Here is a 55,837-nt window from a genome sequence, read left to right on the forward strand (position 1 = left end):
GGCACCATCGAGCTGCGCGGCGACTCCTCGCGCGAGATGCCACACCAGGACCCCGATCACCGCGCCCTCCATCTCGGGTGCGGAGCAGCACTGTTCAGCCTGCGGGTCTCCGCCGCGCACCACGGGCTGCACGCCGCGGCCCGGCTGCTGCCCACCTCCGAAGACCCGTGGCATCTCGCCGACGTACGTCTTCACGGAGCTGCCGTCGGGAAGGAGGATCTGGCCGTGTTCCGGTCCGCGCTGCATGAGCGGCACACCAGCCGCTTCCCGTTCACCGAGGAGCGGATCCCTGCCGAGATCCTCGACGGGCTCCATGCCGCCGCCATCCTGGAAGGATGCCGGCTGGTCGTTCCGGGCGCCTGGCATGCCGACACCGTCCTGGGTCTTGTGCACGACTCCGAGCTGTTCGAGGCCGCTGATGCCTCGGTCCGCGCGGAGATCGCCGGCTGGACACGCACCGGTGCCGCCGGGGAGGGTGCCGAGACCGAGGGAATCCCTTCGTACGCCTTCGGCCCGAGGCAGTACGACGTCACCTCTCCGGTGCGGGACTTCGACTCATCGCATCGGGACCCTGGCCGGGGCTCGGCGCGCTTCGAGAAGCGACCCCAGATCGCCCTTCTCGGCACGGTCGAGGACACGGCGCGGGAGTGGCTGATGGCCGGGCAGGCCATTCAGCGGGTCCTGCTCCAGGCGACACTCGACGGCCTCTCCACGTCCCTCATGTCGCAGCCTTTGGAGTGGCCCGAACTCCGCTCCCTCGCACGGGATCCCAGTTCCGCGACAGGCTTCGTCCACATGGTGATCCGCATGGGATACGGCCCCCGTGGGCGGGCAACGCCCCGCCGGCCGGCCTCCGAGGTGCTCACCTTCGCCTGACGTCCACGGTTTCTCGGCCTCGGCTCACAGCCGGAACCAGCGCTCCTCGCCCGGCCCGACGCTGAACCGCCGATCGTCCGGAAGCACTACGGTGAGCGGACCCTGCGGCGAGACCGGCACATGGACCGCCAGCCGCCCGGGGAGCATGCGCACGCGTACCCCGCGATGCCCGTGGAAGCAGAGCGTGAAGGCGAACCGTGGGATCTCCGCCAGTGCCACCGGCTCCACACGGAGCCCCTCCGGCCTGGCCTCCAGGCCGGTGATCCCGCGCTCCACGAGGTCGACCGTGCCTGCCATCGCCCCGAGATGGATGCCCTCGCCGGTCGTGCCGCCCTGCACGTCGGCCACATCACCAAGCAGTGCCTCCTCGCAGTACCGCCAGGCGTCGGCGCCTTTCTGCCGGGCCAGCACCCAGCCGTGGACGAGGCTGCTGAGCGTCGAGCCGTGGCTGGTGCGCCGGAGGTAGTACGAGACGGTCGCGCGCCATGCCTCGTCGTCCAGCCGGTAGCCGAGCCTGGCGAACAGTCCGGAGAGCTCCCCGGGCCGGAAGAGGTAGCCGAGCATGAGGGTGTCTGCCTGCTTCGACGCCTGGTAGCGGTTGACCGTGTCGCCCTCGGCCTCCAGGATCCGGTCGAGTCTGCGGATGTCTCCGTACCGGGCCAGGTATGCCTCCCAGTCGAGCTCCGCCAGGTCCCCGTATCCCTCGAACTGGCTCACCACGCCCTGGTGGAACGGAACATACAGGCGGCGGGAGACGTCGTCCCAGCGGGAGACCTCCTCGTCGTCGAGCATGAGCGTCTCCCGCAGTTCTGCCCGCCGGGCATCGGGGAGTTCGCCCAGCAGATCGAGGCCGCGGGCGAGCACCCAGGCTGCGGTCGCGTTGGTGTAGGCGTTGTCGTCGATACCCACGGCCGTGGCATCGGGATAGGCGTCGTGGTATTCGTCGGGGCCGACGACTCCGCGGATCCGGAAGCGCCGCAGCGCCGGGTCGAAGGTGGCGGACCCGGACCAATACCGGGCGATCTCCAGCAGCATCTCGGCCCCGGCGCCGTGCAGGAAGCCGCGGTCGCCGGTTGCCTGCGCGTACCGCCACACGTTGTACGCGACGGCCGAGCCCACATGGCGCTGAAGCCGCGAGCGGTCGGGGAGCCAGCGGCCGGAGCGTGGGTTGAGGTGCAGCTCCTGGGTCTCCTCTCGGCCCGAACTCGCGCTCTGCCAGGGGTACATGGCGCCGACTCCACCTGCGCGGCGTGCCGCGGCGCGGGCGGCCGGGAGCCTGCGGTGCCGGTACAGCAGCAGCGAGCGGGACACTTCGGGGAAGTGGAGGTCGAGGTAGGGCAGGACGAACAGCTCGTCCCAGAAGATGTGGCCCCGGTACGCCTCCCCGTGCAGGCCCCGGGCGGGGACGCCCACATCGAGTTCCGCGGTGTGCGGGGAGAGCGTCTGCAGCAGATGGAACAGGTGGAGCCGCAGGATGCGGCCTGGCTCCCCGGGCACGTACAGCTCGCCCTGCTCCCAGAGCCGTTGCCAGGACGCTTTGTGGGCGGACAGCAGCCGGGGGAAGGCAGGGGCTCCGGCGGCGTCGCCGCAGGCCGTCGTGCGGGGGTCGCCGACCGGGCGGCCCGCCGAAGTGTGCAGGGCCAGGGTCTTGACGACGCTCGCCGAGCGGCGGGGGCCGACCGGCAGGAGGTACGTCTGGGCGGTCGCGGTGGCGGTGGCGGTCTCCCGGGCTGGGCGATCGGGGCGGGTGACCGTGCGGACGGCCAGGGCGATCCGGATGTCCGGGTCGGCCGTGCGGCAGGTCAGCCAGGCGACCCCGCCGGGCTCGAATCCGCTGCGGTGCTCGGTCAGGTGACGCCGTTCCAGGTGCCGGTAGCGCTCCACCCCGGCATTGGTGACCGCGCCGTCCAGGACGGACTCGACCTCGACGGCGCCGCTCCAGCCATAGGCGTGGAACACGGTGCGCTGGGCCGCGCGGTGGGCGTCTCCCATGTGGACGATCCGGGTATGGGAGACGCGCAGTCCACGTCCACGGGCGTCCCGGTAGAAGAGATTCCGGGTGAGGACGCCCCCTCGCACGTCGAGCCGCACGTCGTAGTGGCGCAGTTGCCCGGAACCGGGTGTCAGCCAGTCGCCGGGCGCCTCGTCGTCCGGCAGGCAGCGGTAGCGCAGCAAAGTCCAGTTCGGGAGGTTGACGAGGTCCTCGTTCTCGACCCGCTCGCCGGCGACGACCGAGGTGCGCCTGTCGTAGCAGCCGGCGAGGTAGGTGCCCGGGTAGTGGGTGGTGTCGGCGGTGGTCTCGGGGGCGGATCCCCGGGTGGCGAACCGGCCGTTGCCGAGGACGCACAGCGCTTCGACGAGCCGTTCGCGTTCCGGTTCGTATCGGTTGTACTCCCAGGTCCAGCCGTGGGTCATGGGTACTCACCCCACACGTTCCGGACCAGCGTCACAAGGTCGTGGACCACCAGATCGGCGCCCTGCTGTCGCAGGGCTGTCGTGCCGTGCTCGTCCGGGGTGCGGTCGACAGCGACAACGAGACCGAAGGCGCCCCGTCGCGCCGCGCGGACACCGGCGAGGGCGTCCTCGACCACCGCGCACTCGCCGGGGTGGATGCCCATCAGACCGGCGGCGTGGAGGAAGAGCGCGGGGTCCGGTTTTCCGGCGAGGCCGCGCCGGGCGGCGTCCTCGCCGTCGACGACGGCGGCGAGCGAGGCATCGAGCCCGGCGGCGCCGAGCAATGCCCGGGCGTGGCGGGATGCCGACACGGCGGCGCAGGGCACACGAAGGCGGCGCAGGGTTACGAGCGCCTCCTCGGCGTCCGCGAAGGCGCTGACGGACTCGGTGGCCAGGGCCTCCCGGAAGGCCGCCTCCTTGCGTGCAGCGACCGCCCAGACGGTGTGGCAACCAGGGGGATCGTCGGGTTTCCCGGGCGGGAGGCGGATACCGCGGGTGGTCAGGAACGCCTCGGCTCCGTCGTACCGTGACCTGCCGTCGACGAACCGGCGGTACTCGGCGTCCGCGTCGAACGGCACCCACTCCCCCGCCCGCGGCGTCAGCTCGGCGAGGCAGGCGTCGAATGCGGTCTTCCACGCTGCCGCGTGCACCACGGCGGAGTCGAGGAGGACCCCGTCGGTGTCGAGGACCACGCCTCGTGGCGGCCGGGAGCCGGCGGGCGGATTGTTCATCCGGCGGCCGGAAGGTCGACGGCCTGCACGGCCGTGTGCTGTGGTCCACCGAGCGCGACCTTGATGGCCCCGGTGTCGGCCGCGCGGCCGAACACGTCGTATGCCTCCTCCATCTGCCCGGCTTCGAAGCGGTGGGTGACCAGTTCCTCCGTCGGCAGCCGCCCGGCCGCCATCATGCGCAGCAACATGGGCGTCGACGACGTGTCCACGAGACCGGTGGCGATGGTGACGTCCTTGATCCACAGGTCTTCGAGGTGCAGGACCGCGGGCTTGCCGTGGACACCGATGTTGGCGACCCGCCCGCCGGGCCGGACCATCCGGGTGCACATCTCGAAGGTCTCCGGAACGCCCACGGCCTCCATGACGACATCCGCGCCCAGCCCGTCCGTCAGATCGGCAACGAGTTGTTCCGGCCCCTCGTCTGCGGTCACGGTGGCGTCGGCGCCGAGCGTGCGCGCGGTGGCCAGCCGGGAGGCGGCGAGGTCGACGGCGACGATCCGGCCCGGGCTGTAGAGGCGTGCCGTGGTGATCGCGGCGAGGCCGATGGGTCCGGCGCCGACCACGACGACCGTGTCGGCCGGCCGTACGCCGCCGTTCAGGACGCCCACCTCGTAGGACGTGGGGAAGATGTCCGCGAGCAGGACGGCGTCGAAGCTGTCGACCGCATTCGGCAGCGGGTGCACGGACAGGTCCGCGAACGGCACTCTGACGTATTCCGCCTGTGTGCCGTCGATGGTGTGGCCGAGGATCCAGCCTCCCCCGCCGCGGCACTGACCGTAGCGGCTCTCACGGCAGAACCGGCAGCGGCCACAGGCCGTGATGCAGGAGATCAGGACGCGGTCTCCCGGCCGCACCGTGCGCACGTCCTGCCCGGTCTCCACCACCGTGCCCACAGCCTCGTGCCCGAGCACCCGGCCCGGCGTCACCTCCGGCACGTCCCCCTTCAGAATGTGCAGGTCCGTGCCACAGATCGTGACGACGTCGACCCGCACGATCGCGTCGCCCGGGTCCTTGATGCCCGGGTCGGGTACGTCCTGCCAGGCGATCCGGCCCGGCTCCTGGAAGACGAGTGCCTTCATGGCGCCCACCTGCTTCCTGTACGGCGTTCGGGTGCCTTCCTCACCCAGGCTCGGCCGACGACCGCGGCGGCGCATGTGCCGATCGGTCCCCAGGAGGAGCCGCTCGGGCCCTGCGATCGGGCCGGTCCGGGTGCGACGGTGAAGAGGCGGATCACACTCCGAAGGAGGGCAGGCCATGTCCGAGGCAGCCCCCAACGCCGCTCCCGTTCACTTTGCCGCTCGCCCCGCTCTGCTCAGCTTCCTGGGCGGCGTGGGCACGGTCACCGGGAGCAAGTTCCTGGTCGAGAGCGACCATGCGCGGATCCTCCTCGACTGCGGTCTCTTCCAGGGTTTCGCGAACCTGCGTCGCCGCAACTGGGACCGTCTCGCACGCGATGCCGCCGACTTTCACGCCGTGGTCGTCACCCACGCCCATCTGGACCACTGCGGCTATCTGCCCCGCCTGGTCCGCCAGGGCTTCCGGGGTCCGATCCTCGCCAGCGCCCACACCACTCGGCTCGCCGGAATCGTGCTGCGCGACAGCGCACGGCTCCAGATGGAGGCCGCCCGGCACGCCAACGCGCACGGCTGGTCCAAGCACCGCCCGGCCAAGCCGCTGTACGACGACTCGGACGTCGAGAAGACGCTGGCGTTCTTAGACCCGATCCCCGTCGGCGAGGAGGTGGAGATCATGGCCGGCACCCGGCTGACGCTCCACCACGGCGGGCACATCCTCGGTTCGGCGTGGGCCCGCCTCACACTGGAGGACGGCCACAGCTTGGCCGTCTCCGGGGACCTCGGGCGGCCCGGGCACCCGCTGTTGCTGCCGCCGGAGCCGTTCTCGGGCGCCGATGTGCTGCTCATGGAGTCGACGTACGGCGACCGCCGCCACGACCAGGAGTCCGGGCAATCGGCGTTCTCCGCCGTCATCGCACGGACGCTCGCCAGGGAAGGCACGGTCGTCATCCCGGCCTTCGCGATCGACAGGACCGAGGTCGTCCTGCACGAGCTGGGACTCCTGCGTGAGAGGGGCGTCCTGCCCCACTCGGTCCCGGTGTACGTCGACAGCCCCATGGCGCTTGCCGCGCTCGACGTGTACCGCGACGCCGTACGCGAGCGCTCCGCCGAGCTGCGGCCCGAGATCCTGGCCCGCGGCGAGGTCGCGCTGAGTCCCGCGCCGTTCCTCGCCGCCCGAACGGTCCAGGAGTCCATCGAGATCAACAGCACACACGGCCCCACCGTCATCGTCTCCTCGGCCGGTATGGCCACCGGCGGCCGGGTCCTGCACCACCTTCACAGGCTGCTGCCCGACCCACGCAACTCCGTCGTCGTGGTCGGCTTCGCCGCGGCCGGCACACGGGCGCGGGACCTGGTGGACGGTGCCCGGGTCCTGAAGATGTTCGGCGAGTACGTGCCCGTACGGGCCGAGGTTGCAGATGTTCCGCATTTCTCGGCCCACGCCGACGCGGAACAGATCATCGACTGGCTACGCGGCGCCCCTGCCCCGCATACCACGTACCTCGTGCACGGCGAACCCACCGCCTCCGAAGCACTGCGGGACCGCATCGACCGCGAGCTGGGCTGCCGCCGTACCCCGCTCCGGTGAGGCCGTCCTGGTCCGCTGACCGGGCCCATCGGTCCCCGGCCGTGACCTGCCCGGCCCTCCCTGGGGCCCGGCGTCGCGCGGCAGCCTGTGAGGGAGGGGCTGGAGGCACACCTTGAGCACCATGAGGACGCTGCTGAACGATCTCGCCCCGCAGACATGCGACCAGCCATGCGGCCGGCTCCTGCGTCAGTCCCGACCGGTCCGATTCGCCGCACATACTCGATCTGCGCACGCGACGCATCCGTCGGTGAGGCGGTATCCGCAGCCGTTGCGGCGGCGTCGGCGCGCCGGCTCCACACGTGAGGAAAGAGCGATGACACCTCAGCCGTTCACCGTCTCGGATGTGATGACCAAGATGGTCGTCGCCGTCCAGCCCGGCACGGAGTTCAAAGAGATCGTCGCCGCCATGGAGCGGTGGCAGGTGACGGCCGTACCGGTCGTGGAGGGCGAGGGCCGCGTCGTCGGGGTGGTCTCCGAGGCCGATCTGCTTTTCAAGGAGGAGTTCCACGACCACCGCCTCGGTCTCGTCGAGCAGCTGCGCCGGCTCGACGCCACAGCCAAGGCCGGTTCTCACCGGGCCGAGGACCTGATGACCTCGCCCGTCGTGACCGTTGCTCCCGACGCGTCCCTGCCCCAAGCCGCCCGGCTCATGGCCGCCCACCGTGTGAAACGGCTGCCCGTCGTCGACGAGAGCAGCATCATCCAGGGGATCGTCAGTCGTTCCGACCTCCTCAAGGTCTTCCTACGCCCGGACGACCATCTCGCCGCTGTGGTGCGCCACGACGTCGTCGAGTACGTGTTCCCGCCCTCTCAGGGTCGGGTCGAGGTCCGTGTCGACGCCGGTGTCGTGACGCTGTCCGGCGAGGTCCGCGACACCGCGCTCATCCCGCTCGCGGCCCGCCTGGCCCTCGCTGTCGAGGGCGTGGTGGACGTACGGTGCGAGTTCAACGGCAAGGCCGAGGCATAGACATGGAGCGTCGGCCGCGACGCGCATCCTCGCAGTATGTCCGTACAAGGTCACGATGGCGCTCGCCGGCCTGCGGGAACGTGTGCGGATTCAGCCCCAGGGGGCTGGGCAACGTGTGCGGAATCGGCCCCATCGGAACGCCGTCCCCCAATGTCGCCGATGGGGACGGCTTCAGGGGACGGCTTCATGGGTCAGCCGCAACGTTCAGCTGGTGGCACTGAGTTCCGTTCCGATGTGGTGTGCCCATGCCCGGATCCGTTCCGGATTGCGGAAGTCGCCGCCCTTGCCTCGGCTCACCATGGCCCGGGCGACCCGGTCTGATGTCTCGGCGGTCATGGCGCCGCCGAAGGTGATGTGCTCACGAGCGCCGAGCTTCTTCATCCGCCGGGCGACACCGGGTACGGGCGGGATGTCTTGCTCGTCCGCGGAATGGTCGACCGGACCGCTGCTGAAGAGCCACAGCGGCCGGTGCCTGAGCTGTTCGGCGTTGCGCCTCGCGCACCGTCGCGCCTTCCCGGTCCAGTGCCCGGCGTAGAGGGCCCCGCCGAGGACGACGCCGTCGTAACCGCTGACGTCGGTGACGGTATCGGCGGGAAGAACCACGGCGTCGAAGCCGTCGTCGCGGAGCGTCTTGCCGATCACTTCGGCGATTCCGGCGGTCGCGCCGGACTTGCTGCCATAGGCCACCAGGATGCGTCGCGTGTTCATGACGTCCCTCTCTCGATCGTGGAGTCGGCGCGCTTGACGGGGATCGTCCGTGCGGTCCTGACCTCCTGCTCGGGCATGGGTACACGGATGGTGAGAATGCCGTCCGCGTACGAGGCGTCGACGTGGTCTGCGGGGATGGTGGCGGGAAGGCGTACGGTTCTGCGGAAGGAGCCGTAGCGGAACTCCGAATGCTCCGTGTCCTGCTGACTCTCGCTGTGCTCCGCGCTCACCGTGATGAGGTTGTCGTCGACGGAGATGGTGATGGCGTCCGGGTCCATTCCAGGCAGTTCGGCGCGGAGCATGCACAGGCCGTCGCTGCTGGTGACCTCCACGGGAATGGAGTGGGCAGCTGTGGCGGGTCGCCAACCAGGAAGCCCCGGGAACTCACGGTTGAACCAGTCGTTGAAGTCGGGGAAGAGGCTGTGCCTGCGTTCCACCTTGCCTCCGGTCATGATCCGCTCCAGGTGTGTAGGACTGTGGACCGGCATGGAGGCCGTGTCCGCCTCCGTGGCTCACTCTTCCGCCCGGACTGCGTTCCGCGTAGTGCCTCATGGGGCCCGACCGGGGGGCCGGATGGTCCGCCCGCGAAAAGGGCCGACCGGCCCAGCGCATCACGGCCCAGCACCACGTCCCTCAGAGCGGGGCGAGGTCGCGGCGGCGGAGCGGCATAAGCAGGCATCCCACGCCGACCGGGACGGCGGTCTGCAGCGCAGCACAGCGTCGCCGTACTCGGCGCCCGTCTGCTGCTCGCTTCGGGATTGGTCGGCGCTGCGCGTTGCTCGCCGAGGTCGGCGCCCTCTTGAGTTGCCTGACGCTACTGAGGTGTGGGCGGCCGGGTCGTGTTGGCGGCCTTGCCCACGCGGGCCTCTACGCACTCCCGTTCGCCGTCGGCCGACGCGGGCCGGAAGCAGGCCCGGACGGTGCTGCCGTTGTGGGCCTCGGTCATCTCGGTGTAGACGTAGGATTCCGCGTCGGTACTGCTCTCGATGCGGATGTCGCGACTCGGGCCGCCCGCCGTGACCTCCACACGGTCGCCGATCCGGGCTCCCCATACCCGGGCCCAGCTCGCACCGCACTTCTCGCTGTAGCGCAACTCGACATGGGCTCCGGTGGCGGTGCGGTACGTAGTGAGGGTGTCGGGGCCGATGCCGCAGACCATGCGCATCGGGTCCCGGCCCTCGCAGTCGGCTCCACGGCATTGGGGAGCGAGGGAGTACGGGGCGGAGGCCGACGGCGGTTCGTCCTTCGGGGCCTCCGGGTCCGGCAGGAGGAAGAGCAGCAATGCCACACCAACGACGATGACGGCATACGCCGACGCCAGCACCACCGTGAGCCTGCGGCCGCGCGGCCGTCTGGCTTCGGGCGGTTCCTGCGGCTGTGGCTGCGGCTCCTCGGCGGCAGGGGCGGGGACCGCCGCGCGTCCGCTCCAGTCCGACTCGGCGATCTCCCACAGGGCCAACAGCCGCCCGTCCGGTTCGTTCGCGATCCGGCACAGCGCCTGTACGGCCTGACGAGGGGGCAGGCTCTTGCCGTTGAGGTAGCGCTCCCATGAGGACTTGCTGTACGCCGTGCGTTCCGACAGCGCCGCCAGGCTCAGACCCGTACGGGCCCGCAACTCCCGCAGCTCCGCGGTCAGCCGGGTGAGTTCCGCAGTCACTTCGGCGCCGCCTCCCGTAGGGCTTTCCAGGTGTGCGGGCCGATGACTCCGTCCACGACCAGCCCGTCGCGTTTCTGGATGCGCTCGACCGCGCGCTGCGTCCGCGGGCCGAAGACGCCGTCGATCTCCCCCGCCGAGATACCCGCACGGCTCAGCAGACACTGCGCCTCGGCGACTTCCGGCCCCACGTGGGTGTACGCCAGGATGCTGTCGGTGGTGCGGCTGAGGCCCGCGTACCAGCGGCCGTCGCTCTGCTCCAGTCGGCAGGTATAGATGACCGGCACCAAGGACTCCGTCACGATGGCCGGGGTCGCCCGGACCGCAGCGGCGCGCGCGTCCGCGAGCTTGGAGCGGGCGTCGGCGAGCTGCACGGCCAGCAGGATGGCCGCGGAGACGGACAGCACCAGGGCCGCCGCTCCCGCCGCGACCAGCGCGCGCGGATATCGTTCGTACTGCTGCTGCTCCGGGGGCGTGGGTACCGGCGTCGCCGGGACGATTGCCGGGGAATCGGTGTCGACCACACGCCCCTCCGCCCAGCGTTCGGCGGCGATCTCGTGCAACACCAGCAGCCGGGTCGGATCGTCACCGCCGATGCGAGTCATCGCCTCGACGGCCTCCCGAGGCGGCAGTGTGCTGCCGTTCAGATACCGCTGCCACGACCTCGCGCTGTACCCGGTCTTCGCTGCCAGTTGACGCGTGCTCAGTCCGCTGCGGTCCTTCAGTCTGCGCATGCGCACGATCAACTGGTGGACGTGTGGATGCAGCTCAGTGGACAACTCTTTCCAACGCGACATGTCTCCCCCGCTCGCGTCAGGGACTGAAAGTCCGGCCCCGGTCCCGGCCTCATTCTGCATCATCAGAGCGCACACGGAACTGCGCCCCGTCCTGGCGCAGAATCGGCCACCCTCGCTCGCGGTCGTCCCGCGGTGCCGACTCGGCGGACGACGTCCCAGCAGGTCAGCGCCTGGGACGTCCCGGGACGACGCCACTTCCACGTCAACTGTGGCCAGACATCGCACCGAACCCGCAGTCTCGTGGCGGAGCCGGCCGGTGCGGTCGGCCCAGAACATCGCACATCAACGGAGGAACCTCATGCGAGCTCTCACCAAGGCAGTTGTCGGCGTCACCGCTGCCGCCGGGATCGCCGCCGGCGGGCTGGCTACCGCGGGCACGGCCATGGCAGCTCCCGCGCCTGCCCAGCAGCAGACAGCGAGCATCGAGGTCGCGCCGCTCGCGGTGAACAACCTGGGTCTGACCCAGGCGCAGGCCAAGAACGTCCAGCGCTGGCTGGCGACGCACTGCGACTACAACGGTGCGATCGACGGGTACCTCGGCACCAGCAGCTGGAAGGCGTTCCAGCGCTGCCTGGACAAGCACCATGGCTACAACGACGAGATCGACGGCATCGTCGGCCCCAACACGATCAAGGCGCTGCAGCGCCTGCTGCAGAAGAACGGCTACTACAACGGCGCCATCGACGGTATCGCCGGCAGCGGGACCGAGGCCGCGTTCAAGCTGTGGGCCACCAAGGTCTGACGAACCAGCCGTCCCACGAACCCACCGCCAGGCGATTCTCCACCTGCTCGGGCGTCTCAGCGGATCAGCCAGGAGCGAGCAGAGATCTGATGCCTGCCGATACCCGCCCGGGCCAGTCGTCAGCCGTATCGTTGCCGGCTGTCGGCCATCTCCCGGGGTTCGGACCGGCTTTGGGTCGCCCAAGAAGGCAACCTTCCTGTCGCCGGCGGGTGGGTCGTAGGCGGCCCCGGGCATCGCGGCCCATGACGGGCCGCTTCCAAAGCCGATCAACCTGGCCTGCTCTGCCCGCTCTCAAGGAGATCGCTCTGAGGAAGAACACCTTGCGGTGGCTGATACCGGCCATCGTTTCCGTGCTGGCCGTGCCTTTGTCGGGCGGCTGCGCCATCGACAAGGGCACGGCGCTCGCCGCGGATTTCGAGGAAGACTGGGCCGGCACGGCGAACGTGGCGAGAATCCACACCACCAAGAACAACACGCTGCCCTTCAGCGGGACGGCGACCGGGGTGCTGGTCCTTGAGGAGGACACGCCGGCCGACGTCGTGTCCGAACGGACGAACGAGTTGAGGGGTTACGTTGCCCGTCACGCCAACGTCACCGGCCGGATCACGGCGGACGGCATCACGTTCACCGTCGTAGCCGACGAGGAACGCACCCGCGAAGTGCTCACGCTTTGGCAGTCGTTGGCTGCGGATGATCAGGTGGTGAACGGCGACGTCGACGACGTGTCCCGGAAGGAGACCGACGGCTGGCGGGCCAAAGTCACCGCAGTCGATGCCACCGGCGCAATGGCGGTGTTCAACGACATGGTCTCCGACGGCGGCCGGCACGGGCCTCTCCCGGGCACTTCGTCATTGAAGGTCGGCACGGGGCGAGGCATGGAACCGGGGCTCTCCATCGGGACCGGCATCGACGGCAGCCTCCCGACCGAAGCAATCGCAGCGTACGAGGCGGTGGTCGCTCAGTACCCGGTCGTGAGCGCGGGCCTTCAACATGACCGTGTGAGCATCGTCGTGGCGAAGGGCGTGGACCAGGTCCGTGCGGGTGAACTCGCCAGGAGGGCGGCGCCGAACCTCGGCGCCGCCGTCAAGGTCAGGAGCGACGGCGGTGCCTGATCGCAGGCCGTACGAACCTGACGTTCCGTCTTCCTCCGATCTCGGTCCACACGCCAACGGCTCGCCGGCGCTCGCTGCGCGCCGGCCCGGTCGGTCGGCCCGGGCAGCACGCATGGATGGCTGCGGGCATTGCCGCGTCACTCGCCTTGGGCCGCCCCTTGCCCTTGCTACCGACCGTTGGACACAGACACACAAGAAGGAGCCCATCGGGTGACCAGTACTCTGGCCCTGCGAGCGCTGCGGCGGCTGAGGGCGACTCCTGGCGGGCAGCTCGACTGCCGGATCGACTTCTCCGACGGACCGGGTGCCTCGCGGCCGGTCGCCTACGTGGAACGCGACTTGCCGCCGGGCGGCGTGCCCGCCTACCTCACGGCACGTGAGAGCGGCGCCCGCGCCTTCGTCCTGTGGACGGATGAGCACCGACAGGCGCGGGTTGCCACCCTCGTCACCCTCACCGGAGGTCGACAGGCACTGTTCGAGGTACTCGGCCCGCGGGGAGAGCCACTCGGCAGAATCAGGCGCGACGGGGCGTTCAGCCGGGGCATACGCACACGCTGGACGGTGAGCCGCCCCGGCGCCCCCGACGCCGTGGGATACAAGGGCCGGCTCTTCTGGTGGTGCGTGTGGTGGCTCTGCACGCCACTACTGCCTTTCGTCCTCATCGCCCCGCTGCTGGGCGGCGGCATCGGCGGCGATTTCCCACGCGGGCCCCGCCGCATCAAGTGGCGCGCCGCCGGGCAGGTACCGCTGGAGTTCAGGTCGTCCGGCGACACGGTGCATTTGAACGCAGCCGACCTGGACTGGCGACTCGGTGCCGCTCTCGTAGCCCTGATCCCCTCGTTCGACAGCTGGATCGGGAATCCCTGGGACAGCAGGAAGGACTGACGTACATGGGCTGACGTGCCCGTGGCAGCGGCGGAGACGCGGATGAGGCTTCGTAGGGAGCGTGAGCGGGATCTCAGCTCCCGGGCTGGGGCACCAGGATGGCCATTCGCTTGCTTATGGAGGCCATCAAGGCCCTCCGCATCACAGCGATCAAAGCAGGGCGTGATGGGCCTCGTCACGACCGAGGGGCCGGGTGCTCTTCGGTACGGGATCATAGAGGTCCCAGCACTTCTCGGGGCCCGGCTGCAAGCTCAAGGGTTTCGAGCACAGTGAGCAGTTGCCGCTCCTCGTAGCGGAAGTGACTCTCCATGACTGCGGCGATGCCTTCGAGGTGGTGGTCAAGCTCCTCGGGCGGCGCGGCCCGGTCGACCGCAGCACGGAGGCTGCCGAGCAGGTGGGCAATCATCGAGTGATCCTGCTCGAGCAAGCGCAGCACCGGTCTGAGCTCCGGATGCGCAGCTGCGATGGCCGGAAACAGGGTGCGGTCCTCGCCCTGATGGTGGCCGTCGAGAGCCGCGCAGAAGCCATGGCAGTACAGCAGCAGTTCACGAGTGGCCGCCTCGCCGGGGGTGCCGTCGGCGAGGGAGGCGCGGGTCACGGACAGCGCTTCCCTGAGTTGGCTGTGAACCCGACGGAGTTCTTGGCTCCAGGCTATGAGCCTGGTCGTCTCGCGCTCAGTCACGCGAGAGCGAAGGGTGCGACAAATGCATCGTCGGCCTCCTTCGATCCGGCGCCTCCATGCCTGACACGGTCTGCCACCGGCACGCGACGCTTCCCACACACTACCGCGCCTTGTTGTCCCGTCGACACCACCGCCGTCCCACGGTGCGAGCGTGACCTGCTTGACGCCTGACTAGCGCCGTAGCGAGCTGCGGGAGCTGCGCCATTCCTTCTGCACCGGCAGCCATCACCTGCCCAGACCTTTCCGTCCGTCCGTCCGTCCGTCCGTCCGTCCAGTTCAGATGTCAGTCGTCTTCCAAGGCAGACGGCCCGGTGTGGGCGAGATCGAGGACGTACCGCTCGGGGGTGGGACATGCCGCCCAGGCTTGGGCGATGCTTTCGAGAGTCCAGTCGTCGTCGATCCGCTGCAGGATCTGCGCGTGGTAGTCGCCGGCGGCTTGGCGTCCAATCCACCAGGCGGTGCCTTGGTAGACGCCTGGATGGGGCAGGGTCATCTCTCCAGCAGGGCCGAGGGTGAGCTGGTTGACGACGAGGATGCCGGTTCCCGAGTCGATAGCGACGGATGTGTGACCTTCCGCATCGGCAGCCGGCGCAGGCGGGGTGGTGTCCCACAGACGGATGGTGATGTGAACGTGGATGTCCGGTTGCAAGGTGTGCAGGTAGAGGTGGTAACCGTTCCCGGCCACCACCCGGTGCCGGGATGCCTCGATGGCCTGCTCGTCCCCGAGGTAGGCATCTGCGTCGTAAACCTCCACGATGCGGTGGCAGGGGCGGGCGGAGACGCTGTACTCGGCGATGGGCTGCATGACGGCAAGCTCCTCGGGTCAAGGGCGCTTCATGCTGCCCAGGCGGTTGGCGTCGCCGGTATGGTCGCCGACCCTCTACGGGGAAACCCGGTCGCCGTCGCACTCCACGTCTCCCGGCATCGGGGATGGCGGGACAGCTACGAGAAGCTGATCAGTGTCCAGTACGTGGAGCCGGCACGTGGCTGGGGAGTGCGGGCCGATTCCCGGGGCTCATGACGGCGCCTCCGGGCACTGTACGCGGATGGCAAGAGGAACTGGAAGTGAGGAAGAAGCGCACACCTCTTCCCCGGTTCCTAGCACTCGGCAACACCCTCGGCGCCAAAGGTTGCGACGTAGGTGTAGCCACCGGCGGCGACGAAGCCACCGACGCTTCCGGTGATTGCCCCGAAGATTCCGGCCGCACTGCGGCCGAGCCGTAGTTGATTGCCGCGGCCCTGCGATTTGCTCAGCTTCACGTAGCCGTACCAGCCGAGGGCGACGCCTCGCTTCACCCTCGTGGGCCCCGGCTTACGTGTAGCCCTGCGCGGCCGGATTGAAGTAGTGCGTCGCCCCGGCCATCGGTGCTGACGACCGACGCAGAGCACTCACGCTGCGCGGCCGGCCGTCGGCGCCACGGCAGGCCAAAGTGATTCCAGCGAGCACAAATTCACAAGTCGACTTAGAGGTCGTCTCGTTTGGTTCTCCAGGCAACTTGGTGGGTGCCTGCGACTGTCGTGGCGGCAGGGTTACATGCCGCCGTCTGGCCCGCTCCACGGCTCTTGCCGTTCGTCGGTGGTCATCGGAAGACGGCGCAGCTGTACCGGGCCGGGGTAGAAGGCGGAGGTGTTGGGGCCGGCCATGTCTTCGCCGATGAGATAGCGGTAGAGCCATTCGGCGAAGCTCATGTCGTACCGTGCCCAGCCGCCTTCGCCGTCTTCGGCCAGGAGCCAAGGGGCCGTGGCGTTCGCAGCGACGAGGAAGATCGTCTCGCCTCGGTCTGTGCCCGCGATCGGCCACAGTCCGTCGCGGGTGCCGAAGCTCAACTCCGTGAGTCCGAACAGCAGCCGAGGGTCCTCGTCCGGGTCGAGGCCGTCCCAGGACACCTCGGACCAGGCACGGACCGTGTCCCGTATGTCCTGGCCCAGATTCCAGCGTTCGGTCGATGGGTGGTGCAGGTACAGGTGGCCGTTGAGCTGGATGGGAGCGTATGCGTCCACGAGGGTCTGGTAGTCGGTCGGCAGCCGGATGTCGAGTTCTGCGTGGAGCTGGTCCCAGGCGGCGGGGTCCGCGTAGCGGTTCTGGGCAGGGCCGAGCATCGCCATGGCGGCGGCCAGGTAGTCGGTCATGGCGTTCCTCGCTGGTGTGTGCCGTCTGTTGCAGCAGGTAGGCCCCTCGATTGGGGGCATTCGATTACGGGATGGATCATCCCAGCTCGAAGGGCTCGCCTGTCATGTCGCCGTGCAGCTTGGCCGGTCGCCGGCGGCGCGGCCCGCGGCGGGACCGGATGGGCGGGATGCCCCGCCGGAGAGGCTCCAGACCCTGGCTGTCGTGGGTGTTCGCAGCCGAGATCCCGATGGAGAGGGGCAGACCGGTCCGCTCCGTGATCAAGTGGATCGTTGATCCCTTCTTGCCGCGATCTACAGGATTCGGACCCGTCAGGTCCCCCCTTTGAGGGCCCGCATGTTCACCCAGTCGATCGCACACCGCGACCAGTCCAGTCCGCCGCGTGCGCCGAGTTCGTCAAGGACCAGACGATGGAGCTCGCCCCATACTCGGGCCTGACTCCACTCGGTGAAGCGGCGGTGCGCGGTCGGTCCGGACGGGCCGAAGCCCGGCGGCAGTTGCCGCCACCTGCAGCCGGTAGTGGCCACGAACACGATGGCAGCCAGCACCTGCAGGTCCCGATACCGGCGCCGTCCCCCTCCCTGCGGCCGCACCGGCGCCGCCGGAACCACCCGCTGGAACAACTCCCACAACCCATCTGGAACCAGACGCTCCACCATCGCCATCACGACAGTCAGCTTAGTGATCAGGCCAGTTGAGGCGATGTCTTAGAGGTTGCCTCATCGGGTGCCAGTCAGGTCCCTGGACACGAGTCGGGCGAGCTTGTGCAACCGCTGGTAGTACCGGGCTCCTGCAGGATCGTCGATCTCGGGAGTGACTTGATCCAGGTCCTCGAGGCAGCTCTGCAGGATGCGGCTGTTCTCCAAGTCGAGAGTGCCGTCGCTGTCCAGCCACGCAACAACGCAGCCAGCGGTGTACAAGTCAAGCAACCACAAGTCTGCGTCTCCGCCCTTGGTACCCCGTAGGCTGGCGGGAAAGGGCGCATTTCGGTGTTCATTCCAGAGACGAACTGCGTGCGTCCTCTGTTCAGATGATTCGCTCACCTGCACCATGTTGCCGCAGGCGCTGCGCCGAGCCGGCCTTCACGTCTTCAGGCGGCGGTAGCAGATGAGGCTGCAGGCCATAACCCTTGTCGGCGTGGAGCTTGGCGGGGCGGCGGCGGCACGGGCCTCGGCTAGATCGGATCGGCACGACATGGTTCCAAAACACTCTGCATTCCGGCCCCTTGAAAGAATGAAGAACAACTTCACCCTGGCCATCGTCTTCGGAGCGATGGGCATGTCACGGCCTGGGTGGTGGCCTTCCCTGGAGGCGGGCGTCGATGGCGCTACCCCAGCTGAATGATCCACAGTGCGGGCATCAGGGCAGGTGCCGGTCAGGAGGGGGCGGAGCCATCATCTCCGGCCTCCCGTTGACGCCGGTAGTGGCGGGCTGCTCGGGCGCGGTTTCCGCACGACGGTTTGCACCATTCCTGCCGCCCGTGGCTCTTGACGAAGTAGCGCACGCAGCGTGGCGCGGAGCAGGCACGCAGTTGCGTGTACTGCGGGCCACTCAGGAAGTCGATGGCGGCGCGGGCCAGGGCTGCCACAAGCCGAATCTTTGGATCGCTCTCCGCCGACAGTAGACGGGTCGTGGGGCCGCCGGCGTCCGGTAGCCAGTCCATCTGCGGGACGACCGTTTCACGGGCGGCAACCGTGTTGAGGTGGGCCAATGCCTGGTCGGCCGGCATCAGTTGACGGGCGTCCGCCGAGCTGGGGGCAGCGGGACTGACGGCACGCGCGAACAGGGCCCGGACAGCCCGCCTTAGTTCGATGACCTCAACCCTGAGGTCATCGTCCGCTGCCATCTCCCCGGCCGGGACCCGACCGGTCAGCAGGTCGGCCTGCGCGTGAATCCAGCGGGTTGCTCCGTGTGCTGTGGCGAGGTCGTCGGTGACGCCACCGTCCCCATCGTGGCGGATCGTGCTCGCCAGTTCCAGTGCCAGCCAGCGCTCCATCAGCGTCTCTCTTCCCACCTTGTCGTCGACCACTTGATCACATTCCCACGCACAGCCTAGAGTCTCTAACGGAAAAATGAGAACTTCCATTAGACAATGAGGTGGGTGACGGTTCCGCCTCGTGTGAACCGGCGGCCGGCAGCCGCCACGGGAGGGGACAGAGAATGACGGTGCTGCTTGCCCAGATCAGTGACCTGCACCTGGACGGCAGCGAGAGGGCCGCGCGGCGCGCCAGACGAGTCATGGACTACCTGCGGGCCCTGCCACGTCCGGTCGATGCACTACTGGTCACCGGGGACATCGCCGATCACGGCGAGGAAGCCGAATACGAGGAAGCGGCCCGTATTCTGACGGCCTCCTTCCCGGTGCTCACCTGCCCCGGCAACCACGACGCGCGTCCGGCCTACCGCAAGGCCCTGCTCGGAGAGGCACCCGACCAGGGCCCGGTCAACCGGCTCCACCACATCGCCGGGACCGCCATCCTGATGTGCGACTCCACCATCCCCGGCCGCGACGAGGGGCGTCTCGACAACGAGACGCTCGACTGGATCGACACCCAACTCACCGGGCTACCGCAAGACACCCCGGCGCTGATCGCTTTCCACCAGCCCCCGGTCGAACTGCACCATCCCCTGCCCGACTCCGGAATGCTCGAACAGCCCGGGGAACTGGCCGCCCTTCTGGAGGCACACCCGCAGGTTGTGGCCGTCCTGACCGGACATGCCCACACTGCAGCCGCCTCGACCTTCGCCGTCCGCCCCCTGATCGTCGGGCCGGCCGTAACCTGGACCCTGCGCATGCCTTGGGAAGGCGACCGCCCCGCGGACCGCGACCAACCGCCCGGCCTCGCCTTCCACATCCTGGGCAACGACCAGCGCCTGACCACCCATTACCGCGTCGTGCTCTGACCCCGCCTGCCCGCCCCCAGAGACATCATGTCCGCACCTGAGCCATCCTCGGGATCATGGCGGCGGCCCTTCCCCTGGTCGACACGCCCGGCGCCGTCCCGACCCTTCCGGTCCAGCACGCGACCGACAACGGCCGCCGCCAGGCCACTTCCGCCAGCCTCGGCACAGGCGTCGGCCTTTACATTCACGCCATCTTCGGCATGCCGTGACCGCGTCGAAGGATCCACCGACTGCGGCATGTGCGTGCGCAAGTCCGCCCACATCGACATCGACATCGACACCGGCACCGGCGATCACGTGTCAGGCGTCTGAGGGACCAGCGCGATCGCCACAAGCCCCACGGGCATGCCCGCTCCAATTACCCACGCAATGGTGCACCCCCCCCCGCTCCGTTCCGACCGCACGATGCCCACGTTGTCGCTGGGCGCAGGAGTACTGACCATGCCGGTCCAGCAGTGTGGAGATTTCCTGGCAGGTCAAGGTGAGGTACGGGGCCAACCGGGCGTCGCTGGCCATCGGGTGCCCCGTCACCTGACCGCCCACCCCGGCAATCGTTGCCGGTCGTACCTCTCCAGGACTTGTCCGGGCGATCAAGCGTTCAGCAGTCATCGGGTTCAGCAGAGTCGGCTGCTGCTGATACGCACGACGTCGCGTGTCAGGGTGGCCGTCATGGATTGGCAGTCTGAGAGCCCGGAACTCTGGGCGTTCCTGGAGTCACTGCACCGCGGCGAGATCCTTTCCGGCACCGTCGCGGCGATAGAACGGTTCGGGGTCTTCGTGGCCCTGGACGAGGGTCCCGGCCATCCGGCACTGCCTGGCGTCGGGTTCATCACCATTCCCAAGCTGTCCTGGCGGCGCATCGACGCTCCCACCGATGTCGTCGAGATCGGTCAGCGTGTCTCTTGCGAGTTCCTCCAGTTCGACACGTACAACGCAGAGGCCAGGCTGTCCTTGCGCGCCCTTGAGCCCGACCCCTTCCAGGACTTCGCCGACCGCACTGTGGTGGGCCAGGAACTGCATGGGACGGTCGTCAGGGTTTTCCCCGCCGGCGTCTTCGTCGACCTTGAGGACGGGGTCGTGGGGCTGGTTCCTTTCCGAGAAGTGCACGGCCGGCCTGCGGCCGGTCCGCCGGAGAACCTCGAAGCCGGCGAGCAGATCGGCGTCGTCGTCACGGACATCGAGCGGCCGCATCGGCGGGTGTTCCTGTCCAGGACAGGGGACGCTCGGCGTGCGGGCGTGGTGCCGCCCAAGTGACTGCTCCAGTTCTGGGTCGCTGATGCGGACATGGGGCGGGGTGACCCGACTGGTGCCGAGTGGGAGTGCCTGCAACCGTTCCTGCCGGTCAGCAACGGGCGTTGTGGTCGGTCTCGGCCTCACTGAAAGCATGCCCGAGCGGGGTCGCGGTGGCGGTGCCCGGTTCGGGCAGGCGCACGCCTGGCTGGTAGTCGAAAGTTCTCGTGGTGCGTGTTGATGGCGTCGACGAGCTCGGGGCGCGTCCCCTGGCAATTCACTGAGTGGCGCGGGCACGGTCAGCACCGGCGATGCCACCACGCCAGCTCCGGATCTGCCATGGGCTCGTGGTGTGTTCGTCGAAGTAACACCTCGTCCAGGCACTCGACCTGCACCCTCAGTTCGGCAGCAGCCCTCGGCGGCAGCATGAACAGAGCCTCTTGCAGCTTGTCCCGCGCCCAGCCCTCGCCACAGCACGGGCAAGTGAACTCGGCCTCCCGCAGCCTCCACCGACGCTCGGTGCCGTGGAGGCGGACCGACCACACACTCAGCGCGACAGAAACGATCCCTGGCGCCAATCGGCCCCGCTCGAGTACGCGAACGGCTGCGTTCGCCGCCCCCGACAGGCCAGGAACATCGCGATAGCGCACCCAGGGTCTTCCTGGACCACGTTGATGCGGGCGAAGTGAAGCAGGCGTTCTACGAGGCACGGCCCCTTCGAGTATCAATCATGAACGTCATCCTCCCACAGCCAAGATCGGCCGGACAGAAGCTAGATGAAGATGCCCGTCAGGACCATGGCGACGCCGAGCGTGAGAGCGATGATCGTGCTCCGCCACAGCCATCTCGGCATGCTCTCGTGGTGCAGACGTGAGCGGACTACGTCCTCCTTGACGCCGACCTCAAAGCGGTCCGGGAACTGACTGTGCCGGACGATCGGACAAGTGACGCCTACCGTCATTTCAGGGGTGAGGCGCACATACCTCTTCTCCCGGACAGTGTTACCACCCGGCATCTCGAGCTCGAGCACGGCTTCGGCGCGGGTGTCGTCGTCGAATGGCCTCAGAGACACGATGAGCGCCTCGGCCGCTCTGCCGGCGTCCTCCAAGCTCTGGAGCCTCCGGGCTTTGGCGCGTTCACTGGGCACGGTGGATATGTACATGTAGGCGAGATAGAGGCAGACGCCGCCGAGGAGAACGAGGACGGCTTTGACGATCAGCATGCGCTGGCCAGTATGTCAGGGCGCAACGCTGACGAACCCTCCTGGCGATCACCCTTCCGGGAGGCCGACGCTGCCTGCCACCTCCGACCTGGCGCTGGTGACCTGGGCGCCACCTCGGCGAACCTTCCCGGTCAGTGCACTAGACCATGGTGAGAAGGTGATCCGCAGGGCCGTAGTCGATCTTCCAGTCGGCGTAGATCCCGCAGAGTCCGTCCTTGATGCACTGCAGGCCCACGGTCACCCAGCGGACCGGACCGTCGTCGCCGAGTGAGAACGCGACCGCGGCCTCGAACTCCTCGCTCCCGCAGGGGCAGCCGGCCGCACCGGGCTCCTCGTCCTGCCAGGACTCCTCGTCCCAGTACTCCTCGCTGTCGGCAATGAATGCACGGCTACCGCAGCCGGAACACTCCCGTTCCGCGCCGGACTCGTTGACCAGCACGAAGAACACGCGGCCGCCGCACCCCTCGCAGACGGAAGGCGCGATCTTCACCGGGCGGCCGTCGACCGCATCCCGCAGGGACGCCGCGAGCTCCGCGGGGACACTCTCGCCAACCTGATCATCAGCGTGCACGGGCACATCGTTCCCGACGCCCCGAACCCACACCCGACCAGCTTGACCACAGACATTAGCGAGACTCCGCCACTAATGATCTTGAAGTTCTCTGGCGCATCGCGCGGCCATACCTTGGCACTTCCCAGAACCCTTTCAGTGTGCACTCCTGTACGTCGACAGGATCTCGCTCGCCTCTTGAACATGGAGAGGGCGAGGAACGATCCCTCAGCTACGCGTTGCATGATGACCGGCATGAACACGGAAACATGCGACCCGACCGAGCTGGCCGCTCTCCGCGAGATCTTCGCGTCTCGCCCCGAGGCGGCGCCGCCGGCCGGCTGGGAGGCGGTGCGGTCCTTCGAGGCGGAGCACGGCATCGTGCTCCCGGAGCCGTACCGCACGTTCGTGGCGGAGATCTGCGACGGACTGCGCGCCGGGCCGCCCTACTACGGTCTGCTGCCCCTCGCTCAAACGCCCCCGGACTGGGGCTCGGACCGCCCTGAACGCCTGCTTGCCGAGCCCTTCCCGCTCACGGCGGCGTGGCTGTGGGAGGCGGACGGCGACGAGGAAGCGCTGTCGGTGCAGGAGTTCGAGGCCCGGACGGACCCGGTGTTCGACCACGGCTCGCTACTGCTGGGCACCGACGGCTGCGGCATGTACTGGCACTTGATCGTCATCGGCCCCCAGCGTGGTCACATCTGGCAGATCGCCGGCGAGGGCGCGATGCCCTTCGGCCCTCAGTCACCCGACGCCCTGATGCCCGGCATCCCCGGCTTCACAGGCTGGGCGACCCACTGGGCCCAGGGCCGCACGTGGTTCGCGGACGCCTAGGCTGTGTTGAGAAGTGGGTGACCTGCCGGGTTGGCCGTCCGGGCCAGTGGCGGGCGGCCAACCAGATGGTGAGGTCGAGGGCGATGGCATCGATGCTGGTCGCCGTGGTGATCTCGTGCTCGTTGCGGGTGGCGTCGCGGCGGACGATCTCGTAGCCGCCTTCGTCCAGGACGGCCACTGTGGCGAACCAGACGGGGTCGTCCTCGTCGGGCTGGACGACCACGAAAGTGTTGTCGGAGTCGTTGAGATCGCTGATCATCATGAACAACGCGTCTTCGGAAGGGTCGTCGATGCGGTCGCCGTTCTCGCTGCCGGCGCCGTAGCTCTGAGCCCCCATCATTGCCTCTCCCTCACCCCGTTCACCCTGGTCGCGGGCAGCATGGCATGTGGAGCCGACAGCTCGGGCCGGTCATAGCCATTCCTGTCTTCCGGCGCCGTTTGCGGTTGGCGGCCTTGTCGGCACGCTCCGGGATCGTGCAGCGGATTCCCCGTTTCCACAGGAAGACCCGGTTGGCTCGGGAGGAGTACGCCTTTGTCGCCTCGCACTGGCAGTGGACGGACACACCCGGCCGGCCGGGTCCAGTGCGGGGGAACTCGTATGCCCTCTTTCCAGTACGGCGGCGAACTGAGGGCCGCCGCCAAGCTGACCTGCGGTGATCAGCAAGGACGGCGGCCGTTGGCCTTGCTCGCAGGCCAGACGGATCTTGGTGGTGAAGCCTCCTTGGGAGCGGCCCAGGCCGTGGTCATCGGGCTCGGTGCGGGTTCCGTGCGGCGGTCCCCTATGGGCCCGTCCGTCGCTGCGGGCGCCCGCAGCGTGCTTATGGGTCCGGCAGATCGCGGAGTCGACGTCGGCCTCCCATGTGATCAGTCCTGCCGTTTCCCCCGGGCCTGAAGTCCTGTCAGCAACGCGGTCCGAGTGCCATCGCGTTTCCAGCGCCGGAAGAGCCATTAGACCGTCTGCCACGGCCCGTACCCCTGCGGCACATCCCGCCGCGGAGCGCCCGTCCGCACCCGCCACCGCATCCCGTCGATCAGCCTTCGTCGGCCGAGCGCCGGCCGCCCTGACACCGCGACCGGCAGCAACGGCTCCAGTAACGTCCACTGTCCGTAAGAAAGGTCCTCTCGCCCCACACCGAGATCATCACGATGCGAGATTGGGCAGGAGCCGACATCAAAACATGGCCTAGTACCAAGGGCGGGCTTCGTGCGTGGGCAGCGGACGTAGTTTCGACCAGCGTTCGAGCAGGCGGTCGGCCAGGGCGGAGCTGAGGCGGCCGACGGCGTGCAGGTGATCGTGGTCGCGGGTCATGTCGGCGACCACGCCCAGGCGGTGGACAAGCCGCTCACGGGCGGAGACGTAGCCCCACTTGAAGTCCTCGGCGGATACCCGGGCGAGCTGGTCGACCATCCCGCGGTGGGCTCGCTCGACGAGCGCGTCGCCCTGGATCAGCCAGCCTGCACACGCGTCGGCGAGGTCACCCGGCACGTCCTTCCCAGTGAGGCCGCGCCAGGTGGTCCGGTAGACGTCCTCAACCTCCGTGAGCGGGGCCGCGGTGACCGACATGGCACACCAGCAGGTGGGGAAGCCGATTCGGAAATAGGCGAGTTCGATCAGGCCGTTGCCGAGCGAGGCCCGCTCGAAGTCGACGAAGCGGACGCCGTCGGCGGTGCGCAGATCATTGCCGGGGCAGGGGTCGCCGTGCAGCAGCGCATGGTGCGGGGTGGGGTCCAACCGCTCCAGGAGACCGGCGAGTTCATCGGGAACCGTGAACGGTATCGGCACGTCGAGCGCCCTGGCCAGGGTGAGGAACGACTCCGCGTCGGTGGCCGTGGGCCCGGACCAGACCGGTAGTGCGTCCGCGTCGGCGGGCCCGGTCAGGGCGTGCAGCCGGGCGAGAGACTCGGCGTAGCCCGGCATCCAGTCGTCCGTCTTGCCGAGGTCGTCCACGTGCTCGAGGACCATCACCCGCGAGGGCAGGTCCGTGGCGAGCACCGCGGGGGCCACGGCGGGCCCGGAGGCCCGCCCCGCCAGGCGCAGCCCGGCGACCTCCCACGCGAAGCGCGTTTTCGCGTCGGCGCCCGTGTCCCCGCCGTCGGTGATTTGCTTGACGATCACCAGCCGTCGGTCGGCCAGCCGCACCCGCCACACCCGTGACCGCGGACTGCTGTCCAGGAGTTTGGCCTGCTTGGGCGTGCCCACTTTGCAGAGCAGGGCCTCATTGAACGGAACACGGCTCAGCATGCCGACGAGCGTAGCCTCAGCTTCGCACGCGCGAGAGAGCGAGCGTCTGGCCCCGCCGGAGTTCTGCTATGGCCGGTTCTAGAAGTAGCGTCGTCCGCCCGAAGGGTGGGGTGGGCAGGGTTTCAAAACGCGCCCTGGGGCCTGTTCGATTCGCGCGTCACCGTGCACCGCAGCTCCTGAGGGAGGCGGGCGGGTCGCCCCCTCACAGAGCAACAGCACCCGCTCCCCCATCGACAGCGCCCGGGTGCGGCGACTGTCGATAGAGCCGTGCGAGTGACGACCCTCGGCGAAAGCATGCGCTCGAGCCGCTGGCTTCTGCAGCCTGCTGTCGCCCCTGCGACGCGGCACCGACGCGGCGTTGTCAGTACCGCGTGCTGGAATACTCCTCGCCGCTAGAAACGTGATCTCAAAGGGGAAGAGGGCGATGTCCGGTACCTCTACGGCTCCGGCCGAACTGCGTCGCCTGATGGTCGAGTTGCTCGGCAAAGGCGGCGGCCTGACGAGCGAGGGTGTGGCGAGCGAGGGCGAGGCGATCGCGGCGGGCGAGCTCGACGACAGCCTGGCCGTCGCGCGGGTCCGGTCGACGCGCCCCGCCCGGAGCCTGGCCCGAGACTTCGGCGGCAGCCTGCTGCCGACGAGCGCCGCCACCATGCTGCTGAGTGAACTGACGGAGCGCCACCTCGCCGGGTCCGCAGCGCGCTGGCGCCGACTCCACGACGCCCTCGCCACTTCACCTCACACACTGCCGGAGCTGCTTGCCGCGCTGCCTGAGCCGACCGATACGGCGGAGCGGCTCCCGCCGAGGTCGGTCTGCGACACCATGGCGCTGTTGCTGGAGCAGGCAGCACCCGCACACGCGGCGGCCGCTCTCACCGCGCTACCGGAGCGGACAGTGGAGACGATCCTCGCGGGCGGGTCGCTGCCTGGTCCGTCGCTGGCCTCCGCCGTCGTTCTCCACGGCGACAGCCGGGCGCGTGCCGCGCTGGCCCGGCATCCCCGGATCGACGCGAGGGTCCTCAAGCAGCTGGTCGCCGCGGACGACCCGGAGGTGAGCGCGGCCGTCTACCGCAACAACCGCTGCACGCCTTCCCTGCGTCGCACGGTCGTCCACGCCCACGCGGAGGGCCGCGTTGCCCTGGAGCACGGGCTCAGGGCGGAGCTGCTGACGTCCGCCGGAGCTGCATCGCCCAGCCGGACCGCGCCCCTGCTCGTCAGCGGGGATCCGCCCCTGGTCGCCCGGGCGCTGGCCTTCGGGGTACGCAAGGTGGCGCAGCGCCACGCCCTGCTGCGAGTCCTGGAGTGCCAGGGCGCTGATGCCGTGCGTGGGATGCTCGCCGACCCCGCCGTCGCGCCGCATGTGCACCCGGAGATCCTCGCCGAGGTCGCCGACGCACTCGAAGGACCCCAGACCACGGTTCAGCTGCATGCCGGGGGCGAGCCGTACGGAGACCCCACCGCGCTGCCGCGACTCCTCGGCGTCACCCGTGGTACCAGCACCCTGCGCGACCTTCTCAACGAGCCGTACACACACGACTTCCGCGCGCTGGCTGCGGCCAACCGGACAACCCCCTTCATGCCGAAAGCGGCGGAGCAGATGGTCCGCCACGAGGATGCCACGGACGCCGAGCGCGCCGAGTTCCGGCTGACCCTGCTCAATGATCGATGGCGGGCCGGGGGCCGTATCGCCGGGAACATCACCCCGCCGAGCCGCCGTCTGGCCGAGGAGCAGTTGGACGACGCGGCTGCCGACTGGGCCGTCGGCGTGGTTGAGGCAGGTCTGCTCGACCCCGTGGAACTGGTGACGACGGCCCGGCCGGCAGCCCGCGCCGTGGAAGCGCTCCGCGCCGTGGCAGACCAGAACCTGGACGTTGGCGCGACCAAAAACATGCTCGCCGCGCTGTACGACGACCATCTGGCAGCCCATCCGCATGGCGTGGAAACCCTGCTGCGTAACCTTCGCGAATATCCGGGCACGCTGAGCGCGGCCGTCCGGGAGGCCGGAGCAGAGGCGGAACGGGGCGACGTCGTCGCCCAGCCAGAGCCCAGCGGCACGGACATGGGCAACGGCGGGCACCGCGCCAGCGCCCAGCTGCCGGTAGCCAGCCCACCCGTAGACGTTCGACGCGGCGCCGGGCCCACCTCGGCGGCACTAGCCGACCCCGTCGGCCCGTCCGCCACCCCCGACTCGGTTTCGGACCACGAAGAACCCCTCGGCGAGGCGCCTGTGCCCGCGCCCGCGCCCGCGCCCGCAACGACCATCCCTGAGGAATGGGACCCAGCACCGGTAGGCGAACAGGCGCGTGCCGCTCTCGGCGCGATCGACCTGCTGCGATCGCTGGCCGCGCCCGGCACCGCCCCACTGCCGGACGATGCGAGGATCCTGCGCCGGCTCTCCGCCCATGCCGTGGGCGACGTGCCTGGCCGACGCCACCCCGACTGGCTGCGCGAAGCCTGTCTCGCGCAAGGACTGACCGACCTGGCGCACCGGTGCGCCGCCCCCACACGGGCGCAGGCCTTGGCCGGGATCGCGGAAACGCCCGAGGCCGGACCCCTCGCCCGCATCGCCGAACGGGCCTACCTGCACGGCATCTTGCAGGCCGACGACCTGCTGCACCACCTCCCGGCCGCCCACCTGCTGCTCCTGCCCCACGACTGGCGCGACCTGGCCTTTCCCACAGCCTGGAGGCGCTCCCTCGCCACGCTCCTGGAGCGCGAACTCGGAACGGACGCGGGCGCCTGGCTGCGGCTCGCCGCCGTCGCCCGGCGGTCGATGTCGGAGGCAAGCGGCGACAAGCTCGGTCGTCGCTCCACCCCCACCTGGCCCGAACTACTCAACCAGTCCCAGTGCGACCCCCAATCCGCCGCCGACACGCTGGAAGTGGCGCGCACGCCCGTCGGCAGTGCCTCGACGTTCGTCGCCACAGACCCACCCACCTCGCCTGAGTCGGCAGTTCGCCTGCTCGCCCGTGGTAACCATCTGTGGGCGTGGCCACTGGGAACGCTGCTGTGCGAGGCACCGCCCGACGCTCTGGCCGCGGTGATGTCCCGCATCGGCCCCGACGGGCCCTGGATGCTGGCCGCGTTCCTCCTTCGGTCCCGCCCAACCGAGCGCACCCCCTTCGAATATCTGCTCCACCATCGCGACCGAGCGGCCCTGACGGTGCTCTCGGAGCAGTCCCGATGGCTCGACGACGCCGCCACGCACCGACTCCTCGACCTGGCCGACCCGGAGGTGGACCTGGCCGTGCTGCGCAACAACATCGACACGGCGCAGCACCGGCGGGTCGCCGCCCGCCCCGACGCGCTGACCTCACGCCTCGCCGCCGACCTGCGCACCGATCCGCTCGCCGAACTCCCCGGCGGGCGCACACCATGGCTCGAGTCGGCCGAACCGACTCTCATCGAGCTCGTCTTCGACAGGGCCGGCAAACACCTCACCTTGGCCCAGCAGCTCGTCGGCAGCCTCAACCTCCTGCGCCACGGCGGGCCTCGGCGACTGTCCGCGCTGGTCGGAAGCCGACAGCTCGGCGCCACCGCCACACGCCTGTGCCAGAAGGCCCTGGCGACCGACGACCCGGACTCGGTCCTCGCGGCCCGCGCCGCGAAGGAACTGGCGCCCGACCGCCTCGCGAAACGACTGCGCAAGGCGCGCACGCACACGCAGACCCGCGACATCCTCGACGACACCCCAGGCACCCCCTCGTGGGAGGCACTCGAGGCCGAGCACGCCAAAGAACCCATCCCCGGCTGGGAACACGTCGTCCGCCACCCCACGGCTCCGCATTCCTTCAAAACCCGCAACGCCGCGCACCTCCACCGGCTGTCAACGCTCGACGCTCCCCTGGGACGCGAACTGACCCTGGCCCGCGCCCGGCACGGCATCGGCAGCTACTCCCGCGGCCCCGTGGACGCCCTGCTGGACCGTCTACTGAGGACGGGCCAACTGACCGGCAGGGACCTCGTCCATGACGCCGCCCCAGCAGCGGTCGTACTGAGTTACCTGGGCCGCACCCGCCGCCGCGCGGATGACCCGGCAGAGGTGCACGTCGCCCTGGAAGAGGTCTCCCGACTTGTGAACGAGAAGCTCGGAACCGACACCTACGCATGGCGGGGCGTCTACACCCGTCTCACCGATCCCGCCGCCGGCCAGGCCCCGGCCTTCAGCACATCCAACTTGCTCTCCCCACCCCTGAAGGCAGCCGCCCCGCTCCGACCCATCTGACCGTTGGCGACCGGGACTCGCTGACGCACGCATTCTCGACTCCAATGGGGTGCGACCAGCAAGGACGCAACACTCTCCCGTACTACAGTCCCCACTCGTGACCGATGCCGCCCACCGCACAGTTGCGGATGACGACACGCTCTTGGCGAGGCTGCACTCCCTCGCCTGGGGTGCGGAGGGGGCACTCGGTTGGCTGCTGCTTCCTGGTGAAGCCGCCGGCGTCGGCCTCGATGAGGATGTCGAGCTTGACCAGGCGTTCCCCCTAGGCACGCGTGCCTTCGGTTGTTGAGGGTCCAGTGGCTTTCCTGCGGCGTGATGGTGGGCCGGCGATCGCCGAGTCCACGCTGACCAGGCTCAGATCGGCCTGGCCCTGGGCGGCGGCCTCGGCGATCACTGCTTGCATCAGGCGCTGGAAGATGCCTGAGCCGCCCAGATCCGGAAGCGGTCGGACGCGCTCTGTCAGGGCCCGAACTCGGCCGACAGGTCACGCCCGGGGCTGCCAGTCCGGAGACCACCACATCGCCGCGTTGAAGTGTTTCCACAGGCCAGGGATGGGGCCGGCTGCGGTAATCGGGAGATGGGACTCGATCAGGGACCACTGCTCGTCGGTGAGATCGCCTCGCGCCATGACTGATGGGCTGCCAAGACCGGCCCCCGCGCGCAGGCGATCTACCGAACTTGTGATCCGGACTCCAGACAGGACCTGGTCGCGCGGAGTTCGGCCGCCCACACCGGCAGTGCGCGGTCTCCCGCGACTGCGCCCTGCCCCCGTCGCCGACACCGTCACCGTCACCCCAGGGCAGGGCGGGCTGCGATCCGCCCTGTGGCTTGTTCGTGAAGCCTCAGGTGTCAGTCGAAGCAGCCGGTTTTCGCCCCGTCCGTCTCGGAGCCGACCTCTACCTCGAATCCGGAGCCCGAATCGAACTCCGGCCCGGCGTCGTAGTCGTACTCAACCTTCAGGTTGCCGGGCGTGGTGAACTGCACGGTCAGCAGGAGGGCTTCGCCGTCCCCGCCTTTGGTGAAGCACAGTCCCGCCGTTGTTTCGGGGGTGTTTGGATCTGAGGTGTCGTGCTGCAGCTGCCAGCCGTCCGCCTCGGCGGTGGTCCGGTAGAAGTCCACGACCGCCTGCCGGGAGCCGGGGAACGCGTAGACGCGCGCAGCGTACAGCCAGGCGTCGCCGGTGTCGTCGATGCAGCGCGAGTCAACCGATTCGAGCCCCTCCGGGGCGGTCGCTCCTCCGGGGGTGGAGTTCAGGATCGGCTGAGAGCGCAGGTCCTTCAGCCGCGCCGCCGTGTCGTCACATGTGTTGAACGGGGACAGCGCCGAGCAGCCGGTCAGACCAGCGGTCATCAGGGCGGTGGCCAGGAGCAATGCGACGGGAAGGTCGAGCGGCCGGACGGGGCGCGTCGGCAGCGGCATGGGGTCTCCCGGAGGTCGTGGAGGGTCGGAGGCTGGGGGTGGCGGGTCCGGAGATGAATCAGGAGGAGCTCGGGGACCGGACGCCGCGAGGGTGCGAAGGAGGGAACCGGCCGGTGGTGGCACGCGGGTGCCGGGGCACGCCCTCGAAAGGGCCTGCCCCGGCACCATCGGCCAGGTCAGCGAGTCAGCGGACGCAAGAGTCCCATGACCGCTGTGGGATCACTTCTCCAGGTACCCGTTGTTGTAGAGCCAGCTGCCGGCGGGGTACCCAATACTGGATCAGCCAGCCGCAGTTGATGTCCGTTTCCCGGTGAGGCTGGGGCAGGGCTGCTGGTCGCCGGGGCTTCGGCCGGCTACTGCTTCCTGGTGAAGTTGCCGACGCCGACCTCGGCGAGGACGCCGAGCTTGACCAAGCGTTTTAGCTTGGCTCGGATGCCCTCGACGGTCTTCGGCAGCAGTTTTTGGTCGAGGCCTTCGCAGACGTCCCGGGCCCGTAGCGGACCGGTGACGTCGTTGAGGACGCCAAGGATGCGGGGGTAGTCCGGGTGCTCAGGCAAGTCGGGCGAGACCGGGTGGGCGGGGAGCCGTTCGCCCCGGGCGGTGATGGTCTTCCGGGTGATGGCCAGGTGCTCGAGGTGGGTCTCGGCTTCCCGCAGCTGCGCCCGCAGTTCGGTGACCTCGGTGCGGAGGTCGTCGGTCAAGGCTCGGGCGGCGTCCTCCTGGGTGCCGAACGCGTCGAGCAAGGTTGGATGTTCACGAACTCACCATCTGCGGGTTGCAACAGGTGGGCGTGTTCACGCCGGTGAGCCGGCGGGACATGACCTGGGTCATCGCCCAGTACACGCGGGAGGCGGAGGAGGCCGGGCGGTGCTCGTAGTCGCGGACCAGGCGCCGGATCCCGTAGGTCTGCTCGACCCTCCACCACTTCGGCTGTGGGACGAACCCCGTGTGGACTGACTGGTCCTGTCCCCCGTGCGCCCCTACCCATGCTCGAGATGGCCTACTCGTCGTCGATCGCGCCGGGAGCCAAAGCAGGCGAGGGGAAGGCGTGGCGTGCCTCGCCGCCCGACCACCACACCCCGATGGCGAGCACCGCAGACGACTCCAGCAGCGCGGCGCGGGACAGTCCGCCGCAGGACAGCGGGGAGCAGCCCATCGAGGTGATCAGCTCTGCCGTCAGGGTGGCTGCGGCAGGAGTGTCGGCGCAGAACGGAACCGCCAGGGGCGCGCCCTCGAAGGCGGGCCGCGGCAGGGTCCAGATGCTTTCGTGGCAGATGCCGAAGACCTTGGCGACATCGGCGTCCGGCGCTGCTGCTGCGATGCGCGCGGCGACGGAGTCCGTGCCTCCGGCGGTGGTCAGCGAGGGCCCGTCCGGGCCGGGCGCCATGGGAACCGTGCAGTCGAGCACTGTCCGCCCGGCCAGAACAGGGGCGAGCTCATGCGCCAACCGCGGTGCGCTGTCCGCCGGTAGGGCCATCAGGACTGCCTCGCCATAGGCGGCCGCCTCGTTGAGGCCGGCATGCCCGGCGGCTCCGATCCGAGCCGCGGTCGTGGCTGCGGCCGCAGCGTTCCGCCCGCCTACCAGAACCTGGTGCCCGGCCCGTACCCAGGCACCGCCCAGGGCCGTTGCCATCGAGCCGGTGCCGAGAATGCCGATGCGCATGATCCTGCTCCCCTTTGTGCTTGTGTCATGGGATGTCATGCCCTGGACGCTAGGCGGGTCGATGCACACTGCGTGGTGTGCATCGGCCGGGCAGGATGGGCGCATGGGAGAGCATGAGGAGCTGGCGGGGGACGGGTTCGCGGCGGACTGCCGGGCCCGAGTCGCGTTCGAAGTGCTGGCAAACCGATGGGACAGCGTGGTGGTCTTCATCCTCGGCGAGGGCGGCCCGATGCGCCCGCGTGCGCTGTTGGACCGGATCGGCGGGATCAGCCCGAAGGTACTCAACGACGCACTGCGGCGGCTGGAGTACAACGGCCTGGTTGAGCGCCGCCGTTACGCCGAGGCGCCGCCGCGCGTCGACTACGCGCTCACCGAGGCCGGCGCGGCCCTGTTGGTGCCCATCCGCGCGATGGGCACCTGGGCGGCCCGCTACGCGGACACTGTCCTGGCCTCACAGGACCGTTTCGACACCCGCTAGGGCGCGTATCGAGTCGTGATCAGTTTGCGGGATGTGCCTTCGTGGCACGGTCCGGTCCGACAGACGGTCTTACGTGACGCGAGTGCAACTGACCGATCTGGATTGGGAGTTCATCGAGCCGTACCTGCCGATCGGCGAGTACGGCCCGTACCCCGAGCGACTGCGGCAGCAGTACGAGGGCGTGATCTGGCGGTTCAAGACGGGCGGGCAGTGGCGGGAGATGCCGACGGAGTTCGGCGCCTGGTCGACCGTTCACAACCGCTTCCGGCAGTGGCGTGACGCCGGCGTCTTCGAGGCCCTGCTGGAGGGCCTGATCACGGAAGCCGCGAAGCGGGGTGAGGTGGACCTGTCCCTGGTCAGCATCGACTCCACCACCGCCCGAGCCCACCACGAGGCCGCGGCCGGGATGCACCTCGACGAGGACGTCGTCACCCCCTGGAGAAAGCCGCGGCCGAGGAGAAGAAGGCCAGGTCAAAGGGGGCGGCCTCGAAGAGCAAAACGGGCCGAGACCGAAAGTGATCCCGCGCTGGAAGAACGACGACGCATCCGGCGTCGGCGGAAACTCCGGCTGAAGGCCGCCCTCCTCGGACGTTCCAAAGGCGGGCAGACCAGCAAGGTCCACCTCGCCGCCGACCGCAAGTGCCACCCGCTGGCGTTCATCCTGGCCACAGGCCAGGCAGCGGACAGCCCGCAGTTCATCCCCGTCCTGAAGAAGGTACGGGTACGCGGGCCCGTCGGCCGACCCCGCGTCCCGCCGGACGCGGTCGCCGGGGACAACGCGTACTCGTCCCGCGGAAACCGCGCCCACCTGCGCAAACGCCGTATCAAGGCGGTCATCCCGGAGAAGAAGGACCAGGCCGCCAACCGGAAGAAGAAAGGCTCCAGAGGCGGCCGACCCGTCAACCACGACGCCGATCTCTACAAGGAGCGGAACACCGTCGAACGCCTGATCAACAAGCTCAAAGCACGGCGAGGCATCGCCACCCGATACGACAAGACTCCCGACAGCTACCTCGCCGGTCGCCACCGGCTCGCCTCGATGATCTGGATCAAGGACCTCACCAGGACCACCCGATGATCACGACTCGATATGCCCCTAGGTGACGCGCTGAGGTGCCGGACGCCAAGGGCGGGCAGGAGTTGAGTCAACGGTCAACCAGCCGTGGACGCGGGGCCTCACCCGTGGATTCCGCGTCGGTGTCGTCGGTGCCGACCGGGCCGCGGGGAAGCATCCGGTCCAGCCACTTCGGCAGCCACCAGTTGGTCCGGCCGAGGAGTGTCATGGTCGCCGGTACCAGCACCATGCGTACGACCGTGGCGTCGATGAAGATCGCGGTGGCCAGGCCGAGGCCGAACATTTTGGTGGAGGGGTCATCGGCGACGGCGAAGGACAGGAAGACCGCCACCATGATGAGGGCGGCCGAGGTGATGATCCGGGCGGTGCCCGAGACGCCCTCGACGATCGCCGTGCCGTTGTCGCCGGTGCGCAGGTACTCCTCGCGTACGCGGGAGAGGAGGAACACCTCGTAGTCCATCGACAGGCCGAACAGGATGGCGAAGAGGAACATCGGGATGAACGACACGATCGGAACCGTCGCTTCCAGCCCGATGAGCGCACCGCCCCAGCCCCACTGGAAGACCGCGACCATGATGCCGTAGGCCGCGCCGATGCTCAGCAGGTTCAGCAGCACCGCCTTGAGCGGTACGACGACCGAGCGGAAGACCAGCATCAGGAGCAGGAACGAGAGCGCCAGCACGGCGGCGACGAAGGCCGGGAGGCGTTCGCTGGTGCGTCGGCCCACGTCGGACAGGCTCGCGGCGGCGCCGCCTACGTGCGCCCTGGCCGGGCCTTGTCCGATCGCCGCGGGCAGCACCTCGGTGCGCAGCCGGGCGATGGTGTCGGTCGTGGCCTTGTCCTGAGGGCTGCTGGTCGGGAACACCACGAGGGTCGCGATGCCGGTGGCCCGGTCGATGTGCGTCGGCGCGACGGACGCGATGCCCGGATCCGCCGCGACCGTCGCGACGAGTCGGTCCACCACTCCCGGATCACCGGCGGGGTCCGCGGCGATGACGAGGGGACCGTTGGTGCCCGGGCCGAACCCCTCGGCGACGAGGTCGTAGGCCCGGCGCTCGGTACGGCTCTGCGGCAGGGAGCCGTCGTCGGGCAGGCCGACGCGCAGGCCGAGCACGGGCAGTGTCGCCGTCAGCAGCAGCGCCGCCGCGCCGACCGCGTACGACACCGGGTGCCGGCCGACGTGCCCGATCCAGCGACGCCACCCGACGGCGGGGACGGCGCCCGCCGCCGTGTCCCGCCGTCGTGCGAGTCGGCCCAGCTTCCTGGTCTGCAGAGCCCGGCCGATCCGGCCGGCCCGGCCCAATCGCGGGCCCGCCGCGCCGAGGAAAGCCGGCAGCAGCGTCACCGACGCGAGCACCATCGTCAGGACGACGATCGACACGGCAACCCCGCCCACCGTCATGAACGGCACGTTCGCGACCGCCAGGCCGAGGATCGACACGACGACGGTGCCGCCGGCGAAGACCACGGGCCTCCCCGCCGTGGCCACCGCTCGTCCGGCCGCCGCCTGCGGATCGAGCCCGCGCGCGAGGTACTCCCGGTGCCTGGCGAGCACGAACAGCGCGTAGTCGATGCCCACTCCGAGCCCGACCATGCTGCCCAGGACCGGTGCGAAGGTGGGGACGTCCGTCACCCCCGCCAGTACCGTCATCGTGGCGACCCCGACGGTCAGTCCGAAGACCGCCATGCCGATCGGCAGCGCGGCAGCGACGAGCGAACCGAACGCCAGGAACAGGATCGCGGCCGCGGCGAGGAGGCCGATCACCTCGCTCGCGCCGCCGTCGGGGTCGGAGAAGGCGTAGAAGAGGCTCCCGCCCATCTCGATGCGCAGCGGCAGATCGGCGCGCAGCCGGTCGCCGAGATCGACGAGGGCGTCGAGGTCTTCGGCCGACAGCCGGCTCTGGTCGGGGTACTGCACCCGGACGACCGCGATCCGCCCGTCGGCCGAGACGAGGCCGCTGCGCACGGCAGTGTCCCTGCCCGCGTCGAGCGCCCCCGCCGGGTCGCTCGTGCCGAGCACGTGCGGCAGCCGCTTCACCTCGGTCTGCAGCCGTGTGAGAGCGGTGCGCGCGCTGTCGTGGTCGAAGAACGTCGCAGCGCCGTCGAGGGGGGTGACGACCACTTGGGCGGTCATCCCCTCCTGCCCGGTGCCGGCCCGCTCGATCAGTTCCGCGGCCCGCTGGGAGTCCAGTCCCGGAGCGGTCATCGAATCCGCATTCCGCCCGCCGAAGGCGACGGCGGCGAGGACGGCGAGCGTGGCGGCGACCAGCCATGCCGCGATCACCCGCCAGGGATGGCGGGCGGCGCCTGCGCCCAGGCGCAACAGGGCTTTCGAGAGCATCGGGTCCTCCAACCACCTCGTCGGCCGTCCTTGTACGGCCGCCGATGCCGAGGTTCGTCGCCACGGCGCTCCGCGGCATCGGCTCGCAGGCCGCCGATCCCTCGGCCCCCGGACGGAGTGACGACCCGTCCTTTCGGCCGATGCGCGGCACGGCGCGGTCCCTAAGCTGAGGAGCGTGCTGCGAGACGACCTGCGAACCCTGTGGACCGAACCCCGGCCGCCCGACGCGCCCGCCCGGGTGCGGCGGGACTGGGCGCTGCTCGCCGCGGGCCTTGCCTGTGTGGTGCTGGAGGCCACCCTGCGCGAGAACGTCGTGTGGCGGCCGGTGGCGGTGGTGTTCGCCGTCTGGCTGTGCCTGCTGCCCCTGTGGCGCCGGACCCGCCCGCTGGCGATGGTGACGCTGGCGTTCGGCTCGGTGGTCCTGCTTCAGGTGGCCTCGCTCGTCACCGCTCCGCGCGAGCCCGTCGGCCTGTACACCGGCACGGTCGTGCTCGTGCTGGTGTACGCGCTGCCCCGGTGGGGATCGGGACGCGAGATCGTGCTGGGCGGCGTGGTGATCCTCGCGGCCAGCGGGCTGTGTTCCGTCACGGACGAGAGCTCGGTCGCCGAGAACGCCGTGGGCTTCGTCTTCCTGCTGCTGCCCGGCGTGGTCGGGGCTGCCATGCGGTTCCGGATGACCGCTCGCGAGCGGCAGTTGGACCAGGTGCGCTCCCGCGAGCGCGAACAGCTCGCCAGGGAACTGCACGACACGGTGGCCCACCATGTGTCGGCCATGGTGATCATCGCCCAGGCGGGCCGGGTGCTCGCGGGCACCGACCCGTCCGCCGCCGTCGAGGCGCTGGAGGGGGTCGAGGAGGAAGGGGCGCGCACGCTGGAGGAAATGCGCGCCATGGTCGCCGCGCTGCGCGACCGCGGGGTCGGCGCCGAGCTGGCGCCCCCTGCCGGAGTCGCGGATCTGGAGCGCCTGGTGCGCACCCCGGGTGGTCGCCTCAGGGTCGACCTGGGGCTCGACGGCGAACTGGACGCGCTGCCCCCGGCCGTGGACGCGGCCGTCTACCGGATCGTGCAGGAGTCGGTGACCAACGCGCTGCGCCATGCGGTCGACGCGACCGAGCTCGTCGTTCGGGTCGCCGCGGAACGCCACACAGTACGGGTGAGCGTGCGCGACAACGGCCGGCGCACCGGCCGGGGTCGCGACGGATACGGACTTACCGGACTGCGCGAGCGCGCGGCCCTGCTCGGCGGCACACTACGAGTCGGCCCGGGTACCGACCGGGGCTGGCATGTCGAAGCCGAACTGCCGAGAGCGAGGAGCGAGAGCGGTGTCCATTCGCGTCCTCGTCGCTGACGACCAGACGATCATCCGCACCGGGTTGCGGATCATGCTGAACGCCCAGCCCGGCATCGAGGTGGTCGGCGAGGCCGCCGACGGGCGGGAAGCGGTACGTCTGGCCCGCGAACTGCGCCCCGACGTCTGCCTGTTCGACATCCGCATGCCCGTACTCGACGGGCTCGAGGCCACCCGGCTGGTCGCCGGCCCGGGCGTCGCCGACCCGCTGGCCGTGGTCGTCATCACCACTTTCGACCTCGACGAGTACGTCTACGGCGCGCTGCGTGCCGGCGCCCGCGGATTCCTCCTCAAGGACACGGGACCGGACCTTCTGGCCCAGGCCGTACGATCGGCGTCCGGCGGTGAGGCGCTCATCGCGCCCAGCGTCACTGTCCGTCTGCTCCAGGCATTCGCGGACCTGCCCGCCGGCCGGCCCGTGGCCCAGCCGGTCTCCCCCGTCACCGCCCGCGAGGAGCAGGTGCTCCTCGCCGTCGCGCGCGGGCTGACCAACACCGAGATCGCCGATGCACTGCACATCAGCCTCAGCACGGTGAAGACGCATCTGGCCAGCCTGATGGCCAAACTCGGCGCCCGCAACCGGGTCGAGATCGCGATGTGGGCCTACGAAACGCGCCGTATCCTCCCCGGAACCTGATCCGGGTGCCGGACCATGTCCCATGAGTCCCCGCCCGGACATCAGTGCATCGGTCGGCTCACGTCGGCTCCACGTGCCTCACCCGCCCCAGAGCGTGACGTACCAGGAGGCCGGAACTGGGACGGTGAGACACCCGATACGACAAGACTCCCGACAGCTACCTCGCCAGTCTCCACCTGCACGCCTCGATGATCTGGATCAAAGACCTCACCAGGACGATCCGATGATCACGACTCGATACGCGCCCTAGTGCCCTATCAGGCAGCGTTCGCCTAAACGTCGCCTTGATCGGGCACCTGACGGTCCCGCTCGCGAAAGTCAGAAGGCCGATGCCTCGACCGCCGCACCGACTGAGCGCTGCCGGAGCTGGGCGGCGGTGAGTTCCATCTCGACCAGCGTTCCCACCAGCCCGGCCATCTTCAACTCATCTGCCAGAGCCTTTGCTTGCATGAGTGTCAAGCCATACATCTCACGAAGAGCACGCAGTACGGCCACAGGGCTTGCCTCGGGACCAATCAGGCGGAGCCGGGCGGGTCCGTGTTCGGACAGGAGTGCCTGGCGGATCTCCTCCGGAGTGTCGCCCGGGATGTGGGTGGCACACACCCAACGGGACGTCGGCTGGCTGCACCTGCGTGCCGGGCGTGCCCAAGGGGCCGAGGCACCACTCACGCACGCCGTGGATGCCTGCGCCGCAGCCGGCGATGCCTACGCGGGCGCCATGGCACGTCACCTGCGCGGCGTGGCCTACCGCGAACTGGGCCGATACCCCGAAGCCCATGCCGACTTCGACGCCGCGCTCGAGGTCTACAGGTCCGGTTCGTACGAATGAAACGAGGCCGCTGTCGCCCACGACGTAATCCGCACCCTCCGAGCGGAAGGCCGCACTGAGGAGGCCGACATCATGGAGCGGGACATCTCCGTCGCCAACCCGATCTTCGACCGTATGCACGGCCCGGGACGGAGCGGTCGCGGTGCCGGACGAGGACTGAACCAGCCGACGTCCTTGCGCTTCCTCGCAGCCACGGTGCCTGGGCCCCGGTCGGACGCCTGATCCATCGCACCAGCCCCAGCGTGCCCCGCTCGGTCAACAACATCGCCTCGCAGTCCCTCATCGCCGTCTTCGCTGAGGAGAAGGGCATCGTCGACGAGTCCTCCACTCGCATCTCCATCACCGAGACACGCGCGACCGAGTGACGGCGCAGACGACACGGCGTTCACGACGACCCCGGCGGGCCTGACAACCACCGGGGTCGTTCTGCCTCGCCCCGTCGACAACCAGACTGTCGCGTTCGTACACATCGTCAGCGTCGCCGGACACTTGCGGCCTGCGAAGATGTCTTTCGAGGGGTGGTTGAGAGGGAGGGAACGCTGTGAGACATCTGGTGGAGGACGCCGTCGCGGAGACTCTGCGCTGCGCGGGAGGCGAGACGATCCGTCTGTACGTGGCAGCCTGCGTCGAGCGGATGGCGCCGCTGTTCGTGGGCTTGCGGGCCGGCGTAGTAGGCCGCGAAGCCGACCTGGATCTGTACGTGGAGACCGTACGCAACCTCTGGTCCGCCGACCGCCCGCTCGCCGACGCCTCCGATCTCGTTCGTGTGCTTGAGCAGTTCCCCGAGCTTCGGCCGAGCGAAGAGGGGATCTCCGATGTTTCTGACACGTACGCCTTCTTCGCCGCTCTTGTCCTGCGCCACGCCTTGCTGGCCAACGGCTCTGGCAGCGCGGACGACGCGCTGTCTTGTGGTCACGCGGCTCTCACCGCGATGGGGATGCTGGATCAGAACGTGGAAGGCGCTGCTTTCAGAAGCGAGGAAGAACGGCTCCAGCTTCTGTCGGTATCCGGCGATGTCGGGGTGCTGTGGGAGGCAAGCGTGGAGGCGGGGCGGGAGCGGTTCCGCGCCGTGGCAAGCCTCGCCGCACCTGGCTCGGGCCGATGAGGCACCACTCCAAGAACCGAGCCGGATCCCACAGCGGCGGGCGGTGAACGCATCGTTGGCCGAGGTGGTCATCTACAGGGCTCGGTCACACGAGCGATGGCGGTGTGAGTGAGCGCTCCAGGAAGTGTCCGGGCGATCCAGCGCCCTGCCGTTTCGCTCTGCCAGGATGCCCCCATGCCTCGCACACCAAGCGACCCATCACAGCTCCCCCACCCTGGTGGGTACCTGACACCGGCATGCAGAGCTTGGAGGCGGAGCTGCGTCGCGAGCTTCCTCCAGGGCATCTGCTGCATGGTGCACAGCTCGTGGCGGCTGCGCGATGTGAGGGCTGTGACGATGTCCTTTTCGCCGTGACCGACCGGCCCTTCCCCTGGGCCGTCGTGCACCTGACCTGGAAGGGACGCGAAGAACACCTCCCCTGGCCCATGACCACGCCTCTGGCCAGCCTTGCCGACCTGCTCGTCGAGTGGGCCGATCACGGGTGTGGTCGGTCTCCCGAGCATGATCGGCCGGACGTGCCCTAGAGCGCTCCGTCACACCACTTGCGGCTGTGCGGCCCGGTTGGCACTTGTACACGCGAGTTGGCGTCAGTGAGCAGTTGGGGCACGGGCGTTCCGGCAGGTGACGGGGTACCCGTGGCGTGTTGACGCGCTCAGTCAACCCAGCCCCGGACATGACGTGCCGCAAGTCATTCCGTGCACGTCGCGGCATTGCGGGTCGGCACCCTGACTCTGCTTGGCTGAGACGCGGCAACTACGCTCGGTGCCCCGGGCGGCAATGATCGCGCCGGACGGGTTCCGAGGGGAGTGCGCGATGCGCGCTGGGTGGATCAGGCTGTGGCAGTGGACGGCGTATGGCGGGATCGGGCTGAGTCTGTACGCGGGCTGGTTGACGTTCGACGACATCCGGGACCGCGCTTCCAGTGAGCGCGACATCAGCGCGGCGTGCGATCGGCTTGTGTCCGGGGCCGCGGTGATGGACCTGCAGGACGGGATGGTCCGGGCAAAAGGCAGCGACGATGACGAGTTCAGGCTCGATGTGGACGAGCTGCCCGGTTCCTGCACCGTCTACAAGGTGCCTGGTCCCGGCAAGACCACGGGCCTGTTCACATTGAGGGTGCGGGTCAGCAACCCTTCCAAGCCGTTGCACTGGATCGGTGACGACAACGCTCTTGAGCCGTTTCGCGACAGTCTCGGCAGTCAGAAATCCGATGTCACCGCTGTCGCCGACCGACGCCCCGAACCACGACCCATTGGTGATGGGACCCTGGGCCGGTACGGAGACTGGTACACCACCATCCGCGCCGAGTGCGGCCCCGGCAGCCGCGCGACGGCCCCGAAGCTGCTGAACGTCACGGCCAGCGCCGACTACGACGACGTCTCCGCAGCGGACCGTGAGCGCCTCGCCCACATCGCCCGCTCGGCCACCGAGGCGCTCACCGACCGGATCGGCTGCCAGAGCCGGCTGCCCGCCCTGCCTGACCAACAGTTGCCGTCCGTACCGTCAGACCTCCGCCCCGCGCAGGCGACGGACGGTTCATGCCGCTGGTTTGCCCGACACGTCCAAAAGCAAGGGCAAGGCCGGCTGCCCGACCGTGCCCTCGCGACACCTGCCCTGGACGCATCCCCCACCGAAAGCTGCCTTCTGGCGGTCAGCCCCGACCAGGTGGGCCGTATCGACGACGGCTTGCCCGAAGACGAACACGATTCCGCACGCAGTGCGCTCACTCACTCGCCGTGGTGGCTGCGCACCGCCTCCTACTTCGACGCGGAGGCGCACACGGTGGGATACGAAGCCTTCGGCGGGGAGGACAAGATCATCACAGCGGGAACGGCCGGACACGAAAGCGGCGCGTGGTGGGCCTCCTCCATCTGCGGCGGCAAACCCGCCCTGCACACCCTCAGCTCCAGCTACACCTATGACAACGTGCTCGGCCCGCAGACTCTGTCGGCCCTGTTCCGTGCGTACGTTGACGACATCACGAAGCGGCGCGGCTGCACTCACGTGACGTACCCGAACAAGAAGGACTTCAGTACCCCATGAGCAACAGCCCGCACTGAGCACCCCATCTGTCGGATGATGCCGACTCGAATGAGCACACGATCCTGAGAGCGTGGCCATGCCGTTGATCGGGAGGCACTGCTCGCGAAGATCTTCGTGGCAACCACGGGCTGCGCCTGGCGGCAGCTGCCGCCGGTTTTCGGCCCCGCCTGCCCCACTGCCTACAGGCGCTTCGCGCAATGGAGTCGGGCCCGTGTCTGGGCACGGCTCTACCGCGGGGTTCTCGACGAACTAAGCAGCTGGTTCTTTATCTTCTGGCGCTTCTGAAGTGGTGCGGGCAGGGTGGGTAGCATGACAGACACTTCCGCCTCTGTTCCCGCGGATGTCGATGATCGCCAGGCCCTAGAGCACATCCTCGGTCGACCCTTGAGTCAGACATGGCCGGCGGGTGCATTGGCACCCGGTACCAGGGTCACGGTCGTTCGGGACCCGGGTAGGGACGGCCCTTGGCACGTCGAGTTTCCCGGAACGATCGATGCCATGGGTGCACCCGTGCCCAACGAACATGCACAGGCGCTCAGTGACGAGCTCCTGTACTGGGTCACCTTTGACTCGCCGCAGTACGACAGCGACGGGGGCGGCCCCTATCGCAAGGCCCAGGTCTGGGGTCGGTACCTGCGGACGAGCCTGAGCCCGCAGGGTAGGGGTGCGGAGGGTCGTGTTGCCCCACTCGAATCGCCGTTCGGTCCGTCGAACTAGGTCGCTCACCTGGGCATTCGTCGGATGTGGGGGCATCCTTCGTCTGATCATGTGACCCTGGCGCACGTCTTCGGCAAGGCTCTGATCTCCGGGCAGATCCACACCGGCCATGTGATGGCCGTCGACGGCCGCGTGAACCGCATCGTGCAAAACCTTCCGCTCATCCGTCCGACCATCGTGGCCGCTGTGCCGCGGATCTTCGAGAGGGTCTACAACGGCATAGCGGCCAACCGGTTGTCTACCAGGCCGGTGCATCCCCATGTCGTTCGTGTCCACATCGCCGCGACCGGACGGACGGGGATCAGTTGTGGGCTTGCGATGTGCGGGCTTCCGGGTAGGCGGTCCAGTCTGTCGCGGCGCCGCAGCGCCACTGTGTAGTGGTCACGACGTGAAGGCCCGAGGAGTGGGCGAGGAGGGCTGGACGGCTGGAGGGAGGTCTTGGGCGAGTTGGGGTGAGAGGGGTGTTGCGGGCCGGGCGGATCGGAATGCGAGAGAAGTCCCTGGTCCCGTCGCCACTCGCTACGACAAGCGCGCGGCCATGTGTTCTCGGCGCCGCAACCGCCGCGGCTCTTGCCGTCTGGCTGCGGTCACGAGTCAGCGGGCGACCTCTTCGGGTTCAGGCGCGGGCGACTCCGTGCTGAGCGGCCAGCGGAAGCCGGCGTCATGCAGCTTGCTCAGCGCCATGTGATCATTCGACACCGGCACCTGGGCCAACCGAGCTGCCGCCGTCACCACGGCTACCCACCCCGGCGAGGCAAGGTACTCCTCGTCTCGGGCCTCGGCGCCGACCACGTCCTGCACCGCGCCGTAGGCAGTACCTAGACGCGCCATCAAGTCCACTTCTTCCTCGGTGCGAAGACATTGCCCCAGCCATGGCAGCGGATTGTCCGCATCGCAGAAGTCATCGAAGAGCACGTGCACGGTGTAGTCGAGATCCTCGAACTGAGCCGGGTCGAGCCACACGTCCCGCTGCCATGCAGGGCTCGCCAATGCCACCACCGCCGGCACGACATGGAGGCGGGAGTAGGGCAAAGCAACACCGTGATCGATCACGAGGCGAGACTAGTCACCTCGCGATCGCCCGGACAGGTCCTGGGCCCGGTGCGCGCTGCGGCCGGCTCAGGCTTGAACACCGGTTTCCGGCAGAGCGCGTCGGGGTGGGGGCTCAGACTGCGACCATGCGCTCGCCTCGTGCTGTTGCACGCCATCGGCGAGCAGGTGGACAGAAGGAGGAGTCCGGTGGCGCGCCAACTGAGGATGGTGGCTGTGTCGATGAGGCGTAGGTGAGCGGCGAAGTCCGTGTGCGCCCCTTCCAGCCGGTGTGAGGCGGCTGCACCCGCCTCACGCCGGCTTCGAAACATCGCTAGCACTCCGGAGCCATACTCCAGGTTTGGTTTCCGGGCCGGAGCCTCAGCTGTTGGCCAAGGTGCGGTCGAGGAGGGGCAGCAGACGGTCCCAATGGCGCTGCAGCGCTGCGGGGTTGAAGGCGTCGGTGTCGGACATGGTGAAGCCGTGGACGGTGCCGGGGTAGATCTCGGAGGTGTAGCCGACACCCGCGGCGTCCAGGGCTTGGTTGAGCTCACCGAGGACCTCGGGCGTCAAGTCGCCTTCGGCATGGCCGAGATGGACCTGGGCCGTGATCTTGGAGAAACTGTCGGGCCCGTCTGCGCCCACGGGAGCATGGAATGCAGCGACGGCGGCCACTTGGCCGGGGTGGGCCGCGGCGGTACGCATCGCCAGGAGGCCGCCGATGCAGTAGCCGGTCACCGCGACCGGTCCGGCGCCGACCTCGGGCTGGGCGGTGAGGAACCTGAGGTAGGCGTCGGCGTCGCTCAGAACACGTTCGGGAGTGTGCGCCTCGATCAAGGGCATCAGCTGGGCGAAGACCGCGTGCCGGACTTCTTCTCCGATGTACTCGGGAAGTTCGATCACCGGTGCCGGGCCGTGCCGGTAGAAGAGGTTGGGGACGAGCACGTAGTACCCGTGCGCAGCCAGCTCGCGGGCCATCTCCCGCAGCACGGGCCGGATACCGAAGCCGTCCGCGTACATCAGCACCCCTGGGTGCCGGTCGCCACGGTCGGGCACGGCGGCGAAAGCGTCGGCCTCGCCGTCCGCGGTGGGAATGTGCAACATCTTGGTGGGCATGATTTCTCCTGTCGTGTTTGACGTGTCGAGCTGTGGTCAACCCGACAGGAGGCGGAGCCCGCGCAGCAGCGCCAGATCCTCGATGCAACAACGGGCCGGCACTGGCCCGTACGGCGCTCAGAGGAGCGCCGGGTCACCAATCCGTGTGTGGCGCAATGCCGTCCCGGTAGTCATCGCCACACAACGTAGCCCACGGAACAGATACGGTGCCATCCCCAGTCCACAGTGCTCATCGCGAGAATGATCTCGGTCGGCACTCGGCCACTTTCCCTGTTCGACGCGCAACCGTGACAGCGATGGCGATCTCGTGCCTGCATGGTCCTCACGACACTTCGAAGGATCTGCTCGAATCCGAGCCGTAGACCGGATCGCCAGGGATCGAGAAGAGACTGCTCGACTTGCCGTTAGCCCATGGCCTCAAACGGCGGCTCGTCCCTGGCTCTTGGGGGTTCACCAGCCGCCGGCCAACTCGTCGGGGCATGTCGGTGGCGCCTGGCGGAGTCCCGTAGGGGCGAGAGCAGGCCTCCTCGGTGCGCTCGAACTCGCAACCGGCGTGGTTTTCACGAACTGGGGGCATCGCGGAGGCCGAGTCAGGTCCGTGCGTGATCGCAGCCGCAACGCGCCGGGAGCGGGGGAAGCCCGACGTAGGCGCGCAGGGCGTTGTGGGTGTCGGGGAGCCCGTGGGGAGCGAGTCGCACACCGATGCCTGCAGTGTTCCAGTGGCCTTCTTCCAGGTCGGCGACCGTACGGAGGAGTTGTTGCTGGGGGCCGCTGAGATCGGCGTACGGGGGCAGGGGCTCGGGCAGCGGGACGGGGAACACCTCGGGCAGGACCGTCCTCGCGACGTAAGTCCTGTTGTGGGGCTCGATACGCGGGAGGCAGGCGACCACGACGGAGCTCGGGACAGGAGCGGGCAGGGCGAGCAGGGTCTTGGCCGTGTAGCCGTGGAAGTCGCCCTGGCCGAAGTCGGTGGCGGGCACTGGCGCGGGTGTCGAGGCGGCCCGGGCGAGTTCGGCGACGGCGCCGTCGAGCCGCGCAGCGCCGGGAGTCGCACCGGTCCTGCCGGCCAGGTGGGCGATCGCGACGGCTGCCGCCCACCGTACGAGGCTGTCTTCGGCACCGAGGTAGGAGGCGAACTCCTCTGAAAGCGCGGGCGTTCCGACGATGCCCGCGGCGACGAGGGCGGTGGCCGTGGCAACGGGGGCGGGCTCGCGTGCGGCGAGGGCGAGCAGCAGCGGAAGCGTCGTGTCGGCGGCCTCGGGAAACCAGGCAAGGAGATAGGCCGCCCGGGTCCGTATCCGAGGGTCGACGTCGTCGAGGAGGCCGAGCAGGCCAGGAAGTTCGGCGAGGACGGCGTCGTACGAACGCATCTGCGCGTCCCGGGCGTCGACCGGGTTGCCGGCCGCCATCCACTCCCGCATTCCGGCCAGATTGCGGCGTCGCTCTGCGTCGTGCTCGACGGCCAGCTGCTCGTCATACCAGGGCAGCAGCTTCTCCGGGGTGTGGTCTGCGGCCTCCGCGCGCCAAACAGCGACATCGGCCCCGTCGAGGATCTCGAGCTCATCGTCCCAGCTGACTGCCAGCCGGGTGAGAAGTTCCAGTACGCGCTCACGGGCCGGCGCCGGGCCGGCGAGGGCGATCCGGGCGAGGAACGGCACCGCGAACGGTGAGGCCTGGCAGCGCGTGCCCTGATGAGCCAGGTGGTTGAACAGCCCGAGGAACGCGTCCTCCCGGGCCGGCTCGTCGTCCCCGCACACGGCGCGTATCCGGCCCGGGACGTCCTCGGCCGACCCGTAGGCGTGATTCAGCCCCGCCCAGTCCACCTCGTCCAGACCGGCCAGCATCTCCTCGTACTCCACGATCATGACGTCAGGGTGACAGACCCCTCCGACCACGACGTTCGGGAGCGTCGTCCGGCCGGGGCCTCAGTCGTCCAGGCCGCCGTCGTCGCCCTGACCCGGACCCCGGCTCCCAAGTCACAGGCGACGGTGTGGGGCCCGCGCCCCGGGGCGGATACGGCTCGTACCACCGGCCAGGCCGGGACCAAGGAAGGATCGATCTCCCTCAGCTGCTCGCGCCGTTCCACCGACTGGCTCGTGAGGCCGAACCTTCACCCGTGCCTCGCTTCAAGCGGGTGGCGCACGGCCATATTCGAATGTCGTACCGCTCCGGGCCCTCGGAGCGCCGCCAGACCCTCACCTCGTGCTCGCCGCCGTCTGACAGCACCAACACAGGCCCGGGCTCCCTTCCCTCCACATTGACGAGAGTGACCTCTCTGTCAGGCGCTTCAATTCGCGAAGTTCCCAGCAGCGCGCCTGCACCGTCGGGCGCCGGGCCTTCCCAGACCGACAGCACGACGCCGATATGCGCTGCAGAAGTGAGCGTGGGAACGCCGACCGCGTCCTCGCTGCCTCTCACCGAATCACCGTCAGGAACGGCGCTCACGATGTCAGCGCCATGCCCACCTGCGGCGACCAGCCAGAACTCGCTGTGTGACACCCACAAGGAGTCAAACACCACGTCCCAGGGCTGATCAGTGGGGAATAGGTCTTCACCGAACATCATCGCAGAATCCATGCCGCCACCGTAGGCCCGTTCGCCACTAACCACTTGGAGGCGACGTTTCGCCGGCGCAGAGACGCCAGACCCGCAAAGTATCCAAGCGGCAACGCCAGTACGAGGCGTTGGAAATCGAGCAGCTCCAGTTGGTCATCGCGTCCGCGATGAAGAAGCGTGTCCGGACCCCCGGAACCACTGAACGCCGGCCGGCCCCAAACACGATCGGATCGCCCCCGCAGGGCGTCGTGGCCGTTGGAGAAGGGCTACTGGCAAAGCACGAGGCCAGGGCAAGGCTGCGTCGCAGCCGCCGAGTCAAATACTCGTCGTCGGTGCAGCCGCACACCAGCCACGAACGCCCGGCAGGAACTGCTGCTGTCCGAGGCCTTTGACGGCCAGACCTTCCAAGCCGGGGGGTTCGGTCCAGCTGAGCCACTCCTCGGGGAGGCCAGGTCCGTCGTCAACCGCGGCCGGGATCAAGGAAGTTCAACAGTCCGGCGCGCGGTCGCGTCCGTGCCCGGTCCCGCGCCCCTGCCCCGGTTCGCTTGCTGACAGTTACGAGTCCCCGAACCGACCAAGGAGTGTGACCCCTGACCCCGGCTCTGACCTCGCCTTATCGTTGGCCTGGACTATTGCGGAGAGTGATTGGTTCGGGAATGATTTCCCGCCGTGACAATCTTCTTCACCGCCGCACTCGGCGTGTTCCTCGTCGTGCTCTACCGCCTCCTCATCACCCCCCGTCGTGTCGTCCGCTGGGTCGGAGAGCACTTCGTGGCGTCCGCGTACGGCCTTCCGCCCCGTGAGGGGCTCGACTCGCGGCGCGCCGGACCGCCCCCACCGGCGCACCGGACGGAGGAGCGGCAGGCCGTGGCCAATGCCGCATGGGAAGGAAACTGGAAGTCCGCCGAGCGGTACGTCCAGGCGGCGGGCGAGGACTGGGACGAGCGCTGGGCCCGGCTGGAGATCCTGCAGCAGGTCGCCCAGGAGGATGACGCCTGGCTCGACGCCTGGCGCGTCGCCGAACCCGGGAACTGCGACGCGGCCACCCTCCACGCGATCATCATGGTTCACCGCGCCTGGGAGATCCGGGGCAGCGGGTTCGCCCACGAGGTCATGACCTCTGACATGAACCGCTTCCGTGCCATGCTCCCGGCCGCGATCGAGGAGGCGCGGCAGGCCGCGCTGCTCGACCCTGCGAACCCGGGCCCGTGGGTCGTGATGGTCACGGCAGCGCGCGGAGCTCAGTACGGCCGCGCACAGTTCAAGCCGCTCTGGGAAGAACTCATCGCCCGCGCACCCCACCATTACGAGGGGCACTGGCAGGCCCTCCAGTACTGGTGCGCCAAGTGGTTCGGCAGCGACCGGCGGATGATGCGGTTCGCTCGCCAGGCCGTCCGCAAGGCCCCGCCCGGCAGCCCGCTCGCCGGTATCTACCTGCACGCACTGAACGAGCTCACCGACCGGCCCGCCGCCGCCGCGCTGCCCGTCACGCCCATGACGTGGAACCTGCTGAAGCAGATCGCCGCCTCGTTCGACCGAGTCGCGCCCGACGACGAGCGCCTGCCGGCCCTGCGTCACCTACTGGCCCACTACATGCTCCGGTCGATGATGTACTCGCCCGCCCTGGAGCAGTTCCGCCTGATCGGACCGTGGTGCGGCGCCCAACCCTGGCGCAAGGACGGAAACCCGGTCATGGCCTTCGAAACGGCCCGCGGCACGGCCGCAAAGCTATCCCGGACCCGTCCTGCCCCGACACAGAAGGTCTACGGGATGGGCCGCTAGGGCCTGTCGTCAAGGTGGGTGACCCCAGCACGTTCATCGCAGAGGGGCAAGATAGGACCTTGATCGGCTACTGGAACCCGCTGCCCACGGCTCGACGGGTGATTGAGAACCTCGGGGAGTGTGCGGAGCAACTCTTCACGGGCGCGTGGGAACAACGGAACTGGCGCAACGTTCCGGGCCCCTTCTACGCCGGAGACACCGACAGCATGGCTACTGGGCGTCTGGACGCTCCAGAACACATCGCCTATGACGATGATCTGGGCGGCGGTTTCGGCTCCGAGTTCATCTACCGCCAGCCAGTCAATGAGCGCGAGACCGCGGCCCTGATCCACGGTTGCCGGATGGAGTTGTACCGAGGTTACAACTGGGACGGTGACGACCACTGGACGGTGGAAGCTGTCCGCGACTGGTGGCGGGAGCGAGCCCGCGTTCGGGAATGGGCTGTCGCCATAGCCGCCGACTGGGGTGCAGACGTCCACCCCGACTGGGACTTCAACGCCGATCAGCGCTACCTCGGCCACTACCACGATGCAGCTCAGGGGCATCGGGATTTCGTTACCTACATCGATGACGGGCTGGAGATCTACCTGCGCGGCTACCTCTTCTGGCTCGAACAGCGCCGCGAGGCGCGCGATGACGAGGCCCTTCCCTGCCTCTAGGACGTTTCGTTCGGATCACATGCCGTCGGCTCCGGTCGCGATCGTGTGCACCGAACCAGGGTCAGAGCTGTGGTTCATGCACAGGCCGGCTTGGCCCTTCTGGATGCAGGGCGCCGATCCTCAGCACAGGTCCTCCTGACCATGCAGCTCACGTATGCGCACGTCATCGATCCGTGGCAGGCAAAACCAGTTGACGCGATCGGGAGAATGTCAGGCATGGGTACAGACATGAGCGGCTTTCTCGAGTATCGAGCGTCACAGGACGGTCGGGAGGCAACCTGGTACGCCGCGCACCGCCTCGGCTCCCTCAATGACACCCGCAACTACGATGCGTTCGGTTGCTCTTCGGGGTCCGCAACTACGCCAACTTCCGGCCCTTGGCTGCATGCCGAGGTCTGCCCGCTGACGCCTCGGCTGCCGCGAGTGCGCGGTTCGCGCAGCTGATCGAGTGGTGCGGTGAGGACGCTCTTCACGGCACCACGTGGATCACGTGGGCCGAAGTGAAGGCGGTCGACTGGGACGAGCCTGCGGAGAAGCCTGACAAGCGGCTTCACGAGTACCACCAGACTCCGAACGGGCTCAGGATGACAGGCAAGTGCTCCTGGAGTCCTGCATTCGCCGAGGCTGTCGGTCTCGAAAGAGGCGAAGACCGGGAGTGGCCCGAAGGAAGTGAGTGGCTCGTCGGGGACACGCTCTACAGATCGGTCACCATCCGCCGTAGAAACGCCGTCACCGAAACCGGCGAGTGGCAACCCGTCTGGAAAGCCATGGAGACACTTGCAGCACAACACGGTGACGACAACGTGCGCCTCGTCGTGTGGTTCGACGACTGAGCAGGTCGCTGCGACCGCGCATCGCCCGGGCGCCTCTTTCGGATCATCTCGCTGACCAGATGAAGATGGCGGAGAGGTGGAGTCCGGGGAGGTAGGTGGTGCCGGTCTTGTCGTAGCGGGTGGCCAGGCCGCGCCACTGCTTCCGGTCCGGCAGCAACGGCTCGATCCACTGGGTGTCGGTCAACGACACACATCAACCAACGATCAGATGATCCGAAGGAAACTGCCTAGCTGCAACTCGTCTGCGGTATCCGGTGGATGACCTGCCTCGCCGTCCGGTTCACTCAACGCCGGCGATCTCGCGGGGCTTGGCCCGTCGGGCTCGGACCTTCGGGCTTGGACCTTCCAGGCCACCGCAGCGGCGTGGCGCCGACCTATCTGCGGTATCTCTTCCGGTACTGCGTCGAAGCCCTATGCGAGACGTTCCTGCCCGCGGAGACCTGGCGGGTTTCCTTGGACGACCGTCTCCTCGACAACGAAACCGCTGACCCCGACCTCGGCGGTTACGTCTGGGGTGTGAAGTGTCATGAGATGTACGGAGCCGAGCTTCGTCCGACGTCGGAGGTCACCCGCCGCTGGTCAAAGGCCGTCGGGATCGACTTCCACGAGGTTCACATTGAGACCAACGCGCACGATCTGACCTTGCTCTCCTCGGACCTTAAGGTCAGCGACGTCCCGGTCGGATACGCGCCCTTCATCACGGACTGAGGATCAGGGTTCGTGTGATCTTGCGACTGGCGTGTCTCAGGATCGTTCCGCTTGTCACGGGCCGCGGTGATCTGGCTGATGCGGAGTGGGAGCGGTTACGGCCGTTCCTGCCGGTCAGCAATGGGCGTTGCGGCAGGTGGTGGTGCTGGCCCCGCGCCGGTCAACGCGCCACGCGGTAGCGGAGGTAGACGACCCTTGAGCTGAAGGTGCGTGTCTCGACAAGTTCGAGACCCACCCGGCGCTCGTGCTGGGGGAAGAACGGGGTGCCGCCGCCGACCAGCACCGGATAGACCATGATCCGGTACTCGTCGATCAGGCCCGACGCGGCCGCCTCGGCAGCGAGAGTCGCGCCGCCGATCGCGATCTCTCCCTCCCCCGGCTCGGCTCGCAGCCGTTCGATCTCCTCCGCCAGGCCGCCGGAGGTCAGGCGGGCATTGCCCTGCACCGCCGACAGCGTGGTGGAGAACACCACCTTTGGTAGCGGCTTCCAGAGGTCGGTCCACTCGCGCTGCGAGTCGTCGAGCGTTGGATCCTGGTCGGCGGTCTCCCAGTACAGCATCGTCTCGTACAGCCGTCGTCCCAACAGATGGACGTCGACCTGTCGAATGTCGTCGATCCAGAAGCGAAAGATCTCCTCGTCAGGGGTTCCCCAGTCGAAGTCGCCGTCCGGCCCCATGATGTAACCGTCGAGTGAGACGCTCATCGAATAGGTCACGCTGCGCATCAGAAGTCCTCCTCGGGGACGGGTTCGACAGTATGACCGCCGGACGCCGCAGGACTCGTCGCGGCTCGCGGGATCCCTGAGCCGAGTCACCTCACGAGATCAATTTCGTTGAGAAGCCTCACTGGCCAGAATCTCTGCAAGATCGTCTGCGCTTCCTGGAGAGTGCGCCGCGCTTGAGTGTGTCCACGACCGGGTGCGGGAACGCCCTCTGAGCTCCAGATCGCGTGACCTGACCCGTCGTCGGCGGGCCTGTCGTCGGCGGATGGGTCAGGTCAGTCCCACTGCTGGGCTGCGAGGGAGGTGACCGGCTGCGGCTTACCGATGACGGCCAGGGCGATGAAGAAGTTGATCTGGCCGATCGCGATCGTCAAGGTGGCCAGCGCCTTCTCGTCGTAGTGCTTCGCCACCTCGGCATACAACTCGTCCGAAACCCTCTCCCGGCCATGCGGAGCGGGCTGGAGCGTGGCCTCCACCAGAGCGAGCGCGGCGCGCTCCGCATCGGTGAAGTACGGAGCGTCCTGCCAGGAGGAAACAGCAGTGATGCGCTCCTCCGACTCCCCCGCCTTACGCAGGAAACCGGTGTTCAGAATGGTCAGATACGTGTTGTGGACGATCTGCCCGGCACGCAGGTGCACCAGGTTCACCGTGGTACGCGGCACCGACTGGTTACCCGTCGCCCGGAACAGAGCGGCACTGACATCACTCAGCTCGGGAACGAACTCACCGGGGTTGGGCATCCGCGAGATCGAGGTCTTGTCCGTCACGACTGTGTCTCCTTCATAGCGGCCTGGTTGCCGTCTTCACACCACTGACGGACCCCAGCACAAAGATGTGACAGCTCCCCGGAGAAAACTTTCCCGCGAGCTCCGGACCACGCAGCAACCACGCCCTCGCCCGCACGACCTGTGAAGAGCTTCTGGCTACCGCCGTCAACAGCCCCAGCTACCGCCTCAAGAACCACATCAGGGCCCTGAACGACATGGCCACCACAAGTCCCTGACTCACCGATCACCACCCTTGAGGGGCGGACAGCTCAAGAATCCGCAACCTGCCTGCGGTCCGCCATTTCCCGGTCAATGATCGCCTTGGATGCGGGCATGCAGGTGTTCGTCGTGCCATCCATCTGCATGAAGAAGGGCACTCCGCATGGTCCCCTCAAGGGGAAATCCCGCCTTCACAGCCACTCGGCAGGAGGCCGGGTTCGCCACCGAGTGAGTGATCCGGAGTCGGTGCAGCCCCAGATCGTCCAGGGCCCACCGGCTGATGCGGACGGTAGCGTCGACCACGGCACCATGGCCACGCCCCTCAGGCAGGAGCCAGTACAAGATTTCACCGCTGCCTCCACCGAGGTCGATATCCGCGAGTCCGATCAGACCCACAGGCTCGGCCCTGACGGAAGGCGCTATCGCCCAGATCGCAGCTGCTTCGTTCCTCCAGCGTTGGCCCCACCGCGCGATCTTCTCGCGAGCCTCGTCCAGCGCAAGGTATCCAGGCCTGTTCCACTGCTGGATGTCCACGTCGTGGCAGGAGCGGACGAGCACCTCGGCGTCCTCCTGCCGCCAAGGACGCAGATGGAAGCCGCTGGCGAGGCAGAAGTCGGGCTGTTCGGCGCGACCCATGCTGCCGGCTGGGACCACAGGAGGTATCGAATCCATCCCAGCATCATGCCAAGAGCCGAGCCTGGCTTCGATCCCGTACATCGACAACATGGCGTTCCCGCAAGGGAACCGCCGAGCCCTGAGCCGGCGTACGACGCTCCGTCCGGCGCTGGGTATGTCGGTGGGACACCGCACGCAGGAGGTGCGGACCGGGTCGACCAGACACCAGGTCAGGGCGGCACCACCCGGCCCTCCTTGGCCCAGCCCAGTTGGACCGGGTACGCACGGGCCGGAGGCCCGCGCCCTGCTCGGCCTGCCGAACGAGCAGGTCCGGGTCCAGCCTCAAGCCGGACCGCAACGACGACTGCACGGCCTTCGTGCAGAGCACCAGCCTGAATCGGAAGCCGGCGCCGCCGAGGCGGCTGCTGCTCGTGGTCTGACGCCGCGGGGAGGTGCAGCGGGGCCGGCCACGTACGTGACGCGGCCGGCCCCTTCTACGGCGGGGCCGGGACCGGTCAGGAGCCGGAGCCCTGGCGGCGCATCCTCGCGGCAAGCAGGAGGCCCACGCCGGCAACGAGTGCGGTGCCAGCGCCTCCCGCGATCAGGGCCGTGTCGCCCGCACCGGTGGAGGCCAGCGAAGAGCCGCTGCCGCCCTGCGGGGTCACGGCGGTGTTGCCGGTGCCGGGGGTGGTTCCGGTGCCCGTGCCGGTGTCGTTCCCGGCGCCGGTTCCGGCGCCGGTGCCAGAGCCGTCCGCGCCCTGACCGCCGTCGCTCTTGCCGTCGTTCGTACCGTCGTTCCCGTCGTTCTCCTGCTGGGCCTTCTTGTCCTTCTCCCGGGCTTCGTGCTGTCCGGTGAGCAGGAACGCGGCGCGGTCGGCGGGGGTGCCCGCCAGAGCGGCGCGGCCGGCCTTGACCAGCTCGGGGCCACCCTCGCTGATGATCTGGGCGATCGCGACGCGGTTGTCCTGGTCCCGCAGGTCGTGCTGCGTCACCTCCAGGAAGTGGCGCAGCTCGGCAGGGGTCGGGGAGCCGTTCAGGAGCTTGCGGATCTCCTCGCTGAGGATGGGACCGTCCCAGCTCTCATCGATCCGGGCGAGCTCGACCAGGTCGTCCTCGGCCTGCGCAACGTGACGGCCCTTCTCCAGAAACGCGGAGCGGTCCGCCGGAGTACCCAGGAGGGCCTTCTTCGCGGCTTCCTTCACTGCGGGACCGGCGGTGTTGGTCAGGCGGGCGATCTCGACCTTGTTGTCGTCGTCGCGGAGCTCGTGCTGGGTGACCTCGTAGAACTTCCGGAGGTCTGCAAGGGTCAGCCCGTCGGCCCGGAGGAGGCCCTTGATTCCTTCCTTCAGGCCGGGGCCTGCATGGTTCAGGAGCCTGACGATGGCGATCCGGTAGTCGTCGAGACGGATGCGGTGCTGGTCGGTCTCGATGAACGCGCGCATGGCCGCGGGGCCGTCGGCGATGGCCTTGTGGCCGGCTTCCTTCATGTACCCGCTTGCCATCGGGTCGGCGATGATCGCGAGGATGGTCTTGCGGTCCTGCTCCGCCTCATCCTCGCCGGACGCGTCCGCGG

General features: G+C 68.8%; 55 protein-coding genes and 5 pseudogenes (2 of these 60 cut by a window edge). 27 read left to right on the plus strand and 33 right to left on the minus strand.

Going from position 1 to position 55,837, the window contains the following annotated elements; genetic code table 11:
- Positions 1–876: the 3' portion of an Acg family FMN-binding oxidoreductase gene (locus ACFC0D_RS03345; RefSeq protein ID WP_376430768.1), read on the plus strand. The gene continues 114 nt to the left of window position 1, outside the view; only the last 876 of its 990 coding nucleotides appear in the window; the start codon falls outside the window, past its left edge; it ends in the stop codon at positions 874–876.
- A gap of 24 nt (positions 877–900) precedes the next feature.
- Here ACFC0D_RS03345 and ACFC0D_RS03350 read toward each other — a convergent pair whose 3' ends face one another.
- Genes ACFC0D_RS03350 through ACFC0D_RS03360 form a run of 3 tightly spaced genes read right to left on the minus strand, consistent with a single transcriptional unit; the run spans position 901 to position 5,140 of the window.
- Positions 901–3,291, minus strand: a complete 2,391-nt coding sequence (locus ACFC0D_RS03350; RefSeq protein WP_376430769.1) for a glycoside hydrolase family 65 protein — start codon at positions 3,289–3,291, stop codon at positions 901–903.
- The gene (locus ACFC0D_RS03355; protein ID WP_376430770.1) at positions 3,288–4,061 is read right to left on the minus strand and encodes an HAD family hydrolase; all 774 of its coding nucleotides are present in this window, start codon (positions 4,059–4,061) and stop codon (positions 3,288–3,290) included. The genes ACFC0D_RS03350 and ACFC0D_RS03355 overlap by 4 nt, the downstream gene beginning before the upstream one ends.
- Positions 4,058–5,140: a zinc-dependent alcohol dehydrogenase family protein gene (locus ACFC0D_RS03360; protein WP_376430771.1), complete on the minus strand. Its 1,083-nt coding sequence runs from the start codon at positions 5,138–5,140 to the stop codon at positions 4,058–4,060. Before ACFC0D_RS03360 ends, ACFC0D_RS03355 begins: the two co-directional genes overlap by 4 nt.
- 175 nt (positions 5,141–5,315) lie before the next feature.
- On the opposite strand from ACFC0D_RS03360, the gene ACFC0D_RS03365 reads away from it, so the two are divergent.
- Together ACFC0D_RS03365 and ACFC0D_RS03370 are read left to right on the plus strand one after the other, a co-directional pair.
- A complete protein-coding gene (locus ACFC0D_RS03365; protein ID WP_376430772.1) occupies positions 5,316–6,725 on the plus strand; it encodes an MBL fold metallo-hydrolase RNA specificity domain-containing protein in 1,410 nt (469 codons plus the stop codon).
- Positions 6,726–7,038: 313 nt separating this feature from the next.
- On the plus strand, positions 7,039–7,692 hold the full coding sequence (locus tag ACFC0D_RS03370; protein ID WP_376430773.1) for a CBS domain-containing protein: 654 nt from the start codon (positions 7,039–7,041) through the stop codon (positions 7,690–7,692).
- A 204-nt stretch (positions 7,693–7,896) separates the two neighbouring features.
- Here ACFC0D_RS03370 and ACFC0D_RS03375 read toward each other — a convergent pair whose 3' ends face one another.
- From ACFC0D_RS03375 to ACFC0D_RS03390, 4 genes are all read right to left on the minus strand, one after another.
- Positions 7,897–8,400 carry a flavodoxin domain-containing protein gene (locus tag ACFC0D_RS03375; protein ID WP_376430774.1) on the minus strand — a complete coding sequence of 168 codons (504 nt, stop codon included), beginning with the start codon at positions 8,398–8,400 and terminating at the stop codon, positions 7,897–7,899.
- The gene (locus ACFC0D_RS03380; protein WP_376430775.1) at positions 8,397–8,852 is read right to left on the minus strand and encodes an Hsp20/alpha crystallin family protein; all 456 of its coding nucleotides are present in this window, start codon (positions 8,850–8,852) and stop codon (positions 8,397–8,399) included. The genes ACFC0D_RS03375 and ACFC0D_RS03380 overlap by 4 nt, the downstream gene beginning before the upstream one ends.
- A gap of 362 nt (positions 8,853–9,214) precedes the next feature.
- Positions 9,215–10,057, minus strand: coding sequence for a DUF2690 domain-containing protein (locus tag ACFC0D_RS03385; protein ID WP_376430776.1), 843 nt, complete (start codon positions 10,055–10,057; stop codon positions 9,215–9,217).
- Positions 10,054–10,851, minus strand: a complete 798-nt coding sequence (locus tag ACFC0D_RS03390; RefSeq protein ID WP_376430777.1) for a peptidoglycan-binding protein — start codon at positions 10,849–10,851, stop codon at positions 10,054–10,056. The genes ACFC0D_RS03385 and ACFC0D_RS03390 overlap by 4 nt, the downstream gene beginning before the upstream one ends.
- A gap of 298 nt (positions 10,852–11,149) precedes the next feature.
- On the opposite strand from ACFC0D_RS03390, the gene ACFC0D_RS03395 reads away from it, so the two are divergent.
- The 3 genes from ACFC0D_RS03395 (at position 11,150) to ACFC0D_RS03405 (ending at position 13,590) form a co-directional block, all read left to right on the plus strand.
- Positions 11,150–11,593 carry a peptidoglycan-binding protein gene (locus ACFC0D_RS03395; RefSeq protein WP_376430778.1) on the plus strand — a complete coding sequence of 148 codons (444 nt, stop codon included), beginning with the start codon at positions 11,150–11,152 and terminating at the stop codon, positions 11,591–11,593.
- Between the two features lie 242 nt (positions 11,594–11,835).
- Positions 11,836–12,705, plus strand: a complete 870-nt coding sequence (locus ACFC0D_RS03400; RefSeq protein WP_376430779.1) for a hypothetical protein — start codon at positions 11,836–11,838, stop codon at positions 12,703–12,705.
- A gap of 210 nt (positions 12,706–12,915) precedes the next feature.
- Entirely contained in the window at positions 12,916–13,590 is a 675-nt protein-coding gene (locus tag ACFC0D_RS03405) for a hypothetical protein (protein WP_376430780.1), read from the plus strand.
- Positions 13,591–13,801: 211 nt separating this feature from the next.
- Here the strand turns inward: ACFC0D_RS03405 and ACFC0D_RS03410 are convergent, their stop codons facing one another.
- From ACFC0D_RS03410 to ACFC0D_RS03435, 6 genes and pseudogenes are all read right to left on the minus strand, one after another.
- Positions 13,802–14,272 (minus strand): hemerythrin domain-containing protein, encoded by a 471-nt coding sequence (locus tag ACFC0D_RS03410; RefSeq protein ID WP_376430781.1) that lies wholly within the window; start codon positions 14,270–14,272, stop codon positions 13,802–13,804.
- A 283-nt stretch (positions 14,273–14,555) separates the two neighbouring features.
- Positions 14,556–15,077: a hypothetical protein gene (locus tag ACFC0D_RS03415; RefSeq protein ID WP_376430782.1), complete on the minus strand. Its 522-nt coding sequence runs from the start codon at positions 15,075–15,077 to the stop codon at positions 14,556–14,558.
- Positions 15,078–15,370: 293 nt separating this feature from the next.
- Positions 15,371–15,532 carry a hypothetical protein gene (locus ACFC0D_RS03420; RefSeq protein WP_376430783.1) on the minus strand — a complete coding sequence of 54 codons (162 nt, stop codon included), beginning with the start codon at positions 15,530–15,532 and terminating at the stop codon, positions 15,371–15,373.
- A 270-nt stretch (positions 15,533–15,802) separates the two neighbouring features.
- Positions 15,803–16,402, minus strand: a complete 600-nt coding sequence (locus tag ACFC0D_RS03425) for an SMI1/KNR4 family protein (protein WP_376430784.1) — start codon at positions 16,400–16,402, stop codon at positions 15,803–15,805.
- 106 nt (positions 16,403–16,508) lie between these two features.
- Positions 16,509–17,065, minus strand: a pseudogene (locus ACFC0D_RS03430) (IS5 family transposase); the annotation flags it as partial.
- A gap of 710 nt (positions 17,066–17,775) precedes the next feature.
- Positions 17,776–18,396 (minus strand): CGNR zinc finger domain-containing protein, encoded by a 621-nt coding sequence (locus ACFC0D_RS03435; RefSeq protein ID WP_376430874.1) that lies wholly within the window; start codon positions 18,394–18,396, stop codon positions 17,776–17,778.
- Positions 18,397–18,560: 164 nt separating this feature from the next.
- Here ACFC0D_RS03435 and ACFC0D_RS03440 point away from each other — a divergent pair, with 164 nt between their 5' ends.
- The 3 genes from ACFC0D_RS03440 to ACFC0D_RS03450 all read left to right on the plus strand — a co-directional run bounded on the left by ACFC0D_RS03440 (position 18,561) and on the right by ACFC0D_RS03450 (position 20,558).
- Complete coding sequence (locus tag ACFC0D_RS03440) at positions 18,561–19,304, plus strand: metallophosphoesterase (RefSeq protein ID WP_376430785.1); 744 nt, start codon at positions 18,561–18,563, stop codon at positions 19,302–19,304.
- 56 nt (positions 19,305–19,360) lie between these two features.
- Positions 19,361–19,513 (plus strand): hypothetical protein, encoded by a 153-nt coding sequence (locus tag ACFC0D_RS03445; protein WP_376430786.1) that lies wholly within the window; start codon positions 19,361–19,363, stop codon positions 19,511–19,513.
- 460 nt (positions 19,514–19,973) lie between these two features.
- The gene (locus ACFC0D_RS03450; protein ID WP_376430875.1) at positions 19,974–20,558 is read left to right on the plus strand and encodes a S1 RNA-binding domain-containing protein; all 585 of its coding nucleotides are present in this window, start codon (positions 19,974–19,976) and stop codon (positions 20,556–20,558) included.
- Between the two features lie 748 nt (positions 20,559–21,306).
- Here the strand turns inward: ACFC0D_RS03450 and ACFC0D_RS03455 are convergent.
- Positions 21,307–21,756, minus strand: coding sequence for a hypothetical protein (locus ACFC0D_RS03455; RefSeq protein WP_376430787.1), 450 nt, complete (start codon positions 21,754–21,756; stop codon positions 21,307–21,309).
- Positions 21,757–21,895: 139 nt separating this feature from the next.
- Positions 21,896–22,327, minus strand: a complete 432-nt coding sequence (locus ACFC0D_RS03460; RefSeq protein ID WP_376430788.1) for a hypothetical protein — start codon at positions 22,325–22,327, stop codon at positions 21,896–21,898.
- A 222-nt stretch (positions 22,328–22,549) separates the two neighbouring features.
- On the opposite strand from ACFC0D_RS03460, the gene ACFC0D_RS03465 reads away from it, so the two are divergent.
- A complete protein-coding gene (locus ACFC0D_RS03465) occupies positions 22,550–23,140 on the plus strand; it encodes an SMI1/KNR4 family protein (protein WP_376430789.1) in 591 nt (196 codons plus the stop codon).
- A gap of 16 nt (positions 23,141–23,156) precedes the next feature.
- Here the strand turns inward: ACFC0D_RS03465 and ACFC0D_RS03470 are convergent.
- The 3 genes and pseudogenes from ACFC0D_RS03470 to ACFC0D_RS03480 all read right to left on the minus strand — a co-directional run.
- Positions 23,157–23,521, minus strand: a pseudogene (locus ACFC0D_RS03470) (hypothetical protein); the annotation flags it as partial.
- Between the two features lie 567 nt (positions 23,522–24,088).
- Positions 24,089–24,271: a transposase gene (locus ACFC0D_RS03475; protein ID WP_376430790.1), complete on the minus strand. Its 183-nt coding sequence runs from the start codon at positions 24,269–24,271 to the stop codon at positions 24,089–24,091.
- Between the two features lie 52 nt (positions 24,272–24,323).
- Positions 24,324–25,382: a phosphotransferase family protein gene (locus ACFC0D_RS03480; protein WP_376430791.1), complete on the minus strand. Its 1,059-nt coding sequence runs from the start codon at positions 25,380–25,382 to the stop codon at positions 24,324–24,326.
- Between the two features lie 424 nt (positions 25,383–25,806).
- Here ACFC0D_RS03480 and ACFC0D_RS03485 point away from each other — a divergent pair, with 424 nt between their 5' ends.
- Complete coding sequence (locus ACFC0D_RS03485) at positions 25,807–29,604, plus strand: hypothetical protein (protein WP_376430792.1); 3,798 nt, start codon at positions 25,807–25,809, stop codon at positions 29,602–29,604.
- A 97-nt stretch (positions 29,605–29,701) separates the two neighbouring features.
- Positions 29,702–29,893, plus strand: a complete 192-nt coding sequence (locus tag ACFC0D_RS03490; protein WP_376430793.1) for a hypothetical protein — start codon at positions 29,702–29,704, stop codon at positions 29,891–29,893.
- Positions 29,894–30,453: 560 nt separating this feature from the next.
- Here the strand turns inward: ACFC0D_RS03490 and ACFC0D_RS03495 are convergent.
- From ACFC0D_RS03495 to ACFC0D_RS03510, 4 genes and pseudogenes are all read right to left on the minus strand, one after another.
- Positions 30,454–31,023 carry a hypothetical protein gene (locus ACFC0D_RS03495; RefSeq protein WP_376430794.1) on the minus strand — a complete coding sequence of 190 codons (570 nt, stop codon included), beginning with the start codon at positions 31,021–31,023 and terminating at the stop codon, positions 30,454–30,456.
- Positions 31,024–31,376: 353 nt separating this feature from the next.
- On the minus strand, positions 31,377–31,766 hold the full coding sequence (locus ACFC0D_RS03500; protein ID WP_376430795.1) for a hypothetical protein: 390 nt from the start codon (positions 31,764–31,766) through the stop codon (positions 31,377–31,379).
- A gap of 10 nt (positions 31,767–31,776) precedes the next feature.
- Positions 31,777–31,968: pseudogene (locus ACFC0D_RS03505) on the minus strand (IS5/IS1182 family transposase); the annotation flags it as partial.
- Between the two features lie 55 nt (positions 31,969–32,023).
- Positions 32,024–32,686, minus strand: a complete 663-nt coding sequence (locus ACFC0D_RS03510) for an NADPH-dependent F420 reductase (RefSeq protein ID WP_376430796.1) — start codon at positions 32,684–32,686, stop codon at positions 32,024–32,026.
- A 103-nt stretch (positions 32,687–32,789) separates the two neighbouring features.
- Between ACFC0D_RS03510 and ACFC0D_RS03515 the strand changes: the two genes are divergently transcribed.
- A complete protein-coding gene (locus tag ACFC0D_RS03515; protein WP_376430797.1) occupies positions 32,790–33,164 on the plus strand; it encodes a winged helix-turn-helix transcriptional regulator in 375 nt (124 codons plus the stop codon).
- A 73-nt stretch (positions 33,165–33,237) separates the two neighbouring features.
- The gene (locus ACFC0D_RS03520; protein ID WP_376430798.1) at positions 33,238–34,242 is read left to right on the plus strand and encodes an IS5 family transposase; all 1,005 of its coding nucleotides are present in this window, start codon (positions 33,238–33,240) and stop codon (positions 34,240–34,242) included.
- Between the two features lie 67 nt (positions 34,243–34,309).
- On the opposite strand, the gene ACFC0D_RS03525 is transcribed toward ACFC0D_RS03520, so the two are convergent.
- On the minus strand, positions 34,310–36,580 hold the full coding sequence (locus ACFC0D_RS03525; RefSeq protein ID WP_376430799.1) for an MMPL family transporter: 2,271 nt from the start codon (positions 36,578–36,580) through the stop codon (positions 34,310–34,312).
- Between the two features lie 175 nt (positions 36,581–36,755).
- Here ACFC0D_RS03525 and ACFC0D_RS03530 point away from each other — a divergent pair, with 175 nt between their 5' ends.
- Together ACFC0D_RS03530 and ACFC0D_RS03535 are read left to right on the plus strand one after the other, a co-directional pair.
- The gene (locus tag ACFC0D_RS03530; RefSeq protein WP_376430800.1) at positions 36,756–37,928 is read left to right on the plus strand and encodes a sensor histidine kinase; all 1,173 of its coding nucleotides are present in this window, start codon (positions 36,756–36,758) and stop codon (positions 37,926–37,928) included.
- The gene (locus ACFC0D_RS03535; RefSeq protein ID WP_030832911.1) at positions 37,903–38,565 is read left to right on the plus strand and encodes a response regulator transcription factor; all 663 of its coding nucleotides are present in this window, start codon (positions 37,903–37,905) and stop codon (positions 38,563–38,565) included. Before ACFC0D_RS03530 ends, ACFC0D_RS03535 begins: the two co-directional genes overlap by 26 nt.
- 318 nt (positions 38,566–38,883) lie before the next feature.
- On the opposite strand, the gene ACFC0D_RS03540 is transcribed toward ACFC0D_RS03535, so the two are convergent.
- A complete protein-coding gene (locus ACFC0D_RS03540) occupies positions 38,884–39,060 on the minus strand; it encodes a hypothetical protein (protein WP_376430801.1) in 177 nt (58 codons plus the stop codon).
- A 97-nt stretch (positions 39,061–39,157) separates the two neighbouring features.
- Between ACFC0D_RS03540 and ACFC0D_RS03545 the strand changes: the two genes are divergently transcribed.
- From ACFC0D_RS03545 to ACFC0D_RS03570, 6 genes and pseudogenes are all read left to right on the plus strand, one after another.
- On the plus strand, positions 39,158–39,394 hold the full coding sequence (locus ACFC0D_RS03545) for a tetratricopeptide repeat protein (RefSeq protein WP_376430802.1): 237 nt from the start codon (positions 39,158–39,160) through the stop codon (positions 39,392–39,394).
- Positions 39,395–39,636: 242 nt separating this feature from the next.
- Positions 39,637–39,759, plus strand: coding sequence for a hypothetical protein (locus ACFC0D_RS03550; protein WP_376430803.1), 123 nt, complete (start codon positions 39,637–39,639; stop codon positions 39,757–39,759).
- Positions 39,760–39,935: 176 nt separating this feature from the next.
- Entirely contained in the window at positions 39,936–40,499 is a 564-nt protein-coding gene (locus tag ACFC0D_RS03555) for a hypothetical protein (protein ID WP_376430804.1), read from the plus strand.
- Positions 40,500–41,312: 813 nt separating this feature from the next.
- Positions 41,313–42,542 (plus strand): hypothetical protein, encoded by a 1,230-nt coding sequence (locus tag ACFC0D_RS03560; protein ID WP_376430805.1) that lies wholly within the window; start codon positions 41,313–41,315, stop codon positions 42,540–42,542.
- 93 nt (positions 42,543–42,635) lie between these two features.
- A pseudogene (locus tag ACFC0D_RS03565) lies at positions 42,636–42,827 on the plus strand (transposase); the annotation flags it as partial.
- 483 nt (positions 42,828–43,310) lie between these two features.
- Positions 43,311–43,637, plus strand: a complete 327-nt coding sequence (locus tag ACFC0D_RS03570; RefSeq protein WP_376430884.1) for a hypothetical protein — start codon at positions 43,311–43,313, stop codon at positions 43,635–43,637.
- 216 nt (positions 43,638–43,853) lie between these two features.
- Here the strand turns inward: ACFC0D_RS03570 and ACFC0D_RS03575 are convergent, their stop codons facing one another.
- The 4 genes from ACFC0D_RS03575 to ACFC0D_RS03590 all read right to left on the minus strand — a co-directional run bounded on the left by ACFC0D_RS03575 (position 43,854) and on the right by ACFC0D_RS03590 (position 47,981).
- Positions 43,854–44,312: a hypothetical protein gene (locus ACFC0D_RS03575; protein WP_376430806.1), complete on the minus strand. Its 459-nt coding sequence runs from the start codon at positions 44,310–44,312 to the stop codon at positions 43,854–43,856.
- Between the two features lie 357 nt (positions 44,313–44,669).
- A complete protein-coding gene (locus ACFC0D_RS03580) occupies positions 44,670–45,404 on the minus strand; it encodes a dienelactone hydrolase family protein (RefSeq protein WP_376430807.1) in 735 nt (244 codons plus the stop codon).
- A gap of 590 nt (positions 45,405–45,994) precedes the next feature.
- Entirely contained in the window at positions 45,995–47,269 is a 1,275-nt protein-coding gene (locus tag ACFC0D_RS03585) for a hypothetical protein (protein WP_376430808.1), read from the minus strand.
- A 199-nt stretch (positions 47,270–47,468) separates the two neighbouring features.
- The gene (locus ACFC0D_RS03590) at positions 47,469–47,981 is read right to left on the minus strand and encodes a hypothetical protein (RefSeq protein WP_376430809.1); all 513 of its coding nucleotides are present in this window, start codon (positions 47,979–47,981) and stop codon (positions 47,469–47,471) included.
- A 648-nt stretch (positions 47,982–48,629) separates the two neighbouring features.
- Between ACFC0D_RS03590 and ACFC0D_RS03595 the strand changes: the two genes are divergently transcribed.
- The 3 genes from ACFC0D_RS03595 (at position 48,630) to ACFC0D_RS03605 (ending at position 51,234) form a co-directional block, all read left to right on the plus strand.
- The gene (locus ACFC0D_RS03595) at positions 48,630–49,742 is read left to right on the plus strand and encodes a hypothetical protein (RefSeq protein WP_376430810.1); all 1,113 of its coding nucleotides are present in this window, start codon (positions 48,630–48,632) and stop codon (positions 49,740–49,742) included.
- Positions 49,743–49,801: 59 nt separating this feature from the next.
- On the plus strand, positions 49,802–50,401 hold the full coding sequence (locus ACFC0D_RS03600; protein WP_376430811.1) for a hypothetical protein: 600 nt from the start codon (positions 49,802–49,804) through the stop codon (positions 50,399–50,401).
- 338 nt (positions 50,402–50,739) lie between these two features.
- Positions 50,740–51,234 carry a hypothetical protein gene (locus ACFC0D_RS03605; protein WP_376430812.1) on the plus strand — a complete coding sequence of 165 codons (495 nt, stop codon included), beginning with the start codon at positions 50,740–50,742 and terminating at the stop codon, positions 51,232–51,234.
- A 43-nt stretch (positions 51,235–51,277) separates the two neighbouring features.
- Here the strand turns inward: ACFC0D_RS03605 and ACFC0D_RS03610 are convergent, their stop codons facing one another.
- Positions 51,278–51,418, minus strand: a complete 141-nt coding sequence (locus ACFC0D_RS03610; protein WP_376430813.1) for a hypothetical protein — start codon at positions 51,416–51,418, stop codon at positions 51,278–51,280.
- A gap of 179 nt (positions 51,419–51,597) precedes the next feature.
- On the opposite strand from ACFC0D_RS03610, the gene ACFC0D_RS03615 reads away from it, so the two are divergent.
- Positions 51,598–51,942, plus strand: a complete 345-nt coding sequence (locus tag ACFC0D_RS03615; protein WP_376430814.1) for a hypothetical protein — start codon at positions 51,598–51,600, stop codon at positions 51,940–51,942.
- A gap of 160 nt (positions 51,943–52,102) precedes the next feature.
- On the opposite strand, the gene ACFC0D_RS03620 is transcribed toward ACFC0D_RS03615, so the two are convergent.
- The 3 genes from ACFC0D_RS03620 to ACFC0D_RS03630 all read right to left on the minus strand — a co-directional run bounded on the left by ACFC0D_RS03620 (position 52,103) and on the right by ACFC0D_RS03630 (position 54,321).
- Positions 52,103–52,666, minus strand: coding sequence for a dihydrofolate reductase family protein (locus ACFC0D_RS03620; RefSeq protein WP_376430815.1), 564 nt, complete (start codon positions 52,664–52,666; stop codon positions 52,103–52,105).
- 272 nt (positions 52,667–52,938) lie between these two features.
- A complete protein-coding gene (locus ACFC0D_RS03625) occupies positions 52,939–53,403 on the minus strand; it encodes a carboxymuconolactone decarboxylase family protein (protein WP_376430876.1) in 465 nt (154 codons plus the stop codon).
- Between the two features lie 336 nt (positions 53,404–53,739).
- Positions 53,740–54,321 (minus strand): GNAT family N-acetyltransferase, encoded by a 582-nt coding sequence (locus ACFC0D_RS03630; protein ID WP_376430816.1) that lies wholly within the window; start codon positions 54,319–54,321, stop codon positions 53,740–53,742.
- Positions 54,322–54,550: 229 nt separating this feature from the next.
- Here ACFC0D_RS03630 and ACFC0D_RS03635 point away from each other — a divergent pair.
- Positions 54,551–54,704, plus strand: a pseudogene (locus ACFC0D_RS03635) (VWA domain-containing protein); the annotation flags it as partial.
- Positions 54,705–54,779: 75 nt separating this feature from the next.
- Here the strand turns inward: ACFC0D_RS03635 and ACFC0D_RS03640 are convergent.
- Positions 54,780–55,837, minus strand: partial view of an ALF repeat-containing protein gene (locus tag ACFC0D_RS03640; RefSeq protein ID WP_376430817.1) — the 3' portion only. 115 nt of this gene lie beyond the right edge of the window; the window shows 1,058 of its 1,173 coding nt (coding positions 116–1,173); its start codon lies beyond the right edge, outside the window; the stop codon is at positions 54,780–54,782.

Source organism: Streptomyces sp. NPDC056222 (genome assembly GCF_042264065.1).
GTDB lineage: Bacteria > Actinomycetota > Actinomycetes > Streptomycetales > Streptomycetaceae > Streptomyces.

Coding starts and splice junctions, on each gene's coding strand:
- ACFC0D_RS03350 (WP_376430769.1), bottom strand. CDS start 3,291: ATGACCCACGGCTGGACCTGGGAGTACAACCGATACGAACCGGAACGC.
- ACFC0D_RS03355 (WP_376430770.1), bottom strand. CDS start 4,061: ATGAACAATCCGCCCGCCGGCTCCCGGCCGCCACGAGGCGTGGTCCTC.
- ACFC0D_RS03360 (WP_376430771.1), bottom strand. CDS start 5,140: ATGAAGGCACTCGTCTTCCAGGAGCCGGGCCGGATCGCCTGGCAGGAC.
- ACFC0D_RS03365 (WP_376430772.1), top strand. CDS start 5,316: ATGTCCGAGGCAGCCCCCAACGCCGCTCCCGTTCACTTTGCCGCTCGC.
- ACFC0D_RS03370 (WP_376430773.1), top strand. CDS start 7,039: ATGACACCTCAGCCGTTCACCGTCTCGGATGTGATGACCAAGATGGTC.
- ACFC0D_RS03375 (WP_376430774.1), bottom strand. CDS start 8,400: ATGAACACGCGACGCATCCTGGTGGCCTATGGCAGCAAGTCCGGCGCG.
- ACFC0D_RS03380 (WP_376430775.1), bottom strand. CDS start 8,852: ATGACCGGAGGCAAGGTGGAACGCAGGCACAGCCTCTTCCCCGACTTC.
- ACFC0D_RS03390 (WP_376430777.1), bottom strand. CDS start 10,851: ATGTCGCGTTGGAAAGAGTTGTCCACTGAGCTGCATCCACACGTCCAC.
- ACFC0D_RS03395 (WP_376430778.1), top strand. CDS start 11,150: ATGCGAGCTCTCACCAAGGCAGTTGTCGGCGTCACCGCTGCCGCCGGG.
- ACFC0D_RS03400 (WP_376430779.1), top strand. CDS start 11,836: ATGACGGGCCGCTTCCAAAGCCGATCAACCTGGCCTGCTCTGCCCGCT.
- ACFC0D_RS03415 (WP_376430782.1), bottom strand. CDS start 15,077: ATGCAGCCCATCGCCGAGTACAGCGTCTCCGCCCGCCCCTGCCACCGC.
- ACFC0D_RS03425 (WP_376430784.1), bottom strand. CDS start 16,402: ATGACCGACTACCTGGCCGCCGCCATGGCGATGCTCGGCCCTGCCCAG.
- ACFC0D_RS03435 (WP_376430874.1), bottom strand. CDS start 18,396: ATGGAGCGCTGGCTGGCACTGGAACTGGCGAGCACGATCCGCCACGAT.
- ACFC0D_RS03440 (WP_376430785.1), top strand. CDS start 18,561: ATGACGGTGCTGCTTGCCCAGATCAGTGACCTGCACCTGGACGGCAGC.
- ACFC0D_RS03445 (WP_376430786.1), top strand. CDS start 19,361: ATGGCGGCGGCCCTTCCCCTGGTCGACACGCCCGGCGCCGTCCCGACC.
- ACFC0D_RS03450 (WP_376430875.1), top strand. CDS start 19,974: ATGGATTGGCAGTCTGAGAGCCCGGAACTCTGGGCGTTCCTGGAGTCA.
- ACFC0D_RS03455 (WP_376430787.1), bottom strand. CDS start 21,756: ATGCTGATCGTCAAAGCCGTCCTCGTTCTCCTCGGCGGCGTCTGCCTC.
- ACFC0D_RS03465 (WP_376430789.1), top strand. CDS start 22,550: ATGATGACCGGCATGAACACGGAAACATGCGACCCGACCGAGCTGGCC.
- ACFC0D_RS03480 (WP_376430791.1), bottom strand. CDS start 25,382: ATGCTGAGCCGTGTTCCGTTCAATGAGGCCCTGCTCTGCAAAGTGGGC.
- ACFC0D_RS03485 (WP_376430792.1), top strand. CDS start 25,807: ATGTCCGGTACCTCTACGGCTCCGGCCGAACTGCGTCGCCTGATGGTC.
- ACFC0D_RS03495 (WP_376430794.1), bottom strand. CDS start 31,023: ATGCCGCTGCCGACGCGCCCCGTCCGGCCGCTCGACCTTCCCGTCGCA.
- ACFC0D_RS03510 (WP_376430796.1), bottom strand. CDS start 32,686: ATGCGCATCGGCATTCTCGGCACCGGCTCGATGGCAACGGCCCTGGGC.
- ACFC0D_RS03515 (WP_376430797.1), top strand. CDS start 32,790: ATGGGAGAGCATGAGGAGCTGGCGGGGGACGGGTTCGCGGCGGACTGC.
- ACFC0D_RS03525 (WP_376430799.1), bottom strand. CDS start 36,580: ATGCTCTCGAAAGCCCTGTTGCGCCTGGGCGCAGGCGCCGCCCGCCAT.
- ACFC0D_RS03560 (WP_376430805.1), top strand. CDS start 41,313: ATGCGCGCTGGGTGGATCAGGCTGTGGCAGTGGACGGCGTATGGCGGG.
- ACFC0D_RS03580 (WP_376430807.1), bottom strand. CDS start 45,404: ATGCCCACCAAGATGTTGCACATTCCCACCGCGGACGGCGAGGCCGAC.
- ACFC0D_RS03585 (WP_376430808.1), bottom strand. CDS start 47,269: ATGATCGTGGAGTACGAGGAGATGCTGGCCGGTCTGGACGAGGTGGAC.
- ACFC0D_RS03590 (WP_376430809.1), bottom strand. CDS start 47,981: ATGGATTCTGCGATGATGTTCGGTGAAGACCTATTCCCCACTGATCAG.
- ACFC0D_RS03620 (WP_376430815.1), bottom strand. CDS start 52,666: ATGCGCAGCGTGACCTATTCGATGAGCGTCTCACTCGACGGTTACATC.
- ACFC0D_RS03625 (WP_376430876.1), bottom strand. CDS start 53,403: ATGCCCAACCCCGGTGAGTTCGTTCCCGAGCTGAGTGATGTCAGTGCC.
- ACFC0D_RS03630 (WP_376430816.1), bottom strand. CDS start 54,321: ATGGATTCGATACCTCCTGTGGTCCCAGCCGGCAGCATGGGTCGCGCC.